General features: G+C 45.8%; 48 protein-coding genes (1 of these 48 running past the window's edge). 22 read left to right on the top strand and 26 right to left on the bottom strand.

Annotated elements, in window-relative coordinates; translation table 11 throughout:
• The 3 genes from HY807_12030 to HY807_12020 form a co-directional block, all read right to left on the bottom strand.
• Positions 1-1,214, bottom strand: the beginning of a protein-coding gene (locus HY807_12030) for a hypothetical protein (GenBank protein MBI4827127.1). It extends 1,735 nt beyond the left edge of the window; only the first 1,214 of its 2,949 coding nucleotides appear in the window; its start codon is at positions 1,212-1,214; its stop codon lies off the left edge, out of view.
• A gap of 68 nt (positions 1,215-1,282) precedes the next feature.
• Positions 1,283-2,062: a FecR domain-containing protein gene (locus tag HY807_12025; GenBank protein ID MBI4827126.1), complete on the bottom strand. Its 780-nt coding sequence runs from the start codon at positions 2,060-2,062 to the stop codon at positions 1,283-1,285.
• Between the two features lie 23 nt (positions 2,063-2,085).
• Positions 2,086-3,585, bottom strand: a complete 1,500-nt coding sequence (locus tag HY807_12020) for a tetratricopeptide repeat protein (protein ID MBI4827125.1) — start codon at positions 3,583-3,585, stop codon at positions 2,086-2,088.
• Positions 3,586-3,878: 293 nt separating this feature from the next.
• Between HY807_12020 and HY807_12015 the strand changes: the two genes are divergently transcribed.
• Positions 3,879-4,592 (top strand): lytic transglycosylase domain-containing protein, encoded by a 714-nt coding sequence (locus tag HY807_12015; GenBank protein MBI4827124.1) that lies wholly within the window; start codon positions 3,879-3,881, stop codon positions 4,590-4,592.
• Positions 4,593-4,663: 71 nt separating this feature from the next.
• On the opposite strand, the gene HY807_12010 is transcribed toward HY807_12015, so the two are convergent.
• From HY807_12010 to HY807_11980, 7 genes are read right to left on the bottom strand one after another with little or no spacing between them, the layout of a single operon-like run.
• On the bottom strand, positions 4,664-5,530 hold the full coding sequence (locus HY807_12010; GenBank protein MBI4827123.1) for a cyclic nucleotide-binding domain-containing protein: 867 nt from the start codon (positions 5,528-5,530) through the stop codon (positions 4,664-4,666).
• Positions 5,527-6,861, bottom strand: a complete 1,335-nt coding sequence (locus tag HY807_12005; protein MBI4827122.1) for a hypothetical protein — start codon at positions 6,859-6,861, stop codon at positions 5,527-5,529. The genes HY807_12010 and HY807_12005 overlap by 4 nt, the downstream gene beginning before the upstream one ends.
• Positions 6,862-6,882: 21 nt before the next feature.
• On the bottom strand, positions 6,883-7,350 hold the full coding sequence (locus HY807_12000; protein MBI4827121.1) for a cyclic nucleotide-binding domain-containing protein: 468 nt from the start codon (positions 7,348-7,350) through the stop codon (positions 6,883-6,885).
• A 26-nt stretch (positions 7,351-7,376) separates the two neighbouring features.
• Entirely contained in the window at positions 7,377-7,997 is a 621-nt protein-coding gene (locus HY807_11995; protein MBI4827120.1) for an ABC transporter substrate-binding protein, read from the bottom strand.
• Between the two features lie 25 nt (positions 7,998-8,022).
• Complete coding sequence (gene mlaD / locus HY807_11990) at positions 8,023-8,469, bottom strand: outer membrane lipid asymmetry maintenance protein MlaD (protein MBI4827119.1); 447 nt, start codon at positions 8,467-8,469, stop codon at positions 8,023-8,025.
• On the bottom strand, positions 8,466-9,245 hold the full coding sequence (locus HY807_11985) for an ATP-binding cassette domain-containing protein (protein ID MBI4827118.1): 780 nt from the start codon (positions 9,243-9,245) through the stop codon (positions 8,466-8,468). The genes mlaD and HY807_11985 overlap by 4 nt, the downstream gene beginning before the upstream one ends.
• A complete protein-coding gene (locus HY807_11980) occupies positions 9,245-10,033 on the bottom strand; it encodes an ABC transporter permease (protein MBI4827117.1) in 789 nt (262 codons plus the stop codon). Before HY807_11980 ends, HY807_11985 begins: the two co-directional genes overlap by 1 nt.
• Positions 10,034-10,266: 233 nt before the next feature.
• Between HY807_11980 and HY807_11975 the strand changes: the two genes are divergently transcribed.
• The 21 genes from HY807_11975 (at position 10,267) to HY807_11875 (ending at position 30,202) form a co-directional block, all read left to right on the top strand.
• Positions 10,267-10,614, top strand: a complete 348-nt coding sequence (locus HY807_11975) for a winged helix-turn-helix transcriptional regulator (GenBank protein ID MBI4827116.1) — start codon at positions 10,267-10,269, stop codon at positions 10,612-10,614.
• A 42-nt stretch (positions 10,615-10,656) separates the two neighbouring features.
• Positions 10,657-11,904: an NAD(P)/FAD-dependent oxidoreductase gene (locus tag HY807_11970; protein MBI4827115.1), complete on the top strand. Its 1,248-nt coding sequence runs from the start codon at positions 10,657-10,659 to the stop codon at positions 11,902-11,904.
• A 43-nt stretch (positions 11,905-11,947) separates the two neighbouring features.
• Positions 11,948-12,736: a sulfite exporter TauE/SafE family protein gene (locus HY807_11965; GenBank protein ID MBI4827114.1), complete on the top strand. Its 789-nt coding sequence runs from the start codon at positions 11,948-11,950 to the stop codon at positions 12,734-12,736.
• Between the two features lie 35 nt (positions 12,737-12,771).
• The gene (locus tag HY807_11960; protein MBI4827113.1) at positions 12,772-13,194 is read left to right on the top strand and encodes a DsrE/DsrF/DrsH-like family protein; all 423 of its coding nucleotides are present in this window, start codon (positions 12,772-12,774) and stop codon (positions 13,192-13,194) included.
• Between the two features lie 2 nt (positions 13,195-13,196).
• Positions 13,197-13,526, top strand: a complete 330-nt coding sequence (locus tag HY807_11955) for a winged helix-turn-helix transcriptional regulator (protein ID MBI4827112.1) — start codon at positions 13,197-13,199, stop codon at positions 13,524-13,526.
• A gap of 68 nt (positions 13,527-13,594) precedes the next feature.
• Positions 13,595-15,904 (top strand): MMPL family transporter, encoded by a 2,310-nt coding sequence (locus HY807_11950; GenBank protein ID MBI4827111.1) that lies wholly within the window; start codon positions 13,595-13,597, stop codon positions 15,902-15,904.
• Positions 15,905-15,938: 34 nt separating this feature from the next.
• Complete coding sequence (locus HY807_11945) at positions 15,939-16,451, top strand: rhodanese-like domain-containing protein (GenBank protein ID MBI4827110.1); 513 nt, start codon at positions 15,939-15,941, stop codon at positions 16,449-16,451.
• A complete protein-coding gene (locus HY807_11940; GenBank protein ID MBI4827109.1) occupies positions 16,448-16,876 on the top strand; it encodes a hypothetical protein in 429 nt (142 codons plus the stop codon). The genes HY807_11945 and HY807_11940 overlap by 4 nt, the downstream gene beginning before the upstream one ends.
• A gap of 8 nt (positions 16,877-16,884) precedes the next feature.
• Entirely contained in the window at positions 16,885-18,276 is a 1,392-nt protein-coding gene (locus tag HY807_11935; protein ID MBI4827108.1) for a YeeE/YedE family protein, read from the top strand.
• A gap of 15 nt (positions 18,277-18,291) precedes the next feature.
• Positions 18,292-19,080 (top strand): outer membrane lipoprotein-sorting protein, encoded by a 789-nt coding sequence (locus HY807_11930; GenBank protein MBI4827107.1) that lies wholly within the window; start codon positions 18,292-18,294, stop codon positions 19,078-19,080.
• Entirely contained in the window at positions 19,077-19,730 is a 654-nt protein-coding gene (locus HY807_11925) for a methyltransferase domain-containing protein (GenBank protein MBI4827106.1), read from the top strand. The genes HY807_11930 and HY807_11925 overlap by 4 nt, the downstream gene beginning before the upstream one ends.
• Positions 19,731-19,737: 7 nt before the next feature.
• On the top strand, positions 19,738-20,997 hold the full coding sequence (locus HY807_11920; protein ID MBI4827105.1) for a hypothetical protein: 1,260 nt from the start codon (positions 19,738-19,740) through the stop codon (positions 20,995-20,997).
• Between the two features lie 341 nt (positions 20,998-21,338).
• A complete protein-coding gene (locus HY807_11915; GenBank protein ID MBI4827104.1) occupies positions 21,339-22,214 on the top strand; it encodes a YeeE/YedE family protein in 876 nt (291 codons plus the stop codon).
• Positions 22,215-22,280: 66 nt separating this feature from the next.
• Positions 22,281-22,469: a hypothetical protein gene (locus HY807_11910; GenBank protein ID MBI4827103.1), complete on the top strand. Its 189-nt coding sequence runs from the start codon at positions 22,281-22,283 to the stop codon at positions 22,467-22,469.
• Between the two features lie 124 nt (positions 22,470-22,593).
• Positions 22,594-24,057, top strand: coding sequence for a Flp pilus assembly complex ATPase component TadA (gene tadA, locus HY807_11905; GenBank protein ID MBI4827102.1), 1,464 nt, complete (start codon positions 22,594-22,596; stop codon positions 24,055-24,057).
• The gene (locus HY807_11900) at positions 24,057-25,253 is read left to right on the top strand and encodes a type II secretion system F family protein (GenBank protein ID MBI4827101.1); all 1,197 of its coding nucleotides are present in this window, start codon (positions 24,057-24,059) and stop codon (positions 25,251-25,253) included. Before tadA ends, HY807_11900 begins: the two co-directional genes overlap by 1 nt.
• Before the next feature lie 2 nt (positions 25,254-25,255).
• On the top strand, positions 25,256-26,110 hold the full coding sequence (locus HY807_11895) for a prepilin-type N-terminal cleavage/methylation domain-containing protein (protein ID MBI4827100.1): 855 nt from the start codon (positions 25,256-25,258) through the stop codon (positions 26,108-26,110).
• A gap of 7 nt (positions 26,111-26,117) precedes the next feature.
• Positions 26,118-27,560 carry a hypothetical protein gene (locus tag HY807_11890; GenBank protein ID MBI4827099.1) on the top strand — a complete coding sequence of 481 codons (1,443 nt, stop codon included), beginning with the start codon at positions 26,118-26,120 and terminating at the stop codon, positions 27,558-27,560.
• A complete protein-coding gene (pilO, locus tag HY807_11885; protein MBI4827098.1) occupies positions 27,557-28,105 on the top strand; it encodes a type 4a pilus biogenesis protein PilO in 549 nt (182 codons plus the stop codon). Before HY807_11890 ends, pilO begins: the two co-directional genes overlap by 4 nt.
• Complete coding sequence (locus HY807_11880) at positions 28,095-28,535, top strand: hypothetical protein (protein ID MBI4827097.1); 441 nt, start codon at positions 28,095-28,097, stop codon at positions 28,533-28,535. Before pilO ends, HY807_11880 begins: the two co-directional genes overlap by 11 nt.
• Positions 28,532-30,202, top strand: a complete 1,671-nt coding sequence (locus HY807_11875) for a secretin N-terminal domain-containing protein (GenBank protein MBI4827096.1) — start codon at positions 28,532-28,534, stop codon at positions 30,200-30,202. The genes HY807_11880 and HY807_11875 overlap by 4 nt, the downstream gene beginning before the upstream one ends.
• A 74-nt stretch (positions 30,203-30,276) precedes the next feature.
• On the opposite strand, the gene HY807_11870 is transcribed toward HY807_11875, so the two are convergent.
• From HY807_11870 to HY807_11795, 16 genes are all read right to left on the bottom strand, one after another.
• Positions 30,277-30,813, bottom strand: coding sequence for a type II secretion system protein GspG (locus HY807_11870; GenBank protein MBI4827095.1), 537 nt, complete (start codon positions 30,811-30,813; stop codon positions 30,277-30,279).
• A 17-nt stretch (positions 30,814-30,830) separates the two neighbouring features.
• Complete coding sequence (locus tag HY807_11865; GenBank protein ID MBI4827094.1) at positions 30,831-31,373, bottom strand: type II secretion system protein GspG; 543 nt, start codon at positions 31,371-31,373, stop codon at positions 30,831-30,833.
• An 84-nt stretch (positions 31,374-31,457) separates the two neighbouring features.
• Entirely contained in the window at positions 31,458-32,918 is a 1,461-nt protein-coding gene (locus HY807_11860) for a cobalamin B12-binding domain-containing protein (protein MBI4827093.1), read from the bottom strand.
• A gap of 82 nt (positions 32,919-33,000) precedes the next feature.
• Positions 33,001-33,342: a hypothetical protein gene (locus HY807_11855; GenBank protein ID MBI4827092.1), complete on the bottom strand. Its 342-nt coding sequence runs from the start codon at positions 33,340-33,342 to the stop codon at positions 33,001-33,003.
• A gap of 90 nt (positions 33,343-33,432) precedes the next feature.
• Positions 33,433-34,914, bottom strand: a complete 1,482-nt coding sequence (locus HY807_11850; GenBank protein MBI4827091.1) for an acyl-protein synthetase — start codon at positions 34,912-34,914, stop codon at positions 33,433-33,435.
• A 19-nt stretch (positions 34,915-34,933) separates the two neighbouring features.
• Entirely contained in the window at positions 34,934-35,740 is an 807-nt protein-coding gene (locus tag HY807_11845) for a formylglycine-generating enzyme family protein (GenBank protein MBI4827090.1), read from the bottom strand.
• Positions 35,741-35,813: 73 nt separating this feature from the next.
• Positions 35,814-37,160, bottom strand: a complete 1,347-nt coding sequence (locus HY807_11840; protein MBI4827089.1) for a B12-binding domain-containing radical SAM protein — start codon at positions 37,158-37,160, stop codon at positions 35,814-35,816.
• Between the two features lie 18 nt (positions 37,161-37,178).
• Complete coding sequence (ccsA, locus tag HY807_11835) at positions 37,179-38,003, bottom strand: cytochrome c biogenesis protein CcsA (protein MBI4827088.1); 825 nt, start codon at positions 38,001-38,003, stop codon at positions 37,179-37,181.
• A gap of 87 nt (positions 38,004-38,090) precedes the next feature.
• A complete protein-coding gene (locus tag HY807_11830) occupies positions 38,091-39,149 on the bottom strand; it encodes a cytochrome c biogenesis protein ResB (GenBank protein MBI4827087.1) in 1,059 nt (352 codons plus the stop codon).
• Between the two features lie 179 nt (positions 39,150-39,328).
• A complete protein-coding gene (locus HY807_11825; GenBank protein MBI4827086.1) occupies positions 39,329-39,616 on the bottom strand; it encodes a GIY-YIG nuclease family protein in 288 nt (95 codons plus the stop codon).
• A gap of 39 nt (positions 39,617-39,655) precedes the next feature.
• Positions 39,656-40,945: a PD40 domain-containing protein gene (locus HY807_11820; protein ID MBI4827085.1), complete on the bottom strand. Its 1,290-nt coding sequence runs from the start codon at positions 40,943-40,945 to the stop codon at positions 39,656-39,658.
• Positions 40,946-41,233: 288 nt separating this feature from the next.
• Entirely contained in the window at positions 41,234-45,613 is a 4,380-nt protein-coding gene (locus tag HY807_11815) for a CxxxxCH/CxxCH domain-containing protein (protein MBI4827084.1), read from the bottom strand.
• Positions 45,614-45,629: 16 nt separating this feature from the next.
• Positions 45,630-51,401, bottom strand: coding sequence for a CxxxxCH/CxxCH domain-containing protein (locus HY807_11810; GenBank protein MBI4827083.1), 5,772 nt, complete (start codon positions 51,399-51,401; stop codon positions 45,630-45,632).
• Between the two features lie 64 nt (positions 51,402-51,465).
• Positions 51,466-54,459 carry a CxxxxCH/CxxCH domain-containing protein gene (locus HY807_11805; protein ID MBI4827082.1) on the bottom strand — a complete coding sequence of 998 codons (2,994 nt, stop codon included), beginning with the start codon at positions 54,457-54,459 and terminating at the stop codon, positions 51,466-51,468.
• Positions 54,344-55,681, bottom strand: coding sequence for a hypothetical protein (locus HY807_11800; GenBank protein MBI4827081.1), 1,338 nt, complete (start codon positions 55,679-55,681; stop codon positions 54,344-54,346). Before HY807_11800 ends, HY807_11805 begins: the two co-directional genes overlap by 116 nt.
• An 11-nt stretch (positions 55,682-55,692) precedes the next feature.
• Positions 55,693-57,671 (bottom strand): CxxxxCH/CxxCH domain-containing protein (locus HY807_11795; GenBank protein ID MBI4827080.1); only part of this gene is annotated, 1,979 nt, incomplete at its 5' end.

Genomic DNA, 57,671 nt, shown 5'->3' with positions numbered 1-57,671 from the left:
TCACCGCGCCCGATACCATCCATTGCCATCTGAACCATGCCTGAGGGTGTAAGAGCCTGATATCCCCATGCATTACCCTCGCTTTGATTGGTGTATCCAAAATATCCGTTTACACTCTGTGTAACATTGACGGAATTTATATTTGCATCTATGACCCACTGCGGAACTGTAACAAGAGGGAACTCCTTTGCAGCAATCAAGCCTATTGCTGCCCACTGGTTTGTCGAATTATCACTGGTAGAACTGTTACCGGATAGATTATAGGTCCAACCGCCATAGTAATAACCTGAATAACTCTGGCCCCATGCATAGGCATCCACCATGTCCTGCAAAATCCCGCTATATGTTCTGCCTGTAATGTTGGCAGGCCCTGTAGTGGTAAACGCAAGCGGTGTGCCGCTGGCAACGATGGCATCCATGAACATGCCGCCCTGATATCCAGTATCATAATCATTGACCAATACACCTAACCCGTTTCCGTTGCTGTCAGGGTTGACAGTGCCGATAGGCGCAGGATATGTATGATTACCAATGGCAACAGTAGTTAATCTGTTAAATACCCAGCGCATGGCGCGCTGTACCGTCTCTTTGTAAGGGTTGCTGTCAGGACTCGTCTCCAGATGCCCATTGACAAAGAATGCGGTCACATTGGCAGGGTTTATTACCGCATAACTTGTACAGTTATAACTGCAACCTGATTCCCAGTGGCCAGCATCCTGTGAATCAAGTGTTGTACGGGTCATTGTCTTGTGAAGCCGCCACAGTCCCTCATCTATAGCCACATTGACCTGCGTATCAAGGATATTTTCAAGTATCTGTACGAAATAGACCTTGCTGGCTGATTCGAATGTAGTTGTGTTCTGTACTGTCAGCCTTGCGGTAAAGATATCGCCCGGATTACCTGTGTATGTGTGAGCCGCCTCAACAACATATTTATTGCTTACAGTCCCTGTCGCTACAGCAGAGCCGTCCCCGAAATCCCATGTGTACTGTATGTTCCCACCTTCCACATCTGATGTTCCCTTCAGGGTGATCTGCCTCCCGCTCCAGGTAGAATGCGGGATGAGCGAGTTACTGGAAACCCATGGCACGGTCTTTACAACCGGCGGCGCTGAAAATGCCAGCTGGGCAGAGCCTAATAATAATGCCAATGCAAAGATTGGTAAAATAAAAGTCTTCATAAAGAATAGTTTGAAAAACTTTTCCCTTTTCATAATGATCTCCCTCTATTTATATTGAAATAATTATATAATCTTCTAAATTGACGGTTCATATATTCACCTTAATCATTGCTCGGCGGAAGCGGGTTCTTTTCAAGCAATTCAAAGTCACCCTGTTTGCCGCGTATATTCATAGGGAAGTCAATAAGAGGCAATGCAATGCAAAAAGCGCCGTTACAGCCTGCGGGAGGCGCTATAGCTGGATCGCCGAAAACAGGATCATTCGTGACAACCGGATAGCCTTCTCCCGGAACAAAACCATACCCATCCGGCGGAACAATTACAACATATTCCACATTGTTTATATTGTAAACATAGACGTTACCCGGTTTTGAACATTTTCTTTCACCTTGAGAATTAACAAAAGTAAATAAATTGGAAAACGCGACCGAATAACATGTGCCCCTGACGCCTGCTACCGCATTCGGCGTATGTATCTCAAATTTTTTGCCTGAGGTGCTGCCCGCATCCTTAAGCAGATCTTTGGCAACAACAACATTTATTTTACCCTTTGAGAGGCCAATAACCCCATCTGATGAACCATCAGAGTAATACTCGCTTATGTTTATCCTGCTCCTCTGCTCAATGGTCAGGACGTTGCCGTCATTGAATAATATCTGGGCGGTTGAACTGCTCTTGCTTCTCACAGTATCTTTTATGTAGATAACATCTCCGGCATTTACTGCAATCGAAGGAAGCTCCCCGCCTCTCAGCACGTCAACCCTGCCTTCTACTGATGTGAACTTACCCACCGCTTCAGCCGCTTCAGCCCTGGAATAAAGCAGGCAGGCTGCCGCAGCAATAACAAAAAAGATATACTTTATCTTTAACCTATTATCCATTATATTTGCCATCATGCCCCCCATTAAAAGTTATATTCAACTGCCGTTGTATATACGTTTCGTCTGTAATCATAAAGAGAGACGTTTGAGTCTGCCCTTGTATGAGCATACTGAAAATTCAGACTTATGTCGTTCTTTACCTGCCACTTCACGTTTGCCGACCCGTTATAAGTCCTGTCCCTTCTCTTGGTATCATTTATTTTTTCATACCCCTGTAGAAAAACATCACCTGTAAGAGTAAGGTCTACTTTATCCTTTAATGGAATGATCGCTCCGATATTAAGCCTGTTGCCGATGTTAGACCAGTTTTCACCGTCAGTATAGTCCTTGGAAAGTTCGTAGCCTGCTTTAAATAAGCCATGGCCTTCGTGAGTAGGGTGCTGATAACCGATGCCGGCGCTGTAAACATCACCATCCCTGTCATCGGCATTGGAAGAAGGAGCATCTAACATATCCCTTCGAAGATATCCAAGAGAAAACTCGCCGATATGCCCGACATCCATTATGAACTTTATAGTGGGATTGATAGAAACGAGATATGCATATTGTTTGTTATCAATAAATACATGTTGCAATTCCACAGGGAGAAAAATATTGCCCGCGCTTAAATTATAACCCGGGGTTACTGATAACTTCTGAACCAGATAATTATGGGTATGGGATTCACTGTAATTGTTAGAATAAAACTTATAACCCGCATTTAAAAACCACGGGCCATCAAATTTTCTTCTGTATTTAGCATCAAATATGGCTGCAATGCTGACATCTTCTTCACCGGAAACATCTGCAACTCCCGGGATATCCATTAAGGGCTTTATAACAAGATTATCATCATACTGAACTGCGGCGCTTAACATAAAATTCCATGCCTGCCGCTTGTCCATTAAGCCGGCAAGGGCACTCTGCTGCTCCATAGCATAGAATGCAAGCTCAGATGCGGGGTCAATGGCAACAGCAGCATTAAGGCTTGCGCTTGCCTTATCTAACTCGTTATCCCGGGCATATGCTATCCCTATGTATAAATTCGCTCTTTGAGCTAAAGAAGTGTCAAGCTCTTTAGCATTATTAAAGGCTGCTATAGCATCGCTGTTTTTGTTTTCCAGAAGATAGGCTATACCGTTTAAAAACGAAAGGTCAGCAGGACTGACCCCGTCTTCCACGGCCTGTGCAAGATAACTCTTTGCGCCGGCAAGGTCATTCTGGACATAAACAACCTCCAACAGCTTTGTGTATGCCTTTTTTTCAGACGGCTTGATACTGATTGCATCTTTGTACTGCACTACAGCATCGTCAAGCTGGCCGACCTGTTCATAGGCAAGCCCGAGATAGTATGCGGCAGTTGAAGAGCCGGGCTGTTCCCGCCTTGCCTCTTTAAATAACTGAAGGGACTCGTCATAATTTTCAGCATTGTACTCTGCAATACCTTTTTGCAAATTATCCTGGGCAAATGACTGGGTTGCCGTTAATCCAACGACAATGATAAAAATGAAAAGCAGTAACAGATAAGACATTGATCTACGCATTAATACCTCCTTATACTATAGTTATAAAAGTAAAAAAATAAAAAGGGATAAATCCTTTCTTTCCATTAACATAATGTGCTGAAATTTTCTCATATCAATAGGGTCTTAGTCAAGTAAAAAAGCCATATAAAAATATAATCGAATCTTAACAATTCAAATAAATAAAATATCAGGGAAAATTCATAATTAAATTACATGACAAAACTATGATATGTTTGAGTGAATTATTAAATATGGCAAAAGGATATTAATATAAAATTGACCGCCATAACCATTAACTGGTATATTTTATTATGCTGAAAGTTTGTTTCACTTTAATAATTTCGGCCGTTCTCCTGTCATTTTCGTTATCATACGGGGACATATATAAGTATGTAGATAAAAACGGGGTTGTTCTATTTACCAATGTTCCTCAGGAAAAACCGCACAAGAAAAGCAAAAAAGTAAATAATTATAAAAATTATAACAGCGGCAGCGAATACTACGACCAGATAATCAATAACAAATCATCAAAATACAGCGTAGACCCTTCTTTAATTAAAGCCATAATAACTGTAGAATCCAACTGGAGAAAAAATGCTGTTTCAAATAAGGGCGCTATGGGGCTTATGCAGCTCATGCCTGATACGGCAAAAGATATGGGGGTGATCAACCCCTTTGATCCTGAGGAAAATATAGATGGCGGGACAAAATACCTCCGTTTTCTGCTCGATATGTTCACTGACCTTCCGCTTGCCGTTGCCGCATATAATGCCGGGCCCGGCACTGTTACGGATTACGGGGGGGTGCCTGCATTCCCTGAAACTGAAGATTATGTAAGTAAAGTTCTTTCTATATATGAAGGAAAACCCAATGGAGGCAATAATTCAAGCAGAGATAATACAAATAGACCTGTCACCGGCAAGGATATTTCTGCAAAGATTTACAAAGTTGTAATGGATGACGGGACGCTTCTTTTTACAAATAACCCGTCTGAATATAAAAGTTCAAAGCTATCAAGATTCTGACCTTCATCATCATTAAGATCAGAACCATTAATGAAGCAGAACAATTCCCTCAGAAGTCTATGTCTGTCAACTCACATATCAAGCATTGATGCATGGATCAGAACATCCTCTGCAGCGCTGCTGAGCTTACTGAAACTCTTTGCATTAATAATAGCTACAGAAGCATATATGGCAAGGGTATGGAGTATCTTCAGATTCTCTATCGTAAACATTTTTTCAGAGCTGTTGCTCAGATTGATCACGCCGAAGACCTTACCCTTGCCCTTCAGCGGCGCACAAAGCATTGAATGTATGTTGGCACCACCCTTTACATATCTTGAATCCAGCGAAACATTATTAACAAGCTCTGCCTTCCCGGTCTTAAGCACATCTCCTGCAATACCCTCTCCGACGGCAAACTCCATGACATCGCCCGGCTTCTCCCCGAATGCAGCCTTGATAGTCAGGGATTTTTTATTATCATCAAATATCATTATCGAACCATTGTCAGTGTTGATAATATTCTTTGCCTCGTCGAGTATAAGTGCGCAGGTCTCATCAACATCCATACAGGCATGAAGAACATCAAGCCTGCTCTTTTTAAGTTTTGTAAACTCATCATCGAGCTTCCTTATCCTCATGCTTGTTGTCTCAAGTATCTTGAATACCATGGAAGGATCCCTGCTCGCAGTTGCAAAGAACTTCTTTTTATCTATATTAAGTATCCTTGCCTCTCCTTCAGCCGTGGCATTAGCAGAGCGGGGCAGTTTATCAAACAGCGCCATCTCGCCGAACAATTCCCCTGCGTTAAGGATTGCGATGGTCATGTCTTCTGAACCGGTTTTTTTGGTTATCCTTACTTTGCCTGACTGGATGACAAACATGTTTTCGCCCTTGTCGCCTTCTTTAAATATTATCTCGCCATCTGAATAAACCTTCCCGATGTCTGAGTAGCTCATTTACGCCTCCTTAAAATACTTCCTGCGAATTCTCTCCAAAGATCAATATGCATCGGTATACTTATTGCTGTCTTAAATATGTTTTTATAACGCTCATTTCCGGTAAACATATTCCAGAGGATGGTGCTCAGTATCCTGGGATTATCAGGGTCATTCTGTTCCTCCTCAACAACAGCAAGCATTCCTTTTGTCATTATAGCGTATTTTTTGTAAAGATCTGTTATCCAAAAAAGGTATCTACCGTAATAATTGTCTACCTTGATCTCCCTATATGCAGGGTAATATCCTTCCCTGAAATGCTCTTTGCTCACACCGTCAAAGACAACGGTCTTTGCAACCGCTTTGCCCATTATATATGCGGCGCCAATGCCGTCTTTAAAGAGCCTTGTTGAGCCGGAATCACCGCACATTACCATCCTGTCCGTAAAAGGGATTTCAGGAGCGCTGACGCTCATCTTTGGCAGACATCGGCACTTGGGCTTTACATCCGATCCCTTTGGCAATATCTTCCTGACTATATCATGGTTTAGAAAGTTTTCTACAGTGTTGGAGTCCATGTTCTTCCCGAGGATACATGTTGTAACATAACTCCCCTTGGGTATCATGGCGGCAAACTTCATGCCAGGGACAGGAAGCAGAAAAAGCTGTATGGAATTGCCGAAATATTCGGAAACAACATCTTCACCAAATTCCAATTCAGCAATCGCTGTGGTTACTGTCTCAGGCTGTCTGTATCCGAAACCGATATCTTCAAATATCTTTGCTGCAGTAGAATTAACTCCAAAAGCGCCAACAACAACATCAGACTCGTGCACCTTTTCACCCTGAGAAAAGAGAACAGGCTTATCACCATTGTATTCGATCTTATCAATGCGTAATGGCCTGTGTACAGCACCGAGTTCAATAGCCTGCTTAAGCAGAAAATTATCAAAACTCTCCTTGCCTGGCTGGTCTATATCTTTAGGCCCCCCTCCCCTCTTGATTGTAGCGATAGTCTTTTCAAAGGAAGGGGTGATAATATCAACGCTGCCGTGTAATGTGTGCAGTTTATAGGAATTGATGCCTCTTTGGATAACAGTATCAGGAAGGTTGATGCCCTCAACTGCAAGGGTTTGAACAAGGAGTTCGGATATTACACCGCCGCACCTGTTACATCCTGCGGGGCCGCTCTTTGAAAAATCCTTGGGATCAAAGATGGTGATATTTAACTTCTTGTCGATCATCTTTGCCATTTTAAGGGCAAAGATCGTAAAAAAAGTCCCGGAAGGGCCGCCGCCTATTACTGCTATATTGGAACCGTCATCCAGTATGTACCTATCAGTTTGCGCCATGCCCTTTTACCTTGTGAGAGATCAGAAGATCGTTGCCATCCTCTCAACAGACCTTCTAAGGCGTATGGACATTGTCCTGACAATTCCTTTGAGTATCTTTATCCCGATGTGAGGGTACTCCTCCATGAACTTATCAAGAGTATCGCGCTTAAGAATAAAGAGCTCTGAATCTTCAAGCGCCACAACAGCGGCAGAACGGACCTGGCCGTCGAGCATTGAAAGCTCGCCTGTAAAAGAGCCCTTCCCGAGCAATGCAAGCACTATGGACTTATCCTTAAACTCCGTCTCTTTCTTTACCTCAAGCCTGCCTGACAGAACAATGCCGAAATAATCTCCGGGATCCCCCTCTTTAAAAAGTGTGGCGCCGGCAGGATACTTTACCCGCTCAAAATACGGGATGACCGTATCCAGCTCTTTATCAGTCAATAACTGAAAAATCTGGAGTTTATCTTTTAAATCATTAATGATCTTTTTCAGTTCATCGCTCATATATCGTCTCCGGCAGACCAGGTGTATCAGAGAGTGGATTTTACCTCTTTCAGTTTATCCTTCATCTGCTCAATAAGTTTTGCATAAGAATTCTTAACAATGATCTCATTATACTGTCCCTTGTATGTGCTGACAAAACTGACGCCTTCTATCGTAACATCATAAACAAGCCATTTACCGTCTTTATTTATCAGCTTGTAATCAATAGGGATATCAACTTTTTCTGTGACTATGGATGTCTCAACCTGTCCATATTTGCCTTCCCCTTTGATCTGCTCACTGTCATAGGTCACCTTCTCATTTGTATATCCCTCGATCTTGCCGATATAAGACGCCTCTAAGAGGTCGGAAAATATGGCAACAAACTCCTTCTGCTCGGCAGGCGTGCGCTCCTTCCAGTGATTGGCAAGAGAGCGTTTGCCCATCTCGGCAAAATCAAAGCGCTCATTCAGCAAAGCCCTTATCTTTTCACGCCTCACCTCTTTCTTGTCGGGAGTTGAGAGTGATTTATCCCGCAAGAGGGCCAAAATAGCGTCTATTGTGGACTGCAAAGATGCCTTGGGAGAATCACCTGCGAAAGAATTTGAAAATACCTGAAGCAAGAAAACAATTAAAGTACTTATTAAAATCAACCTGAACAGTTTCATGGTCACACCTCAATATTAATAAAATTTACTCTTTATCAAACATATATTTACTTACAAGCTCTTCAAGCACAAGCGATGATTCAGTCTCAATGATCTCTCCGCCGTCCTTTATTAAATCTTCAGAGGCTCCAGGCGAAAGTTTTACATATTTGTCGCCTATTATCCCCTGTGTTCTGATAGACGCGATCGTGTCTTCCTGAAGTTTCACGTCAGGGTTAATAAGCATCTCCACTTTTGCCTGATAGTCATCACCATTAAGGCTAACCTTTGATACCTTGCCGACGATAACACCGGCGATCTCTACAGTTGCATCCTTGGTAAGGCCGGAGATGTTTCCGAACCGGGCACTGACCTTATACTGGTCTGTGCCGAAAAGGCTTATCCCGCCCAGCTTCACCGACAGGTACGCAAGCGCGACCAGTCCCAGAACCAGAAATATTCCAACAATTGTTTCAATACTTATCCTCTTCATTGAATATCCTCCATTTCACTTGAATATAATCTTCCCATTGTTGTCTCAACAAATTGTCTTATAACAGGCTTGTCTGAAAGCTGAAATTCCTCAGGAGTAAGATTCCCTTCAACAATACCATCGTGAAAGAGAAGCACATAATCAGCCAGTTTGAATATTTTCGGCACATCATGGCTGACGATAATGGCTGTATACCCGAGTTTTGCCTGTGTGCGGAAAAAGATGCGGTATATCTCATTGCTCATCGCCACATCAAGCCCTGTGGTAGGCTCGTCAAAGAACATTATCTTGGGCTTAAGAACAAGCGCCCTCGCAAGCCCTACCCTCTTCTTCATCCCTCCGCTGACCTGTGCGGGGAACTTTTCATGCGCCCCCCTGACCTCCATTAGTTCAAGATATTCATTCACAACAGCTTTTATCTCAGACTCGGACATCCTGGTTCTCTCTCTCAGGGGAAGGGCGACATTATCAAATATCGTCATTGAATCAAAAAGCGCCGAGTTCTGAAAGAGAACACCGAATTCCGACCTTATCTCTTTAAGCTCTTTTTTGCTGATCTTGTTAATATCCTTGCCGTACACAAGCACTTGCCCGCTTGTAGGCTTCATAAGGCCGAGGATGTGCTTTATTGTGAGGCTCTTCCCCTGGCCGCTCCCTCCCACGATGACAGAAGTCCTGCCCTCAACCACGGAGAGGTTAAGGCCCTTGAGTATCTTTTGCGTGCCAAAAGATTTTTCAACGTCAACCATCTGTATTATATAGTTGTTATCAATCATCAAATCAGCATGGAGGTCAGAAAATAATCAAAGACCAGAACAGAAACGGAAGACAGAACTACTGCGTTTGTAGTAACCCTGCTTACACCCTCTGCTCCAAAGCCCCCCCCTCTTGTCATATGAACAAAGTAACCCATTGCAGAAGAGATCCATACTATTATCAGGCCGAAGCAAAGCGACTTTACAAGCCCCATATAAATATCGTCAAACTTCACATCAGTCAGCATCGTATTAAAGAACGCCCCCTGGTTTGTGCCAAGGAGCTTGACACCCACAAGATATCCTCCGAATATCCCTACGATATCAAACATCGCTGTCAGGAGAGGGAGGGAGATGATCCCGGCAATGAACTTGGGAGATATTATGAATTTATATGGATCAATCGCCATACACTCAAGAGCATCTATCTGCTCGGAGTTCCTCATTATGCCTATCTCGGCACAGATAGCAGAACCCGCCCTTCCGGTAACCATAAGCGCGGTTAAGACAGGGCCCAGTTCCCTTATCAGGCTGAGCGCAACAGCTGAACCCAAAAGCCCCTCAGCTCCGAATTTCTTCAGCGTGTTGAATCCCTGAAGGCCGAGTACCATCCCGGAAAAAAGGCCTGTGAAGACAACTACAAAGACGGAAAGGGTGCCGATAACATAAATCTGCTTGACTACAGGGGCAATTTTGTAAGGCGGCTTTATGCAGGCATAAATGGATTGAAAGAGAAATATGACCATCATCCCGGCTTGATCAAGGTAATAGATTACCGTGTCACCAAGTTTCTCAAAAATATTCAACATATTCTCCTTAATCTATACCATTAGCTGAATTATTATACACAATAAATATTTTACTATTCTATATAGAACACAAGAATAAATCATTCAACACATAATATCAAGCATTATTAAATCGCATTATTAAATCGCAAATAGATCAGCAGTATTCGTTTGTAATCAAAGCCTCTTCACCGATTTGCCACCCGGGAAATTATATAGTTGACAATCATATGCAAATATCGTAATATTTGAATATGACAAAAGATATCCTGCCGCGCATTGAGGTACTTAAAGCCATTACCCACCCTGTCAGGATAAAGATACTGACTGAACTCTCCAATGGTGTTAAGTGTGTAAGCGATTTTGAAGACTTTCTTGACAATGTGAGCCAGCCAAATATATCTCAGCATCTAACAAAGCTCAGGAGCGCCGGTATTATCGATTTTTTTATTGACGGCAGATTAAGATGCTACTTCCTGAAGAGCCCGTTGGTATTGGATATCATTCATATATTAAATAAGGAATACTTCGAGGATCTGCCCGGGCCCAAATGCTGCCCTGTTTCAAAAAAAGGCACCTACCCCGGCAAAAGAAAGAGATAATTATTGTGAGCAATAATTCAGTTGCAAATTCAAGGAGGAAGGATGGGAAGCGATGAAAAAACGATTGTAGTTTTGGGCGGCGGGGTCGGTGGATTGACTACGGCTAATGATCTCAGAAAGAAATTAGGAAAAGAACACCGGATAATAATAGTAGATAAAAACAGAGAACATATATCCGCCTCTTCATTTCTCTGGGTAATGTGCGGATGCAGAGAACCTGAGCAGATAAAGAAAGACATCTCAAGGCTGATAGAGAGCGGCATTGATCTTATAAATGAAGATATCCTCAGGATCGATACTCAAAACAAAACAGTCAAAACCGAGAAGAAAGAGATCGCCTATGATTACCTTGTGATCTCCCTCGGCGCTTCATTATTTCCTGAAGCAGTGCCTGGCCTTGAAGATGCCCTTAAAAAAGATGCCTGCAATATTTACACATTAGACGGGATACTGAAAGCGAGAGACCGCATAAAGAACTTCTCCGGCGGAGACATTATAGTCCTTGTTACTTCCATGCCTTATAAATGTCCGGCAGCGCCCTATGAAACCGCCTTTCTGCTAAAAGATATCTTCAGAAAGAGAGGCCTTGAGAAAAATGTTAATGTGAAAATATTTGCTCCTGAAACACTGCCGATGCCGGTTGCCGGGGCTGCTGTCGGGAATATGATAAAAGCAATGCTGGAGCAAATGGGGATTGCGCATAATTTTGAGCATAAGGTTGCTTCAATAGATGCAGAAAAAAAAGAAATAACTTTTGATAAGGGAAGGGCATCATATGATTTATTGTTAGTTGTCCCCCCTCATAAATCTCCTGAGGTCATCCGGAAATCAGGATTAACTGAAGACTGGATACCTGCGGACAAAGACACATTGAAAACTCAATTTGAGAATGTCTACGCCATAGGTGATGTTGCCAAGGTTAAGATACCGGGAGAGTGGAAACCGGGTGTGCCGTTGATGCTTCCCAAGGCAGGAGTATTTGCCCATTTTGAAGCAAAGGTTGTGGCTGAAAATATCGCAAATGAGATTTTGAAAACCGGAGAAAAAGCGGAATATACCGGAGAGGGAGGCTGCTTCATAGAGATCGGAGACGGCACAGCCGGGTTCGGCTCCGGAAATTTCTACGCTACCCCGAACCCTCAAGTAATAATGCGCAAACCTTCTCCATTGTGGCATTTAGGAAAGGTCATATTTGAAAAACACTGGCTCTCAGAATCGTTATTAAAAAAACCAATGGACATGCTTCTTGAAAAGACCATGTACGGTGATTACAAAAAAATACGGCGTTGAGATATCTATATACATATTAAATCTGTCGGAGATATAACGAACTATGGAAATACAATTATTGATCACACTCGTAATACTTGGCATTGGCGGAGGTTTTTTATCCGGGCTGCTCGGTTTGGGCGGAGCTATATTCATGATCCCTATTCTTCTCTATATACCGCCGCTTATAGGTGTCGGGCAGTTTGACATGAAGCAGGTTGCCGCCATAAGCATGGTGCAGGTTCTGTCAGCATCTCTGACAGCGGTTATTGTTCATAATAAAAACCGTTTTGTCAGCAAATCTCTACTTCTTTACATGGGAATATGCAATGCCATCGGTAATCTTGCGGGATCTCTCGTCTCAAAAACTTCCAAAAGCTCTTTCCTGTTAGCTATCTTTGCTACAATGGCTGTTATCGCTGCAGTGACAATGTTCATTCCAAAGCGTGAGCAGGGAGAGGACATCTCGCCTGATGACCTTCAATATAACAAACCGCTATCGATATTTTTAAGCCTTGCGATAGGCTCTTTCGGCGGCATGGTCGGCGCGCCTGGAGCGTTCATATACATCCCGGCAATGATATATCTGCTCAACATCCCGACACGCATTGTAATAGGCAGTACGCTTGGGATCGTCTTTTTAGGCGCACTCATGGGAACCATCGGCAAGATGTACACAGGACAGATACTATGGCCATATGCGATAGCGCTTGTTATCGGCACAATCCCGGGTGCGCAATTCGGCGGCAAGATGAGTAAAAAGGTTAATACCAAATACCTCCGCATGGCAATTGCAGTTATTATCGCCATAACAGGTTTAAGAATGTGGTATCAGATATTGACTGGGAAATAAATAACAGTTGGTTTAAAAAAATAAGGAGGGGTGAAATGGAAAAGGTTATTAAAAACGTTTCGATCATGTGTTTTCACGATGAGCTGTGCCAGGTTTACAATGCCCTCATGACCGCATACAGTCTCCTGAAAGAAGGTGCTAATGTCACAATGTTCTTCGGGTCGCGCGGGGTCAACGCCCTTCATAAAGACAAGGTAAACACACTTGTCTGCCTGCCGGACCAACCTAAAGAAGAAGGCGATGCTGTGATGAAGAGAATGGATGACATGAACCTCCCGACAGTTGAAGATCTGCTTTTCATGCTCTACAAGGAAGGAGCAAAGCTGCTCGCATGTCCTTTAAACGTTCCTCTTTTTGGCATGACTAAAGATGATTTTGTTGATGGTGTTGAGGTCGCAGACCCGGCAACTTATTACAAGGAAGTCGTTATCAAGGCTGATATGAATCTGACGTTTTAATTATGAGCAAGAAACTTTTTGAGATACATGCTGATATATGCAAGACTCTGGGAAACGCCAAGAGGATAGAGATACTCAGCGTGCTTGAGGATAAAGAGCTGAGTGTCGGAGAGATCGTCGACAGACTCGGCATATCCGCTTCAAACGTCTCCCAGCATCTTGCGATAATGAAACAAAAGGGCATTCTCACGTCAAGGCGCGAGAAGAACAATATCTTCTACAGGGTTTCCAACGAAAAGGTAATCACGGCATGCGGCCTGATGAGAGAAGTGCTGCTTGATAAATTTCAGGAAGGACATCAGATAGCCAGGAAACTCACGAAGTCAAAATAATTTTTTGCAAGGTATTTGCAGACTTTAGAATATTCTAAACTTCTTGCAAATCCGGAGGACAAATAAAGATGAAGAAGTTTTCCCTTGTTGAATTTTCAGTTGAACATCCGAAACTGATCGTTCTGTTCACGATAATCATTACCCTTGCGTTTGCGACCCAGTTTACGAAGATCAAAACTGACACAAATCCCAAGAGCATGCTCCCTGAGACATCTGATGTCAGGATGTGGAATGACGAAGTAGAAAAGACCTTCAGCCTTTATGAAGACATGATCGTGGTTGGGATTGTGAATGAAAAAGGCGTTCTCAACAAAGATACTCTCGGAAAGGTTCAGAGGATCACAGATGAGATATTAAAACTTAAGGGCGTTGCTGCCAGAGATGTAAACAGCTTTCCGACTATTACCAATGTGACTGCCGAAGCAGGCACACTGCGGGTCGCTCCTCTCATGACTGAGATTCCGAGAGATGACGCAGAGATGCAAAAGCTTCATAAGATGCTGTTTGAAAACCCGCTATTCATTGACAAAATTATCTCAAAAGACGGAAAGACTACCGCCATATATGTCCCTCTTGAAAAAGGATCAAATGGAAAAGAGATAGCTGATGAGATAAAAAAGATATTGAAGAAAGAAACAGGCGATGAAAAATATTACGTAGCAGGCGATCCTGTAGCGCGGGATACCTTCGGAGCTGAGATGTTCAAGCTCATGGCGATCTTTGCCCCGATTGCAGGAATGGTCATGCTTCTTGTCAGGTATCTCATGTTCAGAGACCTTTTCCTCTCCATCACGCTGATGATGGATGCCATGGTCAGCATCGTCTGGAGCATGGGGCTTCTTATCGGCCTTGGCTACCCTATTCATATTATGAGTTCAATGGCGCCTGTCTTTCTTATGGCTATCGCAACAGACAGCATGCATATATTCAACGAATTTTACTTCCGCTATAGAGAGAAGAAGGACAAAAAGGCCGCGATAATTGAGACCATGCGAGCTGTGAGCCGCCCTGTCCGCAATACCGCATTGGCAACAGCAGTCGGTTTCGGCGTGCTTCTTTTTATGAACATTATCCCGGTACAGGTCTTTGGCGGTGTTGTGGCATTCGGCACTATCGTTCTGCGGATCTTGAGTTTCAGCTTTATTCCGGCCATGTTCACCTTTGTAAAGGATGAGCAGATAGAAAAGATTGCTCACGCAGAAGACATCGGCTCAAGCAGGACTTCGAGTTTATTACAGAAGCTTGCCTCAATAGGCACGCATAGCCCAAAGGCAACTGTCATTGTCGGCCTTCTGCTTTTTGCTATATCAATCGTCGGGATTACAAAAATGAATGTCAATAATAATCTGGTGGAGTGGTTCAAGAAGGACAGTGATGTACGCATCGCCGATACGGTCATAAACAGCTCTCTCGGCGGCACCTCAATGGCATATGTCGTCGCGACTGCGGAAGATGATGATTTCATTAAAACTCCTGAGGCGATGCGCTATATAGAAGGGCTTCAGCAGCACCTTGAAAAACTCTCCGTTGTCGGCAAGACGACCTCAGTTGTTGACTACGTGAAGAGGATTAACCTTGTCCTTCATGACAATGACCCTAAATATAATATTGTCCCTGAGACAAAGGAGATGATCGGGCAGTATATCTTCCTCTTCTCAATGTCTGCAAAGCCCGCTGATCTGGACAATGTTGTGGACTACCCCTTCAGAAAAGCGAACATCTGGGTGCAGTTGAAGACATGGGACGCGCAGGCTATGAGGGAAGTGATTAAGGCGACTGATGAGTACAAAACTACTCATCCTGTTGCTATGGAATTGAAGCCGTCGGGCATCGCATATTTCAACCTTGTCTGGAACGACGAGGTGTTATGGGACATGGTAACGGGGTTTATTATTGCCTTGTTCGCCGTCTTTGCCATCCTGGCCTTTGACTTCCGTTCTGTCAAATGGGCTGTTGTCGGATACACCCCGCTTCTCTTCACAATACTCTTTATATACGGTATTGTCGGTTTTATCGGCAAGGATTTCGACATGCCGATCTCTGTTCTTTCCTGCCTCTCCCTCGGCATGGCGGTGGATTTTGCTATTCATTTTGTCAGCAGGCTCAGGCAACGAATGACGGAAACAAAGGGGAGCAAAACTCTTTCTGACGCGTTGCTCTGGACTGCCGCGCGACCCGGAAAAGGAATTATGCGCAACGCAGTGCTCTTTGCGGCATCTTTTGCCGTGATGATATTTGCGCCGTTAACACCGTATATCACAGTGGGCGCTTTCATCGTCAGCATGATGCTGCTCAGCGCGATAATGACAATAATCTATCTGCCGGCGCTTATTGTTTTATTGCAGAAGTGGTTATTTGATGGAAAAGCAACGAACTGAAATGACTAACAAAATAAAACAGGAGGTGAGGCAAATGAAAAGACTCAAAACGAGTTTTATCGTATCAATCGTTGCAGTCCTTGTGGCTCTGCCGGTATTTGCAGAGAACGACCCGGCAAAGAAGTTGTCCGAAGTGCTTATAAAAGCGTCTGAAGAGGGCGGCTGGCAGGTTACTTCAGATGAGGTCAACATGTGGATCAAGACGGGAAAAACAGACTTTGCAGTTTTGGATGTAAGACCGGATGCCGACGAGTACAACTCAGGCCATATCCCTTCGGCAATACATATCCCCTACTACGCTGTCTTGAACCCTGAGAATCTCGCAAAACTCTCTAAAGATAAAAAGCTTGTGCTTGTATGCGCTACCGGACAGCTTCAGAATCTTCCGGTAGTGGGCCTGAGAATGCTTGGATATGACGCATACACCATGATATTCGGCTATGCGGCGTGGATTAAAGATTATATGGGAGGAGAGGCAATGAAGAGCACCATTGACAAGGCTGCTCAAAAAAATTATCCGATTGAACAAACAGGAGGCTTAAAATGAAGACAAGAATAATGAAAAAGTTTCTGACCCTGATCCTCTCATTCTCTCTTATCCTGCCGATGTTGGTTCAGGTTGCCGCAGCCGCTGAAAAAGGCACAGAAGATGAATTAAAGGAACGGATAGCGATAACAAACAAGAAACGTGTTACGCCAAAAGAGATCAAGAGATTCGGGGATCAGGTTAAAGCCTATTTCTTTGAGGCTGTTCCCAATGAAGTTATTGAACTCGCAATAAAAGAACTTACGCCCGGAGATGCCCTTGCGGCAATAGTCATTATAAACCTCTCCAAGAAACCGGGTAAGGACATAATCAAAATGAAGAAAGACGGAAAAAACTGGACCGATATTACAAACACAGCAGGGTTGAAAATGAAAGATGTGGTGAAAGAGGTTAAAGAATTTCAGAAGACGTCAGGCTGCGCATAGGAGGCCGCATGAAGAATTTATTTACAAAACCATGGTCGTTCGTATGGGGAGGATTTGTAGTCGGGCTTGCTGAGGTGATCTATTTCCTTAAGTATGAAACGCCGATACCTGTTACTACAGGGCTTGCAAAGATGTTCGCCTCAATAGAGGAAAACATCACCGGGACAGAGTATATCGCAAGGCTCTACGACGCGGATATCCACTGGATCATAATCGGCATCCTGATTGGAGCGTTCCTTGTCGCGATCCTCGAAAGAGAACACAAGGCATGGGCTAAATATCCCCCTCGTATGGTTGTCCTCGCGTTCATCGGCGGTGCTACATTCGGGCTCGGCACAAGGCTTGCGCAAGGATGCACTACATGGCATTACCTCGGCGGCATCCCGGCAATGAGCCTTACATCCATTGTTGTGGCGCTGGTGAGTGTTCCTTTTGCATTTCTTGCGTTCATGTTTATGTCAAAACTGGGTGTTGCCGGTTATATGAAACACCATGAAAAACATGCAACTGTCAAGCACTGTGTCGGGCTTGAATATCCCAATGACACATTATGTTACGACCCGAAGTATAATCCCTACAAAGACCCCCTTCGAATAATACTGACGGCATTCCTCTTTTTGCTGCTGGCATCCGCCTTTTATACAGCATTTAAAGGTGAGTCTGCTGAAGGTATCGGACGTCTGCCATGGATAGAGATATTTCTCAAGACGTTCGTCGGGTTTCTTCTCGGCTTCGGCATTGGAAAAACAGGATTCGGAACAGAATGCGCCGTAATGGCGCCTCATTCCATTCATATGTCCAAAAAACATTTTGACTCAATGAAAGTGGCAAAGATAACACAGACCATGTTCACCGGTCTTATGCCTTTTACGGCGTTAATGATAGCCATCGTTATGTTCAATATAACGATACTCGTTACATGGACATTCTTCGGATGGGACCTGCCGGTAGTTGTGGAGGCAGGCAGGTATAAATGGGGATTTCACCTTGGTCATCTTGTCGGGGGCCCGCTTCTCGGCATAGGCGCTGTTCTCATGTTAGGCTGTGAAGTAAGAACTTACGCGAGGGCTTCAATGGGATATCTCACAGGTCTGGCGTCACTTCCCGGCTTCTTCTTCGGGTATCTGCCGTTTACGCTTTACAGGGAGAAATTTGAGGAGATATTTTTCTCCAAAGGTATTATAGAAGCAAAAAACATGCTTGAGCTTCTCCCTGACAATCCGTATATCCAGTATGGTTTTGCATTCTGTTATACAGGAATCCTGATTGCGCTTCTTGTGTGGTCCATTAGAAAAGGCTCTCAAACGGTAAAGGTCTCACCGAAAGAATATCTTATCAACTCTACTGACGAGATATTCCTTAAAGGGCTTGAAGCAGAAGAACTAAAGGTTAAGAGTTAAAAAGGGAGGTTTAAGATGAAACGATATTTGATTATATTGGTTGTACTGTTAATGCCGTTAAATGTCTTTGCGCTGACTGCGGAGGAAGTGGTCAAGAAATCGCAGGAGGCATTCTTTTACCAGGGCAAGGACTTTAAGGCAAGGGTCATGATGAAGCTTATCAGCAAAAGCGGACAGGAGAGAGTCAGGGAACTTACAATGCTGAGAAAGAATTACGGCGCGTCAGGCGGAGAGCAGAAGTATTTCATGTACTTCTATCAGCCGGCTGATGTAAAAGACATGACATTCATGGTATACAAATTCCCTGCCAAAGACGATGACAGGTGGCTCTTTGTGCCTGCGATCAACATGGTAAGGAGGATCGCCGCTCAGGACAAAAGCTCAAGCTTTGTCGGCTCTGATTTTACATATGAAGATGTTTCGGGACGGGATGTGGAAGATGATAACCATACTATTACTAAGGAAGAAAAACTTGATACAAAGGACTGCTATGTCATAAAAAGCTCTCCAAAGGCTCAGGATGTTGATTACGGTTACAAACTCTCGTGGATTGATAAGGGCAGTTTTCTGCCGCTGAAAGAAGAGTACTATGATAAAAAAGGCGAACTTTACAGGGTCTTCAGCGCGGATGAAATAAAAGATGTTAAAGGTATTTCGACAATTACAAAGAGAGCGATGAAAAATCTTCTGAGCGGACACAGGACAGAGGTTACCTATACGAAAGCCGATTATAACATCGGCATAGAGGACAACCTCTTCAGCGAACGATTTTTAAAGCAGCCGCCCAAAAAGTGGGTGGAATGAGTTCTGTTGTTGATGCCTTTGACAAGTATGCTGAAGATTACGATGAGTGGTTTGATAGTGCAGAAGGCAAAGTGCTTTTTAAACTGGAGGCCGCGTCAGCAAGGCTTTTGATGAAAGGCCTTGAACATCCTTTCCTCGAAATCGGAGCAGGAACGGGACGATTTGCAGAAGCATTAGGTATTGAATACGGCATTGATCCTTCTAAGGAAGTTTTGAAGATAGCGGAGATGCGCGGGATAAAGGCCGAGACAGCTTCAGGAGAGAAACTGCCTTTTAAAGATGAATCATTCGGCGGCGTACTTATACTGTTTACGCTCTGCTTTGTGGAAAATCCGGAGAAGGTTATCTCCGAAGCTAAAAGGGTTCTTAAGACTGGCGGAGGATTGATTGTCGGGATAATTAACAGGGAAAGTTTATGGGGTAAACTTTATGCTGTAAAAAAGGCAGAAGGACACCCTATATACAAACACGCAACATTTTATAGCGTTAATGATATTAAGGATATAATAGAAAAGGCAGGCTTGAGTGTTGATTCGTATGCGTCAACCCTGTGTCAGCCTCCGTCAGAAAAGCCTGTGAAAGAGGTTATCAATAACAGATTGGTAAAAAATGCGGGTTTTATCTGTATCCGAGCAGGTAAATCAGTATAGGAGCAAAATGAAAAGTAAAAACAGATTTTTTATCGGTTGTCTCATATCGTGCATTTTCTTTGTAATATCACAATCGTTTGCAGCAGCATCTGATGTTTCTCTTCATGGCTTCCTCCAGGGAAACTATTCTGCCGACACCAACTCATCAAATCCTGACGGCAAGGACTTCAAATGGGCTGAAGAAAGATTGCAGCTCAAACTCGATGCGAATAAAGAAGCATTCCATCTCTTCCTGAAAACAGATGCATTCCATGACCATGTTGATAAAGAATCTGAGATAGATTTAAGGGAAGGATACATTGATTTTACTTCATCCATGTGGGACATGAGGCTTGGCAGACAGGTCATCACGTGGGGGCTTGGAGATTTGATTTTCATAAACGATGTATTCCCAAAAGACTATGAGACTTTCTTCTCCGGACGACCGATGGAATATCTCAAAAAAGGCGTTGACGGTATAAAGATCGGCATGTATCCATCCTTTGCCTCTGCGGAATTGATTATCGTTCCTTTTTTTGAACCGAACAATTTCCCTGATCCAGAGAGATTTTACATGTTTGATCCGATGCCGTCTATTGCAAATCGTGAGGAGAAAGAGCCGTCTGCAAGTCTTGAAAATACTGAAATGGCATTCAGGATATATCGTGATGTCGCGGGTTTTGACGCCTCACTATATTTCTATCGCGGGTTTTCCAGGCAGCCATCCATACTCCCGGACAGCATGACTGCTCCGACAAAAATCGAGTTCTTTTACCCTGAACTCTCTGTCTACGGCGCAAGCTTACAGGGAAGAGCATTGGATGGTGTCCTGAGCCTTGAGGCAGGATACTATGATTTTCGAAATGACAGGGACGGCGCAGACCCTATGATGCCGAATTCACAAACGAAATTCCTTGCCGGATATCAGAGACAGCTTTGGGAAGACTTTACCATCAGTCTTCAATACTATGGCGAATATATGCACAACTATTCGGAGTATGAGAAATACCTCCCTGTTGGATTTCCGCACGAGAAGAAGCTGCATGATCTTGCCTCTGTGAGGCTTACACAATTTCTGATACATCAGACGTTAAAACTCTCCCTCTTCTCTTTTTACAGCCCGTCTGACAGCGATTACCTCTTCAACCCTGAGGTTAAGTACAATTTCTCCGATCCCATATGGGCAGCGGTTGGAGCTAACATCTTCGGAGGCGGTGAAGAATGGAATCAGTTCGGGCAGTTGGATAAAAACGATAATATTTACTTGCAAATGAGATATGAGTTTTAGTTACACTATTAAAGGAGGGAATGAAAATGAAAAACACCATTAAGCTATATGTAAACGAACCGATGGGTACTCGTTGACAGCAGAATACTCAGGTTGCCTGGAAGGCAAATAAAGAGTTCGGCGTAGAAGTTGTTGTAATTAAAAAGTCATCCAATGAATATTGGATGGAAAAAGATCCGCCGCCATGCCCTTCTGTTATGCTCAACGATCGTTTCATCGTGCAGAACGGCACTGTTACATATGATGAATTGAAGTCGGAGATCCTGAAAGATACTAATAAGAGTCCATAAATTTTATGGTAAAAAACAATAGAAATAAAACAAAGGAGGCTCTAAATACTTATGTATAACAAACTCTTTACGACACAATGGCCCAAGTGGATCGGCGGTGTGCTGTTGGGCCTTCTCAACATAGCCTTCTTTCTTTATTTAATGCCGCTGGGAGCTGTCTATCCCGCAATGGGGACTTGGGGAATCTGGACTTACAAGCTTGCAGGCATAAATATTGAATCGCCATGGGGTCCTCTGGAGCCGGCACATTATGATATCAAGAACCTTATAACTTTCGGCCTGTTTTTAGGGGCATTGGTCGGCGCCCTGCTTTCAGGAGAATTCAGAATAAGAAAATCCGGCGCAGTTGAATGTTCGAAAAGTTTCACAGGCGGTGTGTTGATGGGAATCGGCAGCCTGATCGCTGGATCCTGTATTGTCGGAGGTTTTTATTCATCGATCATGGCGCTGTCATTAAGCGGGTTCTACATGATGATAGGTTTGATAGCAGGCGGATATCTCGGCGGTAAGCTGCTGTTATCGAAGAAACAGGAAGGTTCGGCATCGTGTGTCAGCAATAGCAGCTCTTTATCACGAACACCTTTAATAGGAGTTCTTGTCATTTTTTTAATTACCCTTATTGTCGCAGCCTATTCTGTAAACGGCAAAGGCAGCCTCGCAGGCATATTGATCTTCGGGATGGCATTTGGATTGGTATTCCAGCGCGCCTCTTTTGGTTTCTCATCAGCGTTCCGGGACTTATTCATTTCACGGAATTACGAAATGATGCGCGGTGTGATAATAAGCCTTATCATCGGCGTTATCGGTTTCAGCATTATCAAAGCATCTTCATTAAAGCCTGCCTCAACATTCGTAATGCCTGCCGGGCTGCACAGTATCATAGGCGGCACGATATTCGGCTTCGGCATGGTTTTGTCAGACGGGTGAGTAGTCGGAATTCTCCGGCGGTCTGCCGAGGGACATATCAAACATTTCTTTGCGATATTCGGAGCGATGCTCGCGGTTGGTTTGTGGATGCCTTTTCTTTCTTCGAGAATAAACATTGCCGGCAGTAATATTTTCCTGCCTGATCTGCTCGGGTGGGCAGGCGCACTTGCTGTCACAATTACTTTACTTATCGCTTTCTATATAGTTGTATCGGTGACGGAAGGTAAGCGGCCTAAAAAGACCGGGCAAGCCTGAGTCTCATCAATATATCTATTATCGGATTTTCAAAATTCGCCTTCCTGATTTCTATTGCATCTTAGGAATAATTGATTATAATGTAATAGTATCTTATTACATTATGAAGGTGGTTTAAACAATTATGCTGGTTTACAAAAAGATAGGCGAAAGGCTGATAGAATCCGGCCTTATTTCAGAAGAACAGCTGAAAATTGCGCTTGACGAACAGAAAAAGACCGGAGAACTCATCGGCGCTATCCTCTTCAGCAAAGGGTTTATAAGCCAGCAAGACCTTCTTAAGGTTCTATCAATGTCGCATACCGGCGATATCGCAGAGCAAAAGGAAGAGATAGATATACCGGATGATATAGAAGATATTGTAAGGAAGAGCACTACAGCCCTCCGTTCAGAGGATCGGGCTGCCGGCACCAAAATTGATGTATCTCTGGTGCCTATTGTCAGGCTTGTTGAAAATATAATCTTCTCCGCCGTTGATATGGGCGCTACTGATATCCATATCGGGCCTGATACCAGGGGCACAAGAATCAGGTTCAGGATCGATGGACGGCTTCGTCACGCGATGTACCTGCCTAAAAGCTTATTGCCTGCTATCGTTTCAAGGGTAAAGATAATGGGTTCAATGAATATAGCGGAAAACAGGGTGCCCCAGGACGGCGGCACAATGATCTCAAGAAAAAACATGAAATACGATGTAAGGATATCGACTTTCCCGATTGTCGATGGGGAAAACGTCGTTATGAGGCTGCTAAACAAATCTCAGCTTATATTGGGGCTCGAAAATCTCGGCTTTGAAAAAGAAGACATTGAGACGCTGAATCATTCATTGACCATGCCTTATGGAATGATACTCATGAGCGGGCCTACAGGTTCAGGAAAGACAACAACACTCTATTCCGCTTTATCAATAATCAACAGCGTCTATAAAAATATATTTACGATCGAAGACCCCATCGAGTATCACCTGCCGCTCATAAGGCAGTCGCAGATAAACGTAAAGGCAGGCCTTACATTCGCATCCGGCCTGCGTTCGATATTAAGGCAGGACCCTGATGTGATACTCATAGGAGAGATGAGGGATTTTGAAACAGCTGAACTTGCGATAAGGTCTTCTCTAACCGGGCATCTGGTCTTCTCAACTCTTCATACGAATGATGCCGCATCAAGCCTGCCGCGGCTCATAGATATGGGGGTTGAGCCTTTCCTTCTTGCTTCAACTGTAGATACGGTTATCTCACAGAGACTGATAAGGCTGTTATGCGATCACTGCAAAGAGCCCTACTCTCCTCCGAATAATTCCATCGAAGGTTCTGAAATCAGGATACCTGAAGGGGCAGTCTTCTACAAAGCTAAGGGATGTGAAAAATGCAATGACAGCGGCTACCGCGGCAGGACCGTTATATACGAGATCATGAAGATGAATCAGGAAATAAAAGAACTCGTTATTAACAAGGCAGGTTCCGACACGATCGCTGCTGCTGCAAAGAAGGGCGGCATGCGCACAATGTTTGATGTCGGCATACATAAGGTCATCTCCGGCAAAACCTCGTTAGAGGAAGTGCTCAGCACTACGAGGACAGTATCCTGATGGCCACCTACAGTTACAGGGCAATAAACAGGGATTCTCAAATAATCAATGACCAGATCGACGCATCCAATGAGAATGAACTTGAAGAGAGGCTCGGCTCCCGAGGACTGACACTCATAAATGCTTCTAAAAAGTCGTTTGAATTCAAAACACGTTTAAAGCTTAATGAAACCGACCTGCTCAGCCTCACCTATTTTTTAAAACTGATATTCACTTCAGGAATGTCCCTGCTTGACGGCTTAAACAGCATAGGCATGCAATCTTCAAACAGCAAAGTCTCAAGGGCCGCCGCAATCCTCCATGACAAGATAGAGTCCGGCAAATCCATTTACGGCTCAATGCTTGAACACCCTGAGCTATTCCCTGCCATCTATGTAAGCCTAATAAGGGCCGGAGAGGTATCCGGCAATATGGATCAGGTGCTTGATGACGCAATGTCATATCTTAAATGGAAGATCAAGTTAAAGAAAGATATAGGGATGGCATTTGTGTACCCGTCAATAGTTATGATAGCGGTCTTCAGCCTGATGGGCATACTCTTTGTATTTGTCCTGCCCAAACTTGTGGTTGTACTTACCACAATGAATGCAGAGCTTCCCCTTGTAACACGGGTTCTGATATCAACTGTTGAGATCGCCAGGGATTACTGGCCGTTAATACTGCTGTTCGTTATTTTTATCCCGGTTGCCCTGAATTTATACTATAGAACCTATTCCGGCAGAAGGCTTATTGACAGATTCATCCTGAAAGTTCCCATCATAGGCTCTCTATTAAAAAAGTTTGACCACTCCAGATATTTCAGGACATTTTCCACCCTGTTCAAGTCAGGGATGAGCATGGATAAGACTCTCGAAATATCTACGAGCGTTGTAAAAAATACATCAATTGCCGAAACATTCGAGAATATCAACAACGCAGTGCTCGGCGGAGAGCTTCTCAGCACATCCTTCAGCAGAACAGGCGACTTCCCTCCTTTAATAGTGAACATTATTGAGATAGGAGAAAAGACCGGAACACTCGACTCCTCAATACTCAACATCAGCGATATATACGACAGGGATGTGCCGGAAACCGTTAAAAAGATATTTGTTATAATTGAACCTGTAATGATATTCATATTGGGGATAATAGTCCTTTTGACTATCTCCTCATTCTTTCTGCCTCTCTATAAAGTGGTAGGCAGCATACGCAGATGAGAATGGCAAAGCGTGAAAACGGGTTCACCCTTGTCGAGGTCATCGTTGTAATGGCGATAATCTCACTGCTGGTCGGGATAATGGTTCCAATAGTTTTCAGAGTATGGGAGGCTCAGGAGATCGAAGCAACAGAGAAGAAACTCACTTATATTAAAGAGGCTGTTATAGGCAACCCGTCATTGATGAGCAATGGCACAAGGAACTCTTTCGGCTTTACTGGAGACCTCGGACAGCTGCCTCCGAACCTTGACGCCCTTATAAGCTATACAAATGTAAACGGGACATTCGGCCCGTATTTGGGCGGGGGAGTAAGCACCCAGTCATTCAAAAATGACGCCTGGGGTTATGAGATGACATACAGCTATACAACTGACACATTCAGCAGAAGAGACTCAGCGACAATTACAAGCCTGGGCTCTGACAACGCTGTTGGGGGAATAGATACCGCAGCTGATATACAGGTAGCCATTGATGCTAACGAGGCCATGCCTGTATCAGCGGTCTCCTCTAATGTCATTGTCAGGTACGTTACTCCTCCTGCAACCACTTTTAACGCAAACATTACTCTTCACATTGTCTATAAAGATGGTGAGGGTGCTGAGACAGACCAGACATTTACCACGCCTGTTACAATTACAGGCAACGTAGGCAACCCGCAGAGCAATTATATTTTCGGCCTGAGTTCAGCCCTGGCGCAGAATCTGCCCATTGGTATCGCAAGGGTATGGGCTGATATTGACAGGGACAGTTCCGGCAACCTTCTGGCCCCCGCAACCGCAGGGCCGTCAGCATATATAACTATTAGCGACAGGCTGTCATCCATACATATTGATAACCTGTCCGTGTCGGTTGAATAATTCTACTATGAACTCATTAAATATAGATCTCAGAGATAATGCCCTAAGAGTTTTAAAAATAAATGACGACAAGGCCGTCAGCGCAAACCTTATAAATCATTTCTCCATAGCTGACCGGCGCTCTGCAAAAGATATGCTTTCGGCAGAGATTGGCGGGCCTTCAGGAAAACACGGCAGAATAAACATAATTCTTCCCCAGGACATGGTCAATCATTCCGTACAGCAGGTGCCCCGCGCCGGGGCTGATGACATATCAATGATCCTGAGACGCATGATAGCCAGGGAATTATCCAATGACGAATTCACCTTCGGTTTCAGGGAGATAGCAGAGAGTAAAAAGAACAAGACCGGCACACATAACATATTACTGGAATATGTACAGAATAAGGATCTGGCCAACTGCCTCGCGCTTCTTAAGGAATGCGGGATCAGCTCCGATGTAATTACAAGCAGCCTTGAAGGCAACATCCGGTTATTCAACAAGTTACGTCCGGAAACAAGCGGTAACGAAGCAATTATCGATATAGGAGCCGGATCTATTGAGATCTTCATCATCAACAACGGAAGCCTTATGGATTATGAAAATCTTCCGCTGCTTATTGACTTTGCCGAATCCCATGCCGGTGATGAGAGCAGGGAAGAGCAGGCTTCAAAGATAAAGATATACAAAATAGTGGATGTTCTTTTTAATTCCATCACTTCATATATAAAAAGCTCAGGAGCCGAAGGGCTTTCCACTCTCTGGGTATGCGGAATAGGCTCCGGGTTGACGGGCATAACTGATGCCATATCAAGCGGATTCGGCATCACAACGAGACTGCTGAGCGGCCTTGAAGATACCTGCAATAACGGAAGCGCCTTCAGCGCCCTTTCCGGGGTTTCTACACTTACCTCATCCAGGGAGATAACCGACTTCACTCCTCTCTCTCTTCTGCAGAAGAAGAAAAACCTTATTACCGGCAGTATCATTGCAGCCTGCATTGCTGTTTATCTGTTAATACTTATTACAACTTATTTCACAATGAAAAAAACAGAAAAAGATCTGATGTCATTTATAAAAAACAAAGAAACGACATTAAGCACAACCACCGCACGTTCCGGGGATGATAATGATATATACTCAGCCGGTAAAAATACTCTTTTCAATATTATTCATGCCAGCCCAAGCCTGTACGGTGCCTTAAGCGATATAGCCAAACTTATCCCATCAGGCGTAAGGATTGAAAAAATAGACCTGCGTATAGAAAAAGATGCCGCGATATTAACTATCGATGCAGCCATAAAACACAGCAGCGAAAGCTACAATAAGGCTCTCCTAACAAAATATATTTCAGCGCTTGAAAGCTCAGAGAGGCTCAAGCGCGTATCCACCCCTGCCATAGCCACATCAGGCCCTTCAAAAAAAGAAAGCATTATATCAGTAAGGTCAAGCTATGAGGTGGTGAATTGAGAAAACTCAGCCCTGCCTTTATCACAGTCATCTCCTTAATAGCTGTTTCAGGGATACTGTTTGCATTCTATGTGAGATCAGAATTAAACACGATCAGAACACTGAATGCCGCCGTTGCGCAAATGGATGCAGGCAATGAATTCACAGCTTCGGGAGTAGAGAAAGACATTGCCCTTTTAAAGGAGCTCTTCCCCAGGTCAGGCAGCACGGCTGAATTCATTGAAGGCGCATACGTGATCTCAAGCAAATATGCTATAGATGATATTGAATTCAATTACAAGGACAGGGCATTTGTCAGCCTTGATACAGGAAAGGTACTGAAGGCCCTTCCGACCTCGGGCATAATGCCCGGAATAATATACCGTGATTCCGTAAAGATCAATTTCACCTCTGATTACAGAAGCATTGCTGAGTTCATAAGGGAACTTCAGAATCTCAACAGGCTTGTCAAAATTGAAGGCCTTAAAGTCCAGAACCTTAAAACATCGCTTGCTGTAGAGATGGTCGTAAATATTTATTCTGCGGAGGAGATCAATGCTCTCTAATAAGTATTTTATCAGCGCCGTATTTGCGCTTCTCCTGCTGGTGGCGGCATATAATATCAAATTTTTCTCCTCTAAGAACGCCGTGCAGACAGAGGTAAAAAGGGCTGTCTCTCAACCGCCATTAACAGCACAAAATGCTAACGCCGTTAATCCGGAGAGAACTTTTATTGACAAAGACAGCAGCCAGTGGAGAGACCCTTTCTCAATTGAAAAGACGGAAGTTAAAAGCGAGATGACAGTTAACGGCATAATCAGGAGAAACGGCAAAAGCCATGCGCTGATAAACGGCAGGGTTTACAGCGTAAATGATGCCATAGGAAACAGTGTGATAACGGATATAAAAAAAGAGAGTGTTGTTCTCTCTGCCAATGGAATAACAAAAGAGATATATTTATCTAATCAAAGCGATATCAAGGAGACAACAAAATGAGGAAATTATGCTCGATAATATTTTTGACAGTTCTTTTGAACTACGGCTGCGCGAGCCATCAGATAGCCGGTGTATCAGATACGATGGTTTTGAAAGAGCCGCCCCAGATAGCTATGCCTGTGACTGAGGCTCCTGTTACAGTGCCTGAAGATATTCCGGCACCCGCCAGGGAGAAGCTCTTTTCATTAAGCGTGAGAGATGCAGATGTCCGGGACCTGCTTCTTCTTCTTTCAAAGAATTTCGGCATTAATATAATCGCAGACAGGGATGTGACAGGAACCCTCTCCATTGATTTCTCTGACCTTGACCTTAACAGCGCGCTTTACGCGATTACAAGACAACTCGGGTATACATTCAGGATGGACAAGGGATTTATCAGGGTAACCACTCCTGTGCTTGAGACAAGGTCATTCAATATCAACTACATAACAGGCACGCGGTCTTCAACAAGCACAATGAACGCTTCTATTTCAAGCGGCGGTTCATCATCAGGGACAAGCAGCGGAGGCTCTACAATAAACCTTAATCTCTCAGGTTCCACATCAGGAACAGGGTCATCTTCATCCTCCGGACAAGGCAATGTGAACATAACTACATCAGGCAAATCAGATTTCTGGAAAGAGATAAGGGCCGGGCTTGAGGTAATAATATTTGGCGGCTCAAAAAGCGGTTCAGATGCCGGAGATAAGTCAGTATCCGGCAAGGAAGGGAAAAAACTTATTATCAACGAGCTGGCAGGGGTTGTACAGATCACAGATTATTCGGATAACATGGAGAGGATAGAAGATTTTCTTAATGATATTGAGAAGGCTGTCAGTAAACAGGTTATGATACAGGCGCACATAGTTGAGGTCTCTCTTGATGACGGGTACAAATTCGGCATAGACTGGAATCTTCTCACCGGCTCCGGCACTGGAGAAATCACCACAGACAGCGGAACAGAAGTCACCGGCGAGCTTTTTTCTTTTACACAGCTTCTTGCGGCAGATACCAATGTTTTCAGTCTGAAACTATCAGAAGAAAAGATAACAGCTATCCTGAACGCCATGAAATCACAGGGGCAGGTAAATGTGCTCTCCAGCCCGAAAGTTTCCACAATGAACAACCAGCGTGCGGTGATAAAACTCACTACTAACGAAGTCTCATGGGTAACAAACAGCTATCTGAATTCCGATGGCACGATCCTCTCTACATATACAAATCCGCAGATTGACGAGGTCGGCCTCTTTCTTGATGTGACACCGCAGATAGATGACAATGGGGTAATAACGATGCAGATACACCCGAGCATATCAGAGGTCGAATCCGAAGGCTCCAAATCTCCTGACGGCAAAAGCACAAAACCAATTATAAAGGTCAGGGAGGTGGATACAATGGTCAAGGTAAGTAATGGCAAGACTATTGTAATTGCCGGCCTTATCACTGATAAAGTGAGTGAAACCATCAGAAAAGTTCCGCTTCTTGGTGACCTGCCGTTACTGGGAACCCTATTCACACAGACTGTGCAGGAAGACAGAAAGGCGGAACTGGTCATCTTTATAACCCCTTACATACTCAATAATAAGTCCATTGAAGACATAAGAATAGAGCACGAGAATAGACTGGAGAGAGCGGGCAGGCCGTTTGACAAAGTTCCTGAACTGAAGAGAGTTAGATCAGAGATATAGATCCAATACTGATATCACAAAAAAAAGGAGGGTCGGTTTATCGCCCCTCCTTTTTCTATAACAAGACAGCGTAGTTATTTTATCCTTAAACCAATATCATCCCCGCCGCTGGAAGTCGAGTTTGCATTTGAGTCCAGAACCCCATTCGGCCCTGCTGACATTATCCACACAGGATTGCCGGATACCCCGAAATTACCAACATTAATCACATATTGATTTCCCCATGGATCAGCGGTAACAACAGGTAAATATGCACCCTTCCAGTTATTATAGCAGCCGTCATCATTATACATAATATGGGCATCTATCATTGCGGACGCGGTGTTATCCCATGCATTGTCTCCAATACCGCCGGGAGCGTTGCCGCCACCGGTTAACAAGGTCAGATTAGGGCTGCATGTCCCGTCCATCACAGGCCACTGTGCTGTATCCTTCTTAAATACCAGGATAGCATTTGATATGGATCTTATATCAGCACTTGCTCTTGTTATCCTTGTTTCATCGATCTCCTTCAATATCATCGGCACCAATACGCCTGCAAGTATAGCTATTATAGCTGCAACAACTATAACTTCAATTAATGTAAAACCATCCTGACACTTGGTCTTCATCTACAGCCCTCCACGCATTATTTGATCCTTAAACCTATATCGTCCACACCTATGAGAGAAGTCGAGTTTGCATTAGCGTCAAGAGTACCATTCGGCCCCGCTGACATTATCCAAACAGGAGAATCTGCTATACCAAAATTACCGGCGTTAATTACATATTGATTTCCCCATGGATCTGCACTCGTACTTGGCAAATATGGACCGGCCCAGTTATTATAGCAGCCGTCATCATTGACCATAATATGGTAGTCAATCATGGCAGATGAAGTGTTGTCCCATCCATTTGCCCCAATACCACCCGGAGCATTGCCTCCGCCGATTAACAGTGTCAAATTAGGGCTGCATGTCCCGTCCATAGCAGGCCATTGGGCTGTATCTTTCTTGAATACGAGAATTGCTGAAGAAATCGACCTTAGATCTGCGCTTGCCCTTGTTATCCTTGTTTCATCAATCTCCTTCAGTATCATAGGTATCAATACACCTGCAAGTATGGCTATTATGCCTGCAACAACAATTACCTCGATCAACGTAAAACCCCTGTTCCACAATTTCTTTTTCATCTCGTTCCCCCTTTGATTTTTATATCTGAATTAGAGCCAGTTTAAATTATATATCTTCTATGAAAAATTACAAGAGGGATGAAATTAAATTTTATGGTGTAATTTAGCAAGAAGCTTTTTTATATCCTCAGGCATTGAGGTGCCCTTCATCGTCTCCGCAAGGTAAGAACTTGTAGAAATGATATGTATGACCTTTATCATGAAGTCGCGCTTCTTCCCGGTCATCGTGTCAAGAGTCTCAAGCTTGTGCATGTAATATACCCTTGATGCCCTTCCCAGCTCATCCCTCAATTCATCTATGGTCATATTCTTCGGTTTTACCACAGGCTCAACAAGGTTGTATTTACTGTAGTCCTTTGTCACCACAAAGTCCTTAAGCTCAGGGTATATCTCTGAATAAGGCCATGGAGCTATGGCAAGGAAGAACGCAAGGTCAGGGTTATAAAACTTGGCAAGCTCAACAGTCTCCCTTATGCTCTCGACAGTATCCCCCGGCATGCCAAGCACAAAAGAGGTCTCGGTCACAATATCATGCGCGTTTATCAGGTCAAGCGCGCGCTTTGATTCTTCGACCTTAATATTTTTCTTGAATTTATCAAGCGCCTCCTGTGATGTTGACTCAACGCCCAGATAAATATGGTCCACGAGCGCGTCCCTGTATTTCCACATAATATCTTCGTCACGGATTATGTCGTCAACGCGCGTTTCAAGAAGCAGCTTTACTCCTACCTTCCTCTCTATTAGAAGATCCAGTATCTTCTCCCACCTTGTCCTCGAAAGCGTGGGCGTCTCATCGGCAAGCATCACGACATTTACGCCATAAGTGTCCCTCAGGTGCTCAAGTTCAGCTACAAAATTCTCAGCGCTCCTGCCCCTCCAGTTTCTTTGCCAAAAGAGCTGCTGCGAACAGAAACTGCACTGCTGGTTACATCCCCTTGAAGAGCTGACAATAGCCATTATGGAATTCTCCATGGCTTTGTATTTATATATCGGCCAATCGACCAGGTCCCATGCCATGGGCAGGCTGTCAAGGTCATGTATGTAAGGCCTTGAAGCAGTGGCCGCGACCTTTCCGTTATCCATGTATGCGATGCCTTTTACCTTTGACAGGTCGCCATTGGAATTAAGCGTATCCATAAGCTCCACCATCGTCTCTTCACCTTCACCGCGCACAATATAATCTACGTATGAATGGTGTTCTTCGAATATCTCGTCGTAGCAGAAGGTGGGGTGGACATTGCCTATCACAGTGATGATATCCGGGTCTATCTCTTTGGAAAACTTCAGAAGGTTTAATGCCTCCACTATCTCAGCGGTAAAAGCGGTTGTTGCCACAACATCCGGCTTTTCATCTCTTATCCTCTTTCCGATCTCATCATATCCGTGCCAGTGGCTCATGGCATCATAATAAATTGGGGCATATCCCGCAGCTCTGAGGCTTCCAGCAATATAAACAAAACCAACATTCAGCCATACGCCTGCGGATTCCACAACGCCGCTGTGATAAGGAGGGGTGATAAGCATAACTTTTTTTATCTTTTTCATAGTGTAACTATTGTAAGCAATTCAGATACCATTGAGCAAGAAAATGCCGAAGGCCTGATTATATTTACGAGGGAAGAACCCCTTACCGGAAAACCATCGTGTACTGCCAGAAAAGACCGGAGCCAAAAACAAGAAGAAGGATAATGTGTTTTATGATCAGCAGCCTTCTTCTTGCCTTTTCAGCATCCTTGCCGTAGACATTGTCAACATAGGTGAACGACCTGCCGGCGCCTGTTGCAAATACAGTAACAACACACGCGACTCCTGACCAGAAGAGCTGCTTCTTTAGTCCAAGCATGATGACGCTGACTTCAGATGGAAAGGAATGCCCGCTGAGCCAATATATCGCAAGGACAGTAGCTGCCCAGCAGCCGGCGGCAAAATCATGCACAAAACCAATAATGATAGTTAATGCTTTATTCATAGGATATTATGTCATTCCGGCTTGTCCGGAATCTTTCTAACAATTGATTCCCGACGCACTTCGTTTGCGGGAATGACAAAAAACACTTTATTATTTCTTATCGGCCTTATTCTTCGGCACGTCTTTCTCGTGCTTCTCTGATCTAAGGCCGGCAGGATGATCCGCAAGCGCCTGCTTCTTTTCCTCATCAGCATACCAGTCAAGAGAACGATCGGTCTGATCCTTGAATGCGCCCAGAGACCTGTCTCTAAGCTCGGCAGCCTCTGCATCAGCCTGCGCTACAAGTATCTCATCAACCACCTGCGGGCATGATGCTACAGAACCGGGCCGCGCCTCTATCTCTTCACGCACGCTCGGCTCAACCTTCGGATCCTTTGCCATCTGCATCTTAAGATCAATCGTGAAATGCACATACTTCTCAAGCATGCGGAAGATGGCAGAATCTCCCATAGGGCTTGCAGCCTCCTCATCAGGCAGCGGAGATACCTTGCCTCCCTCGATCTTGGCGCGTCCCACCATCTCACAGCCGCGTCCGTCATCTGTCGTGTAGCCGAGATTGTCGGTGATGACAGCCAACACAGTAGGAACATTTGCAAGATCCCAGTGAGCAAAGAGGCCGACCTCACCATCCGGCAGAGGGCTGAGGTCGTCAATACTCATGGCTCGAACACGCGCCCATGGCGGCACAGGCCTCGTGCGCTTGCGCGGCGGCAGTCCCTTTACATGGCGGCGCAATGCATCGTCAAAAAGGTTGGTCGCAGTCTCAGCTTCACCTAAAACATTTACACAATGAGATTCCGGTATGTTAAATATCTCCTGCACCATCCCGTAATAATCCTCACGGCTTACGGGCCCGAACCTGCCGCGGTATCCTCCGCCGTCGCATATGCGGCTCCCTGGCGGAAGGCAGAACTTCATCTTCTTTCTGCGGCAAGCCTGAAAGAAGTAGACATACGCGGATGTGGCTCCAATAAGCGCCACCGGCACTCCGCTCGCTTCAGACTCACGGAGGGCCTTTAAAAGTTCATTGATATGTATCCCTGACTTGCCTAACAAAAACATACTGTCAGGCGTTCCGAAAGCCCTGCGCGTCTGGTCCATGCCTATCGCCATCCCCATTGACGGAGCAAGTTCAGGGCTTGGCGCAAGGATAAGAATACGGCATCGCTTTCCCTCTTCAAAATCAGGGAATAGGTAAGAACCTGTCATCATCCTGTTTGCCGCAAATACGAGGCGCTTGCCATCTTCATCACGGAAGATACGGCCCCGCTGTGTAAGGCTTGTAGTGCCGCCTGTAAGGCAGGACATAACAGACTGCTCCAGAGGAAACGAGGCGACAAGATGTGTCTTGAACATATCGTTATAGACCATGGGGACATCTTCCCATCTGCTGATGTCGCCCGGCTTGACCTTCTTAACATCGCAGAACTCACGGAATATTTTATTGCTCTCATAGTGCATGGCGAACATCCTCATGCAGTAATCATTAAAATCAGGAATATCGGCATCAACACCTGCCTCGATAAAACCGAGAATTTCTTCAGTCAGACGATGACTTTCACTGGTGGACATAATAAACTCCTGTTTAAATTTATTTTGTGGCTGGCAGAAGCAGCCTGAAGCCGTTATTGCGTCCCCTGCCGGCAGGCTCATCTCTTCCCCTGTCGTCTGTACGCTGGCTGTACTGATCATCTTCCCAAGATCCTCCGCGAAGGACACGATGCATACCGCTGTCTGCCCCCATAGGATTATCCTTGAGGCTTTCTTCATAGTAGGATTCGTTAAACCAATCCTGACACCACTCATAAACGTTGCCTGTCATGTCATGCAACCCCAGGGCATTCGATTTTTTTTGCCCGACCTTATGTGTGGTATTTCCGCTATTCCGACTATACCATGCGTATTCACCCAGTTTAGTCTCATCGTCAGTTCCTGACCATCTTTCTTTCTTTCCTCCGCTGCGTGCTGCATATTCCCATTCAGCCTCTGTCGGAAGCCTGTACTGCTTGCCGCTTGCGGCATTAAGTTTCTTCATGTACTCCTGTGCCATGTCCCAGCTGACAAACTCAACCGGGCAATTGGTACCGCACTGTTTGAAGTGGGCCGGGTTATCCCCCATGACCTCTTGCCACTGGTTCTGAGTTGCCTCATATTTACTTAGATAGAAGTCGGAAACGCAGACTTCATATGCCGGCTTCTCTATATCGCCGTCAGCGAGAGGCCCGGCAGGAACAGACCTCTGAAAGCAGCCGCCCTTAACAAAGACAAACTCCAATGCGATCGGCTCTTCAACAGGATCAAGTTTAATCGCCTGCTGAGGGAGACTTCCGGCACATCCTGCCAATACGGCAAATGAGAGTAAAAACATCATAGCGAATATAATCCGGTACTGTTTCATAGCATCTCCTCCTTAACTACATATTTGTTATATATTTATTACATATTAATACATAATTGTCAGCGAATCCAACCTATCTGGCTATAAATCTCTTTTTACTTACTGATTCTTTTGAATCCTTCCACTTATCAAAAGCAATCTTCATGCCATGCCGAACCGGGATCTGAGACATTAGTGAAAGGATGTGGGCATGAGGAAAACCGGCCAATGGAACCTTGAACATATGGCGCAGCACCCTTGGCAGGCTCAGCAGTTCAAGCGCGCTTTCATAGAATTGTTCTTCCCTTACCTCAGGCGTCATGGCAGGATCAGGATGCTCAAACAACGCGTACGCGCCGGTATAATATTCCCAGCCAAGCTCCTTATAAATATACGGTTCATACTGCTCGCGAAGTTTGGTGCCCGGATACGGAACCACCAATGATGGATGCATGCTTACACCGAGCCGGTCCGCAACCTCTACGGAACGTTTGAAATCATCAAGTGAATCCTTGCGCGACCCGAGCATGTAAAACAGCGACACATCAATGCCGTGATCCCGGAGCGTACGCAACGCGGCCTCACGGTCAACACCGATCTTGCCATCGGCTGCATATGCCTTCAGCCCTTCGTCAGAGATAGCATCCCAGCCAACCCACAAAGAAAGCATGCCGCTCTCACGTGCGGCGTTCAGCATGCGCTTCCCTGCAGCCGATTGGATCGGGCGCAGGCTGCCGAAGCCCATCCACTTCTTTCCGCTTCCCTTGAGCGCAGTGAAGAGGTCTATGGCTCTCTGCTCCTTGCCTGCCCACCAGATGTTCTCATCTCCGTTTATATACATCTTTTCCGGAATAGCAGCCACATCGCGCACCACATGGTCAATGGGGCGGAAACGGATCTTTGAGCCGTAGAACGGTTTGACCGAACAGAACGTGCAGTTATAGGGACAGCCGCGGGAGGTATTCACTATCCTGAATTGATGTTTGCGGCTACCTTGCAGGAGTCCGTAAAGAGGTGTGGGCAGATCATCAAGAACAATTTGTTCCCCGCGGTAAAACGGTTTCATCTTGCCGGCGCGGAAATCACGAAGCACCTCAGGCCATACAGATTCCGCCTCACCTATCACCACCGCGTCTCCATGATGCTTGGCCTCCTCAGGCATGGCAGAAGCGTGCATATTGCCGAACACCACTTTAATGCCGCGCGCCCGAAGCTTCTCAGCGATCCGGTAACCCGGAACAGCCGTAGGGGTCAGGATGCTGATAGCCGCAAGGTCACACTCAAGCTTGTCAAAGGCATCAGGAGTGGCGCTGGCGCTGATAAGCTCGATCTCAATACTTGGATCAGCTCTTCTGGTGAGCGCTGCCAGATACTCAAGTATCGGCGGCGCCACCGGTGTCCAGCCGAACGGCAGAGGTGGGAAGATGATACAGAGTTTCATAATTATAGATCAGCTTTCTCAGTGTTCAATACGGAACCCGGCATGAAACGTCTCAACCGTAAAAGGAATGCCCCAATAGCTGATTATCATAGCTGCGAGGGCGATCAGCACATACCATGCTAACCTCCTGCCGCGCCATCCAAAGGTTATGCGCAAATGCAAATATATTCCGTATGTTAGCCAGGAAATAAGTGACCAGACCTCAACAGGATCCCAGTTCCAGTAATTGCCCTTCACTGTATTAGACCAGAAGGCGCCGGACACTATCATGAGACCGTACATAATAAAGCCTCCGGCAACAAAACGGTAACTGAGATTCTCAAGGATCTGGAGTTCCGGCAGCTTCTCGTATATACTGCTCGAATATTTTTCTTTAAGCAGATACATCAGTCCCAGGCCCGCCGCTGCGAGAACAGAACCGAAACCTGTTGCCGCGCCTATTATATGCACCCATATCCACCAGCTTTGAAGAGCGGGAGCAATCTGGGTTGCTGCATCTTTGATCAGCGTTCCTGCCCACCCCATGAGAACAAAGGCAACCGGCATGATCAGCACTCCCAAAGGCCGGATCTTTTTTGTGGAAAATTGGAATACCAGAAAGATAAGCATCGACATAAATATCCCGAAGGTGATCGACTCGGAAACTGTAATAAACGGTTCAATCCCTGTCTCCATCCAGCGGCGGCCGATGGAAACAAGATGAGGGACAAACCCGGCAAGGGCGCTGTACAGACCTAAGGTGAAGAGCTTCTCCTGCTTTGAAATAATGCCGAAAATATAACTGCATGCGCTTACACCGTACAGCCCTACCGCGATCCAGAAGTATAAGTATTCAAGCTTCATATGTTCTCCTTAAAAAACAATATGTTATTTAATCATACTATTTGCACACTGTCAATTTATTTTAACAATCAGCAGCAAGCTGACAGATCAACTTCTCCCTCTCCTAAGCCGGCCAATGAAGGTGATCACCATACCTCCAAGTCCCATCCATAAACTTCCGAGTACTATCGGCTTACCCGGTTCGTAGCTTACATTAATGCCGGCCCAGTAACGGACTTCCTGGACTGCAAGATAATAGTCTCCCACTTGTAACCTTTCTCCAACAGGCGACTGCCCTTCAGCCATAGCCTTCTCTGAATGCCGCGCATCTGAAATATTAAGCGGCCATACCTGAAAAAAAACTTCTCCCGCCCTATTCTTAATGGAATCGGGGAAATAAGCCGCCTGCAGATTAAACAGAGGTTCCACAGGGTAATATGGGAATGGTAGAGTTCCGGGGCCATCTTTTGTTCCGGTTGTGTAGAAGTAGGTATCATCTTTTTGTTTAAGGCTCTGGAGCGAGATATGCCCGCCGTAGATCTCCCTGCCCTCTTTGTCATAAAGGATAGTCAGAATGGAATATCCTTCTTTGTCGTTATAATAGCTGACACCATTGTAGTCAAGACTATTTGTAATATAGATAATTCCTTCCTTTGCCGCACCACCGTCGCTGATGCTGACATTGTAAGCCCATCCCTTACCAACACCATCAACTTTATAATCGCTCTGAACATTTACAAGTGTGATCTCACCCTTCAGATTTGAAATATCAAAGAAACGGCCCCGCTCTTTATAATTATAGCTCTGAAGCGCTCCGTTTGAGAGTGTCTCACCTTCGGTAAGCCTCATTAATCCCCTGAAATAGAAAAGGCTGTTATATACGACCCCGCCGAGAATAGCAACAAAGCTCAGGTGAAACAGTATCATGCCGAAAGAAATGAGCGTAATCTTCCTGCGCCATATCCTGCCGAAAAAACAGAATGCCACATTAACAACCAATGCTACAAGCAGGCCATTGAACCATAAGGTTGAAAAAACGAGCGCCCATGACTCATCCTGGCTGAAGAAGACAGTACCTATCACACAGGACGCAAGTATAGTGACCAGCAACGCCATGGCGAGCTTGTAAGAAGACAAGAAATTATATATATTCCCGAAAATGTTCATTTTGTCATACCAGTAATATCACATTTTGTCATTCCCGTGGTTTTCAATTTAAGTCATTCCCGCGCAGGCGGGAATCCAGAAAAGAGTCAACAACCAAAAACCCTGGTTCCCCGTTTTCACGGGGATGACAACTGTTTTTTTTTGTCATTCCCGTGGTGTTTTGGGCGGGAATCCAGAAATTACAATAAATCCTCATACAAATCTTTCCATTCAGGATTCATCTCCTCTATAAGCCTCAGCTTCCATTTTCTCTCCCACTTCTTTATCTGCTTCTCTCTCAATATTGCAGCATCAGATGTTTCATGTATTTCATACCATACAAGACAGTGCACACCATGTTGCTTAGTAAATCCATCAACCATGCAACTCTTGTGTTCATAAACACGTTTAATAAGATCAGATGTCATTCCAACATAAAGTGTGCCGTTACGCCTACTACTGAGGATATATACACAATAGATTTTCATTAACTGATTCTGGATTCCCGCCTGCGCGGGAATGACACTCTACAGCTTCTCCACCTTCCACCAAAGTTCATTTCCGTCCTTCACGCCGTATGCGACCGACTTTCCGTCAGCGGTAAACAATGTGTCAAATATCATATCGTAAGCGGGAAGTTGTCTGATCACCTTGCCGTTTGTATCTGAGACAACAAGCAAGCGTTTGTTGTCTTTCCGGGCGCGATAGACAAGCCTGCTGCCGTCAGGGCTGAAGATCGGCGCAACCACATAATCGAAAACAGGGCCTTCCTTGCCGTTCACAACAATAAAGATGTCTTTGCCTCGCCTCGCACAATACGCGTGCTGACTGCTGTCGTCGCTGTAAACCGGCATTGCGGCTTCATCATATCTCTTCCGCTTCATATCATCTTTCATAAAAGCTTCATAGAAAACCCTCTCCTTTCCAACTGCCATGATCAACCCGACCCCTTTCCCGTCGGGACGGATGACCGGCGACCATCTCAGCCCATCTGGCATAGGCAGTTCCTCCTCAGCGCCGTTAAGAACTATGTAGCTCTTCCCGTCCCTCTTTGCCGTGTATACAAGTGAAGCACTGTCGCTGCCGAACAGGATATTCTCTATATAGTCGAGCTTGTCTATACTGTCATAAAGCGGCCCCTCTTTGACAAGGTCAGGCTGACTGAAGCTGAAGGATATCACCCTCTGTTTATTTCCGCTGACCGTGACTGCCGCTATCATGGTCTTATCTTTATTTGTAATAAGAAGATCATCGCGGCACTCTTTTATGCTCTGTTTCTTAAACTCAAGGTCGCTTACGATCACAAACATCTTTTGATTCTCAATGCTTCGTTCATCCCTTTCGATATATGCTATTTTTGAAGAATCAGCGCTGAATGCCAGCACTTCGCTGTAAGAACTTGCAGCCGCCTTGCTTACCTTATCGTCAACAACTATGTAATATTTCAGCGCTGTCTGTGCTGTATAGGCTATATGCCTGCCGTCAGGACTGAAGACAGGGCGCCATACATCATCAAACTCCTTACCCTCTCTGCCGTCCAATACAATGCGCCTCCTGCCGTTCTCCAGCAAATCATGAGCAAAGTGGCTGCCGTCAGAACTCATGCTCAAATGAGCGACGTCCTGATACAGCCTGCTCTTTCTGCCATTATAAACAGCCTGATATTGATCGTCTTTCTTTGCGCGATATGCAACAGCATCACCGCGCTCACTGAAAAGCGCCTTGAAGTTTGAGAGGTCAGACACATCATCAGAATCAATGGTTGATAAAAGAGTCGTTGCAGATGCGACCTCATGTTTGGCGGATTTGGGCAGCACTTTAGGTTCCTGATCTTTCCTGGTGCAGCCGGTTCCAGACACTAAAAACAGAATACAAATACATAACTGAAGGTAAATAAAGTTAGATTGTTTTTTCACTCTGATTTTACTCCGGGTATTGAAATATGTTTTAGACTCTAATAGATTATCACAAATACGATTCCAAAAACTTCCCTCGTTATTTAAGAGTTTTATTGGGGAGTTAATAAATCATTGCAAAAAAAATGCCCCGTCCCGGAGATTCGGGACGGGGCATTCATAATATCAATAACTCAAACCGTACTGCTTTTAATACGCACCGCCAGGAGTGATCGTTCCATGTGAATTACCGCATAAGCTGGTTCCACGCACACAGCCAGGCCTGTTGCCGACAGCAACCCATGTTGCGCCATCATCAACAGTTGTAGTATTCGGGTTAATACTCGACAAGTTATCAGTACGAATAAACGAGTACGGCTTATGCCCGGATGCCGAGTTTAAAGACCTCGCACTGTTAGCCGGCGTTGTCACATCCGTAGGACGAAGCTCAGCCCAGAGATTAAAGCCGTGCACATCAACCCCTCTCCATGGCCTGCTGTTGTTAAAACTTGAATGGCAGTTCATACAGATAGAGATGTTATACCTGGTTCCGTCACCGCCTGTTGCAAATGCCGAGCCTGCGGCATGATTAGCTGTGCCGTTCGTAACGCCATAAGAATCAATATGACATACGGTGCAAAGGTTCGGAGTTGCAGCAGTAGCAGCAGTCCATGAATCTCTGCGTATTGTTGAGGCAGCGCCGTGCGCAGTAACAGTACTGCTTAATGTAACTGTGCTTAATGTGCCGGCAGGCGCATGGCAGTCCCAGCATGACATCAGACTCCCGTAACTTGGTGTACCGGCAGTCTTCGACACACCTGTCCATGGAGCCTTCATCCTTTCAGCAGTATTTAATGAAGTATAGCTGTTATTCTGCTTCGCTCTGACCGGGTGGTATGATGCGTTAGCAGAAGCAAAAGATGTATTCACATCCACGACTGAACCTGCAGTATTAGCCGCTGCAATATTATTCAAATAATAAGTAGCAGTACTTGCGACTGTGGTCCCAAAGGGCTTAAGAGCTGTGCCAGTAGTCGGCACCTGCGCTTCAGCGCTTGCAGCGCCATTTGCATCATGACATTTCAGGCAATGGTTTATCATAATTGCAGCAGTAGTGCTGTAGGCAGTATCCGATGTAAACTTTACACTGAGATCACGGCTAAAATCAGTAAACGAAACAGGCGTACCTGTGCTTGTATATCCTCCTGCTCCAGTGCCTCCAAATGTAACACCCATGATCTGTGTCCCTGTATCAGGGTCACGAAGTTCTATAGTTCCGTTTGCATGATATGTCCCGTTAGGTGAACCGGTAGATTTGTCACCTTCCATGTGGCAGACGATACAGTCATATTTTGTAACAGCGCCCTGGCCTGTCTTCTTGTGCCCGTATGCCAGCGCAAACTCACCGCTTGCCCCGGCTATAATACGACGCGGCCCCATTGCACTTGAATGACAAGTGACACAGTCAAATTGTGTGACACCCCACTGCGCATCGCCGTGACATGAGACAGTAGCGCATGAACCACCGCCTGCATTATAAGAATAAGTGAATGTAACACTGGTTCCGGCATTTACATTATATGCGCCATTTGTATGCAACGTCGCTGAAGTGATCGTATTGCCTGTAGTGGTAGTTGAATAATGGCATTTATCACATGTTTGAGCTGCATGAGTAGTGCCGAAATGGCTGTTCTTCTTTGGAGGCGTTCCGCCGTTATTGGCATAATTAGGCCGCCCGTTTGCATCACCGTGGCAGCTGCCGCATGTAGCTGTTGTGCCCCATGTTATAGAAGTGTTAGACGGGATCGTGCCTGAAGCAACTCCTGCTCCGCTGCTATGGCAGTAAGTGTTAGTGCATCCTGTAAATGCAGTAGGAGGGTTTACCTGCGTCCAGCTTGCACCTTTAGTATATGCAGCCCCTGAGTTGCCGTTGATAGGGTTTGCCATCTGAATTGTGCCATTACGGTGATTGAAATCCGCACTTGTCTCAGTTGCAGGCGCAGTATGACATACGGAACATGCCTTGCTGTAGGTATTCACATGTTTATTATGTGAGCCGGGGAACTTACCATCCGGGACATTACGCGCTGTTCCATCTGTAAGCGTAGCTCCATATCCATGACAGCCGGCGCATGATGTGATACTTGACGGGTCTGCGCTGAGCGTTATTGCATTTGAATTCAATGTAAGCCCTGTCTGGCCTGCGTCAGGTGATACCGCACCGACAGATGTAATACTTGATTGAACGGTCTGTGTCGCTCCCGCAGGCAGATCATAAACAATATATATGTATCTTGGCGTAGCGTTAGTTACTGTTCTGTCACCTGCGGTTCCCTGATTCAAGGTTATTGTAGTTGGAGCTCCTGTCCATGAAGAAAGAGTTCCAATGAGCACCGCAGTTCCGGGAAGCGTAGCAGAGCTTGTTGTATCAATATATGCCTTTGCGGTCCGGGTTCCGGTTGCAGTGCCGAGGTCGTCAATACCGAGAGAGTTCAGCTCGAGTTGATTATCCTGTGCGCCTGCGCCGCTGGTTACGCTCGACACCTGAAAACGCTGCATCAGAACGCCTGTAGTGCCTTCTAAAATAGGGCTCGCTGCTATTGCGGAATTTAATGCGGTGGATGCATTCTCATGCGGCAAATCCACGACAGTAAGACGCGTCGGATTGGATGCGTCAGATATAGTACCCTGCAAATCAGGTGATGTAACAGTAACAGCGGTTACTGAAGTGTCAATAGTATTCGTCAGTGTAGCGCCGCTTGCGATGTCAACCAGGATCAGGTAGTTTGACGCTGATGTCGTAAGGTTTTCAGTAAAGCCGGTAAAGCTCACCGATGCTCCTGGCGTCCCGGTCGAGAGCAGCGTATCCGTCCCTGCCTCATATGTACCGACAGTCCCGTTATCATTATAAAGCCTGATGCCCGAAACGTCTGCGCTGTTAGTTAAACTTGCCGTGACTCCGGTAACAGATGCAGCGCCATCCTGCACATTGGTCGAGACCATTGTGAAGCTGTCAGCGACATTGTCAGCGCTGCCGCGTCCTGCGTTAGCGTTTGCCGGGTCTGTGCCGTCTGCGACATTGACTGAATCACCGGAAATCTTATTATACGCAAAGCTGAAGTTCTGAGAGGTGATACTGGCAAGGGCAGCATTGAGCGTTGCGCCGCCGTCTGCGTTAGTCCAGGTGAAGGCAGCAGAACCGGTCATAACAAGACGCTTTGCAAAAAGATCATTTGCCGAGTCCGAAAAAGTCAGCATCATTGTATCAGAGCTTTGCGGGTCTCTGTCAACATCCATCCATTGTTGCGCAGTGCCTGTACCGGTAACATAAGTAAAACCGCTTGCGCCTGAGGTCCATGTCGTAGTTGATCCGTTAAACTGTGCGTAACCTATCGTGCCGGCGGTAGAAGTTGCCCACATGGGTATCGCATATGAAGTCCCGCCAACTACAAGCCACTTGGCGGCGATACTCTTCTTTTCTATAGCTGTTGTTGCGCCATTGGCGTTACTTATAGTAGTCGTAGTTCCAACAGCTGTGCCTGTCCAAACGTTGCCGTAAACGCTTGTACTGGCACTTCTATTGAACATGACAAGAATTTGATTACTTTGAGGATCCGACTCCGCAACCATCTGAAGCGGCACTGCTCTGGCCGTGGCATAACTTACGGCTGTTCCCCATGTGCCTGCAGCAGTTTTTGTGATATACCACTGCTGTGGTGTAGCTGTCGTAAAGACGACTATGAGATCGCCTGTTAAACTCTCGTATGCCAGATCAAAACAGTCATTCTGTACGAGCTGGCCTGTTGTATTAGGCAGATAAACGGTTGTGGCTGTAGTATGTGCGGCAGTTGGCTCTGTCCATGCAGAACCGTTCCATATAAAAGATGTCAGCACAGAGGTGTTAGCAGTAGTCGTTCCACTGTCAGCCGCTGTCATGGCAATTTCATTTGAACCTGACAATGGATTTGATTTCATCTTTATCCATGTTACAGTCGCAGCCTGTGCGAATCTTGCTGAATTTATATTGACTGCGGCTGTCCATGAAGTTCCATTCCATATACGATACGCCATCTCATTTCCTGCCGCACCGGTTGCATTCGTTGAATATACGACCATCGCGTTTCCGGTTGTTTTTTCATATGCGATGTCGAACCTTCTGCCGTCAATGCCGTTGCCGCCGACAGTGACATTCCATTCAGCCGACCATGCCGTTCCATTCCATCTTTGAATATACAGGACACCGGTAGCGGTAACATAACCGGCAATGTGCTCATTTCTGGCAGGTGCAGCGCGATCAACCATAAAGGTCTGCGCAACACCAGTCTGCATCGCAGCGGCAGTAGCAAATGTATTGCTTGATACTGCGTAGCTTCTGCTCTGAGGTGTTGTTGTAGTATTACTATATACTACACGTCCATCCGCAGTCGGAGCTGCATGCGCCCCCATAGGGCTGAACAATCCGGTAAAGATGCTTAATATTATAGTGAAGATCAGCACGAGACTGATCTTGGGCTTCTTCAAGTTCATGCCTCCGGTCTTTTTATCTTTTGTCCCTCTCATGTTGATCTCCCTCACTTTTATAATTTTCATATTCTACCCCCCCGCTCTAAAATGCTTCCCATACCGGGGTTGTGCTGAAATGACAGCTTACGCTCGAGCAAGTCTTCGGATTCACCGCTGAAGACGTAGCGCTTACACCGTTATAAGTCGGGTTGGTTCCGCTTAAGACAAAGCTGAAGCCTGCGGCTCCGCCGTACTTATACGTCCCGTCGCCAAAGTTGATCGAGCGGACTGTGCTGCCGCCTGTTGTATGGTTGCCGACCGTGTTAGTATGACAGGTTCCGCAAACATTTGCAGGCTCACCAACACCAAAGGTCTGGTTTGATGTGGAAAGAACATATGTAATAGCAAGCCTTGTCTTAATGTGATTTATATGCTTAGCGTGCGCTCCCCATCCTTGATTGGTCGGGTCATCCCTATGCGGAAGCTTGCCCCAGGTGCCGCCTGTCCAGACACCGCTCGCATAAACTGATCCAGCATTATCATAATCATGGCATCCGCCGCATCCGCCGCCTGCAGCATTAACTGCACCATTGATATGCAGAGAAGGATCCAGGAATGTTCCGTCATTATTCAAATGTGTATGACAGCCGATACAATCAGCGATCACCATACCGCCTGCATGGCTCGATGGAGGTGACGCATGACACATATTACAGTCACCGGCAAGGCTTGGCGTGCCGCTGAGATAGGCTGTATTTGTCCATGAGACTGCCGCGTTGGCAGTAGTAGGACTGTAGCCGCCCCATGATTTACCATAATGGCAATATGTATTTGTACAGCTCGGACTTGCATAGTTCGGAGCTGTGGTTGAACCAACATTTGTCGTTGCCAGAGTGCCGAAGGTCAATTCAGCAGGAAGCGCAGTGTCAATATGTCCTGATGCGTTAGCCGATGCAGGAACAGCGTGGCACTCATTACAAGCTATATCACTGCTGTAATTGCTTACTGAGTTAAGATGCGCATTATGGGCTCCAACCTGGCTGTCAGTCGCAAGAGAGTCGCCATTGGTGTCAAGTCCTGTGCCATTAAATCCAGGCGCTGCTGTAGCGGTCATTGAAGCATATTGGACTGAGGTCGTGCCGACTACACCGTGACACTTCACGCATGTAGCGTCAGTTGTCTGTGTGCCCCACTTCACGGTCTTTGAACCATGACATTTTGTCGTACATGTACCGCCGTCAGAAACATATGTATAAGCAGTTACGCTTGCACCGGCAACATCATAAGCCTTGTTAAGATGCTTTGAAGTATCGGAGATAGTATTTGAGCCGGTGACCGTGCCGCTGTGGCAGTCAACACATACATAGCCTGATGTTGTCACATGCTGTGCGTGCGTATTGGCCTTAGGTGAATTGTTTGTATAGCTCGGCCCTGTTGATGTGCCGCCTGTATGACAATCCGCACAGGTCTTGCTGCCGCTCCAGAATATTGCGGCATGCGTCGCTGAAGCAACAGTAAATGTTGTGCCCTGGCTATGGCAATAAGTGTTAGAACACTGTGAGCCTGCCCATGAGCCGCCGACTGAAGAAGCGTCAAAGTCAACATTCCTTGTGCCGTTCACATGTGTTGTTGTATATGTGCCGTTCAGAGTAGCAGATGCGGTTGAATCAGCTGCTACTGCCACGTTTGCATGACACTTGTAACATGCGTACTTATAATTGGCTGCTGTGCCGACATGCTTCGTATGCGGCGTAGAAGCAGGCGGTGTTGCCGCCGCAACTCCATGACAGGTGCCGCAGGCTGCGGCGCCTCCCCATGCGGGATTTGTATAAGCAGATGGCGTTGCCATGCCGTCGCTGTGGCAGTTGTTTGTAGAACAGCTTCCGTACCCTCCGCCCGGCGCATGATCACCAGGCGTAGTGCCTCCGGAATATGTGCCTGAAGCTAAAGTGACATTTACAGTGTTGTTAGCATGTAAGGTTGAATTTGTCGCACTGGCAGTGTAGCCGGTGTGGCAATTAGAACAGGTCAGATTATAGTTTCCTGCCCCGCTGTTTGCATGTTTTATATGGCTTGATGTTCCTGATGCGGTTGTCATATCAACATGACAGCCTGCGCAGCCCAACGTTCCGGCGCCCCATAAAGGCGATTTATATGATGAAGGAACACCAACACCGCTTGCGCCCTGTACATTACTGTGGCAATAAAGTGTAGTACATGTCTGATATGATGAACTCGGGGCCAGGTTGTTTATCATGCCTGATGCCGCTGAGTTATATTTTGCATTTGATCCGAACTGCGCGTTTGAAGTGTTCAGGCTCCACTGAACCGTTCCGCTTACATGTCCTACTCCGCCTGCGCCGTTTGCGCCATGACAATCCGAACAGACAAGGTTCACCTGACTGCTGCCGGCATGACGGGCATGATTGCCAAGGGTCGGAGGATTGGCTGCTGTTGCCTTATGGCAATTGCCGCATGCGACCGTCCCGTTCCACTGAGCAGTGGTTGAGGTACCGTCAAGTGTTGCTCCATGACAATAAACAGATGAACAATTGAGCCCTCCTGCGCCTGCGACATTATTATAACTTACGCCTATCTGGCCGCTGTAAGTGCCGGATGTTGAGCCGAATGCGCTAAAGCTGATACTTATATCACCCTGACTTGCATAAACAAGACTTGCCTGAGGCATCGCTTGATTATTATGACAGTAATTACATGTATATCCAAGTGTTGTGTAATGAGTATTATGCGCTCCTACAGTTACAGAACCTGTTGTAAACGGGCTGCTGGCAAGCGGGCCGGCAGGCGCGCCTGCTCCCGGAGGATTACCGTGACAACTTCCGCAGTCAGGAGGCATGAATCCAACTTTATGCTTATGGCAGGCTATGCAATCAGTCGCATTCGCAGTCTGATGATTATTGCCGGAATATGTCGCTTGATCATAAGCATGAACATTAACACCATTTACTTTCGCTGCATCATATGTATGGCACACCTCGCAAATACGGTTAGAACTCGTCCTTCCGCTTGGACTGGTATCAGAATCATCACCAAAAACTCCGGAGGCTCCTGTGCTGCTGCTGATCTGTGTAAAGACAACAGGCTGGCTGTCGCCTGGCAATGTTCCCGATGCCGGATTAGGCGTTACAATAGAACTCCTGATCTTCTTTATGTTAGTTGCGTCAGATGTAGTATGACATGTCATGCAGTCAAATTCGCCGTATCTGCCGCCCGGAACACCCCATCCTCCCGATGATGACCACCTCGTTGAGCCGGTGTTTACCGAGTTATGAATGATCCTGTTGCCAACTGTTGTTGTTGCCGTTGCAGCGGCAGGAGATGTATGGCCGGTTGCTGTTACTCCGATAGTCGTGATATTGATTTGATCAAGTACAGCTCCAATCTTTGAAGTCACTGTAAGTGTAACACTGCCTTTCTGCCCCGGATTAAGCGTCTTGCTCGGAAGGCTGAGCGTTGAAGCATCAAAATGAGTTGATGGGGCATTTGATTCACTGTCAATATTGATATTATAGATAACTGATGTACACCCTGATCCGGTGTCTGTATTCTGCACCGTTACAGTATATTCAATGTTACCGCCGATAGCAACATTACCTGAGTCAGGCCCGATGATAAGATATGGTATGTTTGCATTGCAATCAACCACATTTATGAAGGTCGTAACATTATTGGAATTAACCACATTCAGATGATTTGGATCGGTACCCTCATAGGTTGCATTTGTCAGGCTCTGCCCTGTCGTCTTGCCGGCTGTAGCTGTCACTGTTACGATTCTGGTAGTTTGAGCTCCCGGAGCAAGCGTCGCAGTTAATGAGCTCAATATGGGAGCCTCAAAGTTATTTCCACCGTCAGTATCAGACACCGTAAGATCAAATGTTGTATTTCCACATCCTCCGTAATCATTATTGATCACAGTAAGTATGTAATCTTTTGTGCCGCCATTTGTAGTGATAAACCCTTGAATAGCGCCTGTATCAGTCTCCAGCGTTAAAGTCGGATCATTCCGGACACAAGCAGCAAGAGTTGAAAAGCTTTGCGGCGTTGTCCAGGCAGGTATATTTCCAAGGGTATCCTTTGCCTTTACACGCCAGAAATATGTAGGGCCGGCAGCAAGTGTTGGCGCATAGCTTGTGCCTGCCTGCCACCCGCCTGTCTGCGGAGCAGAAAAGCCAACATCTGTATCAACCTCAAAATAGTAGTCAACAAAACCGCTTCCCGCATCAGTTGCAATTGTAGAATTCACTGTAGTGCTGGTCGGCAGATCAAATGCCCCGTCAGCAGGAGTTGTTGCGGCAAGTCCTACAGGCGCCTTTCTGTCAATCCAAACCTGGTAAACAGACGTCTTTGTCGCTTCAGTCCAATTGAGATTATCTTTAGAATAATATCTGACGTCATAGACACATTCATTATCTACTCCGCAGTTAGACGTCATGGTGTTCCCGCCGAGAACTACCGGCGTACAACCTACACCGAAACAGCCATATATGCCGGTTGCCGCTGTAACACCTGAACCTGAACCGTCATTCGGTGTAAGCGTTACGGTCTTTTCTGTTAACAGCCAAGCGGTTGATACAATATCATCAGTTGTAGTTGGAGCCGTAACATCCACTGTCAGCGGAACTGCCGTACCGGTACCAACTCCACCTGTGGATGTTCCCCGAATATTAATTGTAAGAGAACCTGTAAGGCCTGTCGGGCTTGCTGTACATGTCCAGGGTGAAGCCGAACCAGTGAGAACACCTGCTACCCATGTTCCACCGTTAGTTGTATATTCACACCCGGTCACCGTAGATTCAGCATCTGAAAGTGATGCCGTGATCACAGGCGCGCTTGTTGTATATGTAGTGCTGATCGGAGTCACATTTACGGTGCCAACTATAGGCGGTGTTGAATCAACAACAGCGAAGAGAGACGGACTGGTAAACTGCGGATTTGTCAGCGGCGTATTGTTTTGCGCTGCAACCGCTGTAAGACCGAATCCCTGATATGAGATATAGTTACCATTAGTAGCTGAAAAATATACATAGTAGCGATTATTTGTAGTAAGCGTTGTCCCGGTGACATTCAGACTACAACGGTAAGCACCTGGTGTAGTCGCGCCATATGCTCCACACGTAACCCCCCAAGTACCTGCAGGCGTGGTTCCAGCATTATCACGATATCTGGTTAATGCCCACGTAATGGTTCCGGGGTTAAAATTCACGCCGGTTGCGTCTATGAATCTGAAATCAAATGGATAATTAAAGGCTGCAGCATTTGTTATATCGCCGTATGTGCTTGGCTGTATCTCAACATAACGACGATCCCCTGCAACTCCGGCAGTGCTTATTTTCACATATTGTGTTGCCTGGACTCGTTGAGCATCAACTGTACCTGCCGCTGCATTGACAACACGGAACGTAAAATCCGCTATATCTCCGGCTGCCTTTGTGCAGGTTCCGCCGGTGTTAATCGTAATAGGCCAGTCATATACACCGCCACCCACAGCAGCAAAAGTGCCGTTCGTAAAGTCAGTTCCAGCGGTCATCGTGCACACGGTTCCATTCAGTTTCACTCGGGCAGATGTTAATGTTATAGCAGTATTAGTTAGCCCGGTTATGCCTGCGCCGGTTGCCTGATCTAAAACCTTCAGACGAATCTTAAACTGAGTGCCGACAGTAACATTATATTGAGATACATTACCGGTTGTTCCGCTGTCAGCTGAAATCACATAGTGTTTACCGGTGGCGCCGGCAGCATATGCTTCATACGCAAATTTTACTCCGAATACTATAAACATAGTGAAGACCAGCACGAGACTGATCTTTGCCATCCAGTTCATGCTACTGACCTTATTTGATATTATCCTTCCCATACTGATCTCTCCTCACTTTGTATTCTATTTTCAATTATTATCATCCGTATCTTCATATCACACCCTACTGTGCCAGGCCCTTATGGCAGGCATTACAGGACAGAGGACCTGCCTTCTCCCATTCCATCGGGGTGCCATTATGGCAGGCAGTTGTCAGACAGGTACCGGCACTGTAACTTGGAATTATCTTATTAATATCATATGAATTAGATGCCTTATACCCGTTTGTTCTGGTCCAACTGTTATTTATCTCACTAACTGTCGTAATGTAATCGCGTACCTGCGCCCTTGACTTGATAGTAGTGGCGCTTGCAAATGATACGTTAACAGTTCCATTAATGTGAGATAGATTATCTGTCTTAACGTACATAGTTCCCTGCGGCGAAGCAGTGTGACAGGTTGTACAAAGCGTATTCTTGTCATTGTAAGAAACTGCTACCGTGCTGTTATAGCATATACTACAGTTTATCGTTGTCGAGGATAATGGATCTCCATGAGCCGCACCTGACGCACCTGTCTGGCTCATCTCACCGGATGTGCCGGAGAACAGATCTTTATAGTGGACACCCACAACATGTTTAGCGTGAGCTGTCGAGCCCTCAGTGCCTCCGGTATTTGGAGAGTTGCCATGGCATTGAGCACACCTGTCCAAAGAACTCCATGGCTCAGAAGTAACACTGCCGCTTGAAGTAATTGTAACATCATACCAGTTAGGTGTTTCCTTGAAAGCATAAGCGCTCGTTGCTGAAGAAACATATCCGTTGCTATGGCAATATATTCCGTTACATATAACGCTTGTTCCCGATACCCTGGTCGGATTCACCCATTCACCGCCAGCATATGGCCCTGTCGCAGCATTCTTTGTCTTAACCGTTCCTGCCGCTGCGTGCGCCGGGTTCAGGTCAAGCTCAACTATGCCGTTATTACGTATTGTAGGATCATCCATAGGATGACATGTGCCGCAGGCATATTTCGGGAAGCCGTCTCTATATGATATGTTATATATCCAGGACGGATCACCATAGTCTCCTGCTGTCAGAAGCTTGGCAGCGCGCACTTCATAAGTGTCGCCATTCACAACACTGAAAGGCAATGCCGCAGCAATCGTTATTGTTGTAGCTGTATTTGCAGTGACCTTAGCCTGGTCATAGATATTAGAACCGCTATTTAACCTGACATACTTGCCAATCAAACTATTATCAACCCAGCTTTGCGAAGTGTCTTCAAGTGTCGTAGTCGTTCCGCTTGTAGCGGTACCGGCGAATTGGAATGTTGAAAGCATATAATCCGGGTCGGTATGCAATACATGCGCGCCGATCAGAGGCCTGCTGCTCTCAAACGAATGGCAATCTATACAAGCATCCACATCCCATTCCAGAGAGCCATTCAAATGCTTGGTCTTATCAGTAAATCCAATGTTATTACCTGCCACATGTGTATGACAAGCAGTACAGTTTGAGGAGTAATTCTCATGCGGATATAGAGGTGGATTGCCATGGCATTTACCACATCCTGAACCGCCAAGGTAGGCAGGGTCTCCCCATATAGGACTCGGTCCGGATCCCTGCGGCCCGAGGTCATCTCCAAGGTCATTGGTCTCACGAACGCCTGCATGGCAATAAGTATTTGAACACTGCCTGGTCGGACTTCCTGAGTATGTCGGCACCATAGCAGATGTATATACTGTTCCAACTAATCTGTTATGTGTTGCCATGCTGGCAAAAGTGAGTTCAGCAGGCACTGCCGTATCATTATGGCCGGCATCTGACGGACTTGTCGGTGTTATATGGCACTTATCACATGTAATAGGAATAGAATAGTTATGAGTAGCTGAAAGATGTGAAACGTGTGTGCCGGCATATACGCTGCCTGTGCTTCCTGCAGTATCTTTAAAGCCCAAGCCTGCCTGTGCCGTAGCAGCTGAACCATGGCATTTCTCACATGTTGGAGACGCTGAGGATGCACCCCAGTTCTTGGTTCCGCGTCCGTGACAATTGCTTGTTGAACATGTTCCGTAACCATTGCCAGGAGGATTAGACCCTGCCTGCGAATAGGTTGTTCCTGCAGCCTGGCTTGTGAAAGACAGATCAATATTAGCGTTAGCATGAGGCGGATAAGTTACAGTAGTCGGTGAGTATCCGGCACCATGACACATTGAACATGAAAATTGAGCGACACCCGGCGTATTTGTGTGCCTCTTATGTGTGCCAAGAGTTAAATCTTCTGTTGTTGACATATCTGTATGACAGCTTGAGCAGGTCATGGCACCTGCGCCCCAAGTAGGCGTTGCATATATTGTAGCGCCTGAAGCTCCGCCCGGAGCTTGAACGTTGCTGTGGCAGTATATAGTAGAGCATGATGAGTATCCTGAACCTGCAGCATGCTTTGCAACATTTGACGCATAGTTATTTGTAACATCAATGTCGCCGTCGATATGCGCTGTACCGCCGCTTGTATCCTTTACAGTGCCGTCATGGCAGTTACCGCATAATGCGCTGGATGCGAGATGCTTATTATGACTTCCGGTTGCAGGCGCTCCATTTACATCGATTGCATGGCATGATCCGCAGTTGGAAGTCGTTCCCCAAACCGGCGTAGTGACCGTACCGGAACCATATGCACTTGAATGACATGTTGCTAATGTACATGATGAATATCCTGAACCTGAAGCATGTTTGGCTACATTAGAAGGATAGCCAAGGTCACCATCTGTTGAATCTTTTACATCTACATTTCCATCAAGATGGTCAGGGTCAGAAGGCGGTGACACTGACTGCACCGCATCTTTATGACAGTTTCCGCAAGCGATGTAACTGCCGTTTACCTTTTCTGTAAGGTGCGTAGTATGGCTGCCTGTTGTTGGAACAGCGCCATGACATTGCGAACACTGCGCTACAGTGGTTCCCCATATTGGAGAACTCAGAGAATTAGTGGTGCCGTCATTATGACAGACAGCGGCCGTACATGTTCCATAACCATTGCCGGGAGCACCGCCTGAAGTATATGAGTTTGCTACATCTATTAAAAAGTGAATTACCGTCAGCAGACTGGGCTGCACTATGACAGTAAACTGTGCATGTCTTGGCCCCTGTAGCACTTACGGTAGTAGCGGCGCTTGTGGTTAAAGCATCATATCCTACACCTGACTGGCCGTCATAATTACCGCCCTGAATAGTGCCGCTTGCTATATAAAAGCCGATTGATATATCACGTGACCCGCCGTTATTATGTGCGCCTGAAGGAACATTATTGTAATGACATGTATCACATACAAATGATTTTGTATTTACGTGTAAATTATGAGCCCCGGGTGTAGTTGAGCTTGTTGTCCCGGGAATACTTACCATTGTCCCTAAATCAACAGGAGGCTGTCCATGGCAGTCAGTACATCCAACAGCAAATGCCTTTGAGTGAAAATGGCACTCACTACAATCCATTCCTGCATTATGGCCGTCAGAAGAATTATATGTATAATGCGTGTGATCTAAAGGATTATTATTATGGCAAACGTTACAGACGCCGGTCCATCCACCGGTTGCGGATGTATCACCCATATCTGTGTTTATACCGTCTGCCACCATAAAGCTTATAGGATTCGTAATTGTACTGCCGTTAGGCCATGTATCAGAGGCGTTTGGAGAAGTAATGGTTTGCCTTATCATCTTTATATTTGTAGTTGAACCAGCTTTTGTGTGGCAGGTCGCGCATACGAACTCACCGTATTTCCCGCCGGCTACGCCCCATGTTCCTTCTGTAGAGTTGCCAACCGTGGTGCTGTTGTGAATTAGACGGTTATAAGAAACAGTGACATCAGGATCTGAGCCTCCGAACTGAACCCATGCGCTTGTGCCTGTGCCGTCACTAACTCTTGCCTGCCATTTATATAACTTACCAACTACAAGGCCGGAGCAGGGTGCTGTTGCGTCATCTCCGCTTAATACATAAGGACTGTTGCAATTTGGCGCATTAGCAAAAGTGTTCGCACTTTCTATAAACTCAACCTGGAGCTGAACATTGTCTAAGTCAGGATCACTAATTGTAGCAAATACCCTGACAGTGACCTCTTCAGTCGTTCCGCCTTGTGGTATGACAGTCACTCCATTTGTTTTATACTGAGTAACTCCGGCAGGGGAATCGGGAACTGCGGCAATAGCCGCACCGGTAAAGAAAACAGCCAAAAGCATTGTTTGAACAATTAGCATCATCCCTAATGTATTAACTTTTTTTGTCTTCATCTTAATTACCGTTTCCCTTATATCGATTATTTTTTTATTTATCATCAGCTATCACCTTATTTTGTTAAATCCGTGTGACAGTTATTACAGGTTACACCTGTGTCACCCCATTTAACCGAGTTACCGTTATGACAGGCGACAGTTGAACATGTGTTTGTAATATTGTCAAACATTGTAGGTGTATTAAGAGCGATATTCGCCTGGTCATATGCACCAGCAGCTTTATAAGATACCCCGGAAGCTGCCCTGTTCCAGCTCTGATTGAGATCAGTTATAGTTGTTATATTATCACGTACCTGAGCCTTTGACTTTACATTAATCGCATTGAACGCTACATCTGGCGTTCCGTTAACATGTGTTGTAGCGGATGCGTATATAACAGCGAACTCGTTGCCGGTTGCCGGTGTATTAGTATCAGTATGACATATTGTACATGTATTATTTCCGGCATTTGCAGTCTGTGTCACAGTGTTATTATGACATGTGCTGCAGCTTATTGTTGTTGAATAAGTAGAGCTGCCATGTGAGTTTGTATTCGCAGTTCCGGAAGTATTTGCAAGGCCTGTTGAACCGGTGTATATACCTGCATAATGTATACCAACGACATGGCTGTCATGTGAATTACTGGTCGGCGAATTACCGTGACAGTCATCACACTTGTCGCCGACAAAGTTACCTGCAAACCACTCAGGAGATGTCTTATACCCATATCCGGGATTTGCAAATCCGTCACTGTGACAGTATACGCTTGAGCAGGTCACACTTGAACGCTGAGCCTGTGAGTAGCTCTCAGAGCCATTCTTTGCCTTCAATGTACCTGTTGCTCCTGTGTCAGATGAAGCGAAGTTCAAATTAACAACTCCATTATTATGTGTAGCATCTGACTGGGGGTGGCAATATCCGCAACCTATGTCAGGAGTTCCGCCAGTATTGCTGTATGAGTACCAGTTATTAACGGTATAGTCACCATAGGAACTGGTTGTGATCGCACCGACATATGCTGTCTGAACATGGAATGCATGACCCCTGTCACCGCCTGTGGGCCCGCCAAGATTTGAGTGACAGTCTGTACATGAATCACCCATCTGTCCCCATGTCCTTGTGGCCCCGCCGCCGTGGCAGGAGACCGTTGAACATGATCCGTAACCATATCCCGGCGCGTGATTTCCTGTGCCTGAACTGTCACCATTATAACCGAAGGATACAACTCCACCCTGTGCAACGTTGATTATATTATTGATATGAACAGGTGAATTAAGATCAGGCTCTGTTGTGTTATCTCCATAAACATCATGACACTGGACACATGTGCCGCCTGTGCGTGTTATATGAGTTGTATGATTGGCTGTTGTAGGCTGCATTGAACCATTAAAATCATGGCATGTTGTACAAGTGGCTGGAGTGCCCCATGTTGCCGTTACCTTCTGCGTAATTGTTGTACCGCTGGCATCCTGACCGTTTGTATGACAGCTTGCCGTTGAACATGTTGTGTATATGCTGCCCTTAGCCTTGTTGTCAGTATAGCCGACGCTGGCTAATGTGTCTATGTCTCCGTCAGCATGTTCAGTTGACGGCTTGGTTGCTGATGTTGTACCTGCGTTATGGCAGTTGACGCAGACGATGCTGCTGCCGTTAACCTTAACAGTAGCAGACATGTGAGCGCTGTGGCTGCCTGTTGCCGGGCCGGTTGCGCCTATCGCTGTAGTGTGACATGCTGAACACCCGTTGCCTGTGCTGCCCCATACCGGCGTAGCTACTGTCCCTGAAGCGTACACGTCAGCATGACAGCTTGCTGTTGAACAGGTTGTGTATACGCTGCCCTTAACCTTGTTGTCTGTATAACCTACATTGTTCGTGTCTATGTCTCCGTCAGCATGTTCAGTTGACGGCTTGGTTGCTGATGTTGTGCCTGCGTTATGACAGAGCGTACAGGTAGTCTCGGCATGCAACGCATGGCCGCCAGTTGCCGGGCCGGTTGCGCCTATCGCTGTAGTGTGACATGCTGAACACCCGTTGCCTGTGCTGCCCCATACCG

The sequence above is a fragment of the Nitrospirota bacterium genome, assembly GCA_016207885.1.
GTDB lineage: Bacteria > Nitrospirota > Thermodesulfovibrionia > UBA6902 > UBA6902 > JACQZG01.
Note: the sequence above shows the minus strand (reverse complement) of the source record. Positions and strands in the feature narration are given on the sequence as shown.

Bases quoted from the DNA above. Each gene is read 5' to 3' on its own strand.
- HY807_12025 (MBI4827126.1), bottom strand. From the start codon at position 2,062: ATGGATAATAGGTTAAAGATAAAGTATATCTTTTTTGTTATTGCTGCG.
- HY807_12020 (MBI4827125.1), bottom strand. From the start codon at position 3,585: ATGCGTAGATCAATGTCTTATCTGTTACTGCTTTTCATTTTTATCATT.
- HY807_12015 (MBI4827124.1), top strand. From the start codon at position 3,879: ATGCTGAAAGTTTGTTTCACTTTAATAATTTCGGCCGTTCTCCTGTCA.
- HY807_12010 (MBI4827123.1), bottom strand. From the start codon at position 5,530: ATGAGCTACTCAGACATCGGGAAGGTTTATTCAGATGGCGAGATAATA.
- HY807_12005 (MBI4827122.1), bottom strand. From the start codon at position 6,861: ATGGCGCAAACTGATAGGTACATACTGGATGACGGTTCCAATATAGCA.
- HY807_12000 (MBI4827121.1), bottom strand. From the start codon at position 7,350: ATGAGCGATGAACTGAAAAAGATCATTAATGATTTAAAAGATAAACTC.
- HY807_11995 (MBI4827120.1), bottom strand. From the start codon at position 7,997: ATGAAACTGTTCAGGTTGATTTTAATAAGTACTTTAATTGTTTTCTTG.
- mlaD (MBI4827119.1), bottom strand. From the start codon at position 8,469: ATGAAGAGGATAAGTATTGAAACAATTGTTGGAATATTTCTGGTTCTG.
- HY807_11985 (MBI4827118.1), bottom strand. From the start codon at position 9,245: ATGATTGATAACAACTATATAATACAGATGGTTGACGTTGAAAAATCT.
- HY807_11980 (MBI4827117.1), bottom strand. From the start codon at position 10,033: ATGTTGAATATTTTTGAGAAACTTGGTGACACGGTAATCTATTACCTT.
- HY807_11975 (MBI4827116.1), top strand. From the start codon at position 10,267: ATGACAAAAGATATCCTGCCGCGCATTGAGGTACTTAAAGCCATTACC.
- HY807_11970 (MBI4827115.1), top strand. From the start codon at position 10,657: ATGGGAAGCGATGAAAAAACGATTGTAGTTTTGGGCGGCGGGGTCGGT.
- HY807_11965 (MBI4827114.1), top strand. From the start codon at position 11,948: ATGGAAATACAATTATTGATCACACTCGTAATACTTGGCATTGGCGGA.
- HY807_11960 (MBI4827113.1), top strand. From the start codon at position 12,772: ATGGAAAAGGTTATTAAAAACGTTTCGATCATGTGTTTTCACGATGAG.
- HY807_11955 (MBI4827112.1), top strand. From the start codon at position 13,197: ATGAGCAAGAAACTTTTTGAGATACATGCTGATATATGCAAGACTCTG.
- HY807_11950 (MBI4827111.1), top strand. From the start codon at position 13,595: ATGAAGAAGTTTTCCCTTGTTGAATTTTCAGTTGAACATCCGAAACTG.
- HY807_11945 (MBI4827110.1), top strand. From the start codon at position 15,939: ATGAAAAGACTCAAAACGAGTTTTATCGTATCAATCGTTGCAGTCCTT.
- HY807_11940 (MBI4827109.1), top strand. From the start codon at position 16,448: ATGAAGACAAGAATAATGAAAAAGTTTCTGACCCTGATCCTCTCATTC.
- HY807_11935 (MBI4827108.1), top strand. From the start codon at position 16,885: ATGAAGAATTTATTTACAAAACCATGGTCGTTCGTATGGGGAGGATTT.
- HY807_11930 (MBI4827107.1), top strand. From the start codon at position 18,292: ATGAAACGATATTTGATTATATTGGTTGTACTGTTAATGCCGTTAAAT.
- HY807_11925 (MBI4827106.1), top strand. From the start codon at position 19,077: ATGAGTTCTGTTGTTGATGCCTTTGACAAGTATGCTGAAGATTACGAT.
- HY807_11920 (MBI4827105.1), top strand. From the start codon at position 19,738: ATGAAAAGTAAAAACAGATTTTTTATCGGTTGTCTCATATCGTGCATT.
- HY807_11915 (MBI4827104.1), top strand. From the start codon at position 21,339: ATGTATAACAAACTCTTTACGACACAATGGCCCAAGTGGATCGGCGGT.
- HY807_11910 (MBI4827103.1), top strand. From the start codon at position 22,281: ATGCTCGCGGTTGGTTTGTGGATGCCTTTTCTTTCTTCGAGAATAAAC.
- tadA (MBI4827102.1), top strand. From the start codon at position 22,594: ATGCTGGTTTACAAAAAGATAGGCGAAAGGCTGATAGAATCCGGCCTT.
- HY807_11900 (MBI4827101.1), top strand. From the start codon at position 24,057: ATGGCCACCTACAGTTACAGGGCAATAAACAGGGATTCTCAAATAATC.
- HY807_11895 (MBI4827100.1), top strand. From the start codon at position 25,256: ATGGCAAAGCGTGAAAACGGGTTCACCCTTGTCGAGGTCATCGTTGTA.
- HY807_11890 (MBI4827099.1), top strand. From the start codon at position 26,118: ATGAACTCATTAAATATAGATCTCAGAGATAATGCCCTAAGAGTTTTA.
- HY807_11880 (MBI4827097.1), top strand. From the start codon at position 28,095: ATGCTCTCTAATAAGTATTTTATCAGCGCCGTATTTGCGCTTCTCCTG.
- HY807_11875 (MBI4827096.1), top strand. From the start codon at position 28,532: ATGAGGAAATTATGCTCGATAATATTTTTGACAGTTCTTTTGAACTAC.
- HY807_11870 (MBI4827095.1), bottom strand. From the start codon at position 30,813: ATGAAGACCAAGTGTCAGGATGGTTTTACATTAATTGAAGTTATAGTT.
- HY807_11865 (MBI4827094.1), bottom strand. From the start codon at position 31,373: ATGAAAAAGAAATTGTGGAACAGGGGTTTTACGTTGATCGAGGTAATT.
- HY807_11860 (MBI4827093.1), bottom strand. From the start codon at position 32,918: ATGAAAAAGATAAAAAAAGTTATGCTTATCACCCCTCCTTATCACAGC.
- HY807_11855 (MBI4827092.1), bottom strand. From the start codon at position 33,342: ATGAATAAAGCATTAACTATCATTATTGGTTTTGTGCATGATTTTGCC.
- HY807_11850 (MBI4827091.1), bottom strand. From the start codon at position 34,914: ATGTCCACCAGTGAAAGTCATCGTCTGACTGAAGAAATTCTCGGTTTT.
- HY807_11845 (MBI4827090.1), bottom strand. From the start codon at position 35,740: ATGAAACAGTACCGGATTATATTCGCTATGATGTTTTTACTCTCATTT.
- HY807_11840 (MBI4827089.1), bottom strand. From the start codon at position 37,160: ATGAAACTCTGTATCATCTTCCCACCTCTGCCGTTCGGCTGGACACCG.
- ccsA (MBI4827088.1), bottom strand. From the start codon at position 38,003: ATGAAGCTTGAATACTTATACTTCTGGATCGCGGTAGGGCTGTACGGT.
- HY807_11830 (MBI4827087.1), bottom strand. From the start codon at position 39,149: ATGAACATTTTCGGGAATATATATAATTTCTTGTCTTCTTACAAGCTC.
- HY807_11825 (MBI4827086.1), bottom strand. From the start codon at position 39,616: ATGAAAATCTATTGTGTATATATCCTCAGTAGTAGGCGTAACGGCACA.
- HY807_11815 (MBI4827084.1), bottom strand. From the start codon at position 45,613: ATGAAAATTATAAAAGTGAGGGAGATCAACATGAGAGGGACAAAAGAT.
- HY807_11810 (MBI4827083.1), bottom strand. From the start codon at position 51,401: ATGGGAAGGATAATATCAAATAAGGTCAGTAGCATGAACTGGATGGCA.
- HY807_11800 (MBI4827081.1), bottom strand. From the start codon at position 55,681: ATGATAAATAAAAAAATAATCGATATAAGGGAAACGGTAATTAAGATG.